General features: G+C 48.6%; 71 protein-coding genes and 7 pseudogenes (2 of these 78 only partly in view). 22 read left to right on the forward strand and 56 right to left on the reverse strand.

Going from position 1 to position 53,349, the window contains the following annotated elements; genetic code table 11:
• The 3 genes in view from minC to minE are tightly spaced (at most 23 nt apart) and all read left to right on the forward strand, a layout consistent with a single transcriptional unit that may run on beyond the window.
• Window positions 1-238, forward strand: partial view of a septum site-determining protein MinC gene (gene minC / locus HBM92_RS13600; RefSeq protein ID WP_000072533.1) — the 3' portion only. Its footprint begins 458 nt before the window's first position; only the last 238 of its 696 coding nucleotides appear in the window; its start codon lies off the left edge, out of view; it ends in the stop codon at window positions 236-238.
• 23 nt (window positions 239-261) lie between these two features.
• The gene (minD, locus tag HBM92_RS13605) at window positions 262-1,074 is read left to right on the forward strand and encodes a septum site-determining protein MinD (protein WP_000101055.1); all 813 of its coding nucleotides are present in this window, start codon (window positions 262-264) and stop codon (window positions 1,072-1,074) included.
• 3 nt (window positions 1,075-1,077) lie between these two features.
• Window positions 1,078-1,344, forward strand: a complete 267-nt coding sequence (gene minE, locus HBM92_RS13610; RefSeq protein WP_001185665.1) for a cell division topological specificity factor MinE — start codon at window positions 1,078-1,080, stop codon at window positions 1,342-1,344.
• Window positions 1,345-1,716: 372 nt separating this feature from the next.
• Here minE and HBM92_RS13615 read toward each other — a convergent pair.
• The 3 genes and pseudogenes from HBM92_RS13615 to HBM92_RS13625 form a co-directional block, all read right to left on the reverse strand.
• Window positions 1,717-2,060 (reverse strand): annotated as a pseudogene (locus HBM92_RS13615) (autotransporter outer membrane beta-barrel domain-containing protein); the annotation flags it as partial.
• Between the two features lie 34 nt (window positions 2,061-2,094).
• A complete protein-coding gene (locus HBM92_RS25365; protein WP_001131456.1) occupies window positions 2,095-2,214 on the reverse strand; it encodes a hypothetical protein in 120 nt (39 codons plus the stop codon).
• Window positions 2,175-2,360: a hypothetical protein gene (locus HBM92_RS13625; RefSeq protein WP_001336711.1), complete on the reverse strand. Its 186-nt coding sequence runs from the start codon at window positions 2,358-2,360 to the stop codon at window positions 2,175-2,177. The genes HBM92_RS25365 and HBM92_RS13625 overlap by 40 nt, the downstream gene beginning before the upstream one ends.
• 100 nt (window positions 2,361-2,460) lie before the next feature.
• On the opposite strand from HBM92_RS13625, the gene HBM92_RS13630 reads away from it, so the two are divergent.
• Genes HBM92_RS13630 through HBM92_RS13640 form a run of 3 tightly spaced genes read left to right on the forward strand, consistent with a single transcriptional unit; the run spans window position 2,461 to window position 3,319 of the window.
• Window positions 2,461-2,634, forward strand: a complete 174-nt coding sequence (locus HBM92_RS13630; RefSeq protein ID WP_000120038.1) for a hypothetical protein — start codon at window positions 2,461-2,463, stop codon at window positions 2,632-2,634.
• Window position 2,635: 1 nt separating this feature from the next.
• On the forward strand, window positions 2,636-2,980 hold the full coding sequence (locus HBM92_RS13635) for a YMGG-like glycine zipper-containing protein (protein ID WP_000726974.1): 345 nt from the start codon (window positions 2,636-2,638) through the stop codon (window positions 2,978-2,980).
• Window positions 2,981-2,983: 3 nt separating this feature from the next.
• The gene (locus HBM92_RS13640; RefSeq protein WP_000979977.1) at window positions 2,984-3,319 is read left to right on the forward strand and encodes a YmgD family protein; all 336 of its coding nucleotides are present in this window, start codon (window positions 2,984-2,986) and stop codon (window positions 3,317-3,319) included.
• Between the two features lie 57 nt (window positions 3,320-3,376).
• Here HBM92_RS13640 and HBM92_RS25825 read toward each other — a convergent pair.
• The 9 genes and pseudogenes from HBM92_RS25825 to ycgZ all read right to left on the reverse strand — a co-directional run.
• Window positions 3,377-4,006, reverse strand: a pseudogene (locus HBM92_RS25825) (autotransporter outer membrane beta-barrel domain-containing protein); the annotation flags it as partial.
• Window positions 4,007-4,049: 43 nt separating this feature from the next.
• Window positions 4,050-4,412, reverse strand: a complete 363-nt coding sequence (locus HBM92_RS25830; protein WP_001327168.1) for a hypothetical protein — start codon at window positions 4,410-4,412, stop codon at window positions 4,050-4,052.
• 303 nt (window positions 4,413-4,715) lie between these two features.
• Window positions 4,716-4,895 (reverse strand): hypothetical protein, encoded by a 180-nt coding sequence (locus HBM92_RS25835; protein ID WP_001304450.1) that lies wholly within the window; start codon window positions 4,893-4,895, stop codon window positions 4,716-4,718.
• A gap of 397 nt (window positions 4,896-5,292) precedes the next feature.
• Window positions 5,293-5,511 carry a cell division-associated protein YmgF gene (gene ymgF, locus HBM92_RS13655; RefSeq protein ID WP_001065862.1) on the reverse strand — a complete coding sequence of 73 codons (219 nt, stop codon included), beginning with the start codon at window positions 5,509-5,511 and terminating at the stop codon, window positions 5,293-5,295.
• A gap of 131 nt (window positions 5,512-5,642) precedes the next feature.
• Window positions 5,643-6,536, reverse strand: a pseudogene (locus tag HBM92_RS13660) (cyclic diguanylate phosphodiesterase); the annotation flags it as partial.
• A 297-nt stretch (window positions 6,537-6,833) separates the two neighbouring features.
• Window positions 6,834-7,082 carry a protein YmgC gene (ymgC, locus tag HBM92_RS13665; protein WP_001065750.1) on the reverse strand — a complete coding sequence of 83 codons (249 nt, stop codon included), beginning with the start codon at window positions 7,080-7,082 and terminating at the stop codon, window positions 6,834-6,836.
• 112 nt (window positions 7,083-7,194) lie between these two features.
• Window positions 7,195-7,461 (reverse strand): biofilm/acid-resistance regulator AriR, encoded by a 267-nt coding sequence (gene ariR, locus HBM92_RS13670; protein WP_000888771.1) that lies wholly within the window; start codon window positions 7,459-7,461, stop codon window positions 7,195-7,197.
• Between the two features lie 28 nt (window positions 7,462-7,489).
• Window positions 7,490-7,762, reverse strand: a complete 273-nt coding sequence (locus tag HBM92_RS13675; protein WP_000858013.1) for a hypothetical protein — start codon at window positions 7,760-7,762, stop codon at window positions 7,490-7,492.
• Window positions 7,763-7,804: 42 nt separating this feature from the next.
• Window positions 7,805-8,041 (reverse strand): regulatory protein YcgZ, encoded by a 237-nt coding sequence (gene ycgZ / locus HBM92_RS13680; protein WP_000554153.1) that lies wholly within the window; start codon window positions 8,039-8,041, stop codon window positions 7,805-7,807.
• 313 nt (window positions 8,042-8,354) lie between these two features.
• Between ycgZ and bluF the strand changes: the two genes are divergently transcribed.
• The 4 genes from bluF (at window position 8,355) to HBM92_RS13700 (ending at window position 11,305) form a co-directional block, all read left to right on the forward strand.
• The gene (gene bluF, locus HBM92_RS13685) at window positions 8,355-9,566 is read left to right on the forward strand and encodes a blue light-responsive regulator BluF (protein WP_001298110.1); all 1,212 of its coding nucleotides are present in this window, start codon (window positions 8,355-8,357) and stop codon (window positions 9,564-9,566) included.
• Between the two features lie 204 nt (window positions 9,567-9,770).
• Complete coding sequence (gene bluR / locus HBM92_RS13690; RefSeq protein WP_000332313.1) at window positions 9,771-10,502, forward strand: DNA-binding transcriptional repressor BluR; 732 nt, start codon at window positions 9,771-9,773, stop codon at window positions 10,500-10,502.
• Window positions 10,503-10,722: 220 nt separating this feature from the next.
• Window positions 10,723-11,127 (forward strand): DUF1398 domain-containing protein, encoded by a 405-nt coding sequence (locus tag HBM92_RS13695; RefSeq protein WP_000373104.1) that lies wholly within the window; start codon window positions 10,723-10,725, stop codon window positions 11,125-11,127.
• A 52-nt stretch (window positions 11,128-11,179) separates the two neighbouring features.
• Window positions 11,180-11,305 carry a hypothetical protein gene (locus HBM92_RS13700; RefSeq protein ID WP_001445545.1) on the forward strand — a complete coding sequence of 42 codons (126 nt, stop codon included), beginning with the start codon at window positions 11,180-11,182 and terminating at the stop codon, window positions 11,303-11,305.
• An 83-nt stretch (window positions 11,306-11,388) separates the two neighbouring features.
• Here HBM92_RS13700 and HBM92_RS13705 read toward each other — a convergent pair.
• Window positions 11,389-11,556, reverse strand: a pseudogene (locus tag HBM92_RS13705) (NADP-dependent isocitrate dehydrogenase); the annotation flags it as partial.
• A 456-nt stretch (window positions 11,557-12,012) separates the two neighbouring features.
• Window positions 12,013-12,771 carry a hypothetical protein gene (locus HBM92_RS13710; protein ID WP_001304451.1) on the reverse strand — a complete coding sequence of 253 codons (759 nt, stop codon included), beginning with the start codon at window positions 12,769-12,771 and terminating at the stop codon, window positions 12,013-12,015.
• A gap of 698 nt (window positions 12,772-13,469) precedes the next feature.
• Here HBM92_RS13710 and sitA point away from each other — a divergent pair.
• From sitA to sitD, 4 genes are read left to right on the forward strand one after another with little or no spacing between them, the layout of a single operon-like run.
• The gene (gene sitA, locus HBM92_RS13715; RefSeq protein ID WP_000555630.1) at window positions 13,470-14,384 is read left to right on the forward strand and encodes an iron/manganese ABC transporter substrate-binding protein SitA; all 915 of its coding nucleotides are present in this window, start codon (window positions 13,470-13,472) and stop codon (window positions 14,382-14,384) included.
• On the forward strand, window positions 14,384-15,211 hold the full coding sequence (gene sitB / locus HBM92_RS13720) for an iron/manganese ABC transporter ATP-binding protein SitB (protein ID WP_000983716.1): 828 nt from the start codon (window positions 14,384-14,386) through the stop codon (window positions 15,209-15,211). The genes sitA and sitB overlap by 1 nt, the downstream gene beginning before the upstream one ends.
• Window positions 15,208-16,065 carry an iron/manganese ABC transporter permease subunit SitC gene (sitC, locus tag HBM92_RS13725; protein ID WP_001101730.1) on the forward strand — a complete coding sequence of 286 codons (858 nt, stop codon included), beginning with the start codon at window positions 15,208-15,210 and terminating at the stop codon, window positions 16,063-16,065. The genes sitB and sitC overlap by 4 nt, the downstream gene beginning before the upstream one ends.
• Complete coding sequence (gene sitD / locus HBM92_RS13730; protein ID WP_000968127.1) at window positions 16,062-16,919, forward strand: iron/manganese ABC transporter permease subunit SitD; 858 nt, start codon at window positions 16,062-16,064, stop codon at window positions 16,917-16,919. Before sitC ends, sitD begins: the two co-directional genes overlap by 4 nt.
• 91 nt (window positions 16,920-17,010) lie before the next feature.
• On the opposite strand, the gene HBM92_RS13735 is transcribed toward sitD, so the two are convergent.
• The 25 genes and pseudogenes from HBM92_RS13735 to HBM92_RS13855 form a co-directional block, all read right to left on the reverse strand.
• Window positions 17,011-17,304 carry a hypothetical protein gene (locus HBM92_RS13735; protein WP_000355360.1) on the reverse strand — a complete coding sequence of 98 codons (294 nt, stop codon included), beginning with the start codon at window positions 17,302-17,304 and terminating at the stop codon, window positions 17,011-17,013.
• A 12-nt stretch (window positions 17,305-17,316) separates the two neighbouring features.
• Entirely contained in the window at window positions 17,317-17,595 is a 279-nt protein-coding gene (locus tag HBM92_RS13740) for a hypothetical protein (protein ID WP_000654167.1), read from the reverse strand.
• 1,693 nt (window positions 17,596-19,288) lie between these two features.
• Window positions 19,289-19,652 (reverse strand): annotated as a pseudogene (locus HBM92_RS25840) (prophage tail fiber N-terminal domain-containing protein); the annotation flags it as partial.
• Window positions 19,653-19,710: 58 nt separating this feature from the next.
• Window positions 19,711-23,187: a host specificity protein J gene (locus HBM92_RS13750; RefSeq protein ID WP_001546181.1), complete on the reverse strand. Its 3,477-nt coding sequence runs from the start codon at window positions 23,185-23,187 to the stop codon at window positions 19,711-19,713.
• Window positions 23,188-23,247: 60 nt separating this feature from the next.
• Window positions 23,248-23,820 (reverse strand): tail assembly protein, encoded by a 573-nt coding sequence (locus HBM92_RS13755; RefSeq protein WP_000847704.1) that lies wholly within the window; start codon window positions 23,818-23,820, stop codon window positions 23,248-23,250.
• Entirely contained in the window at window positions 23,817-24,560 is a 744-nt protein-coding gene (locus HBM92_RS13760; RefSeq protein ID WP_000140699.1) for a C40 family peptidase, read from the reverse strand. Before HBM92_RS13760 ends, HBM92_RS13755 begins: the two co-directional genes overlap by 4 nt.
• A 5-nt stretch (window positions 24,561-24,565) precedes the next feature.
• Window positions 24,566-25,264: a phage minor tail protein L gene (locus HBM92_RS13765; RefSeq protein WP_001152660.1), complete on the reverse strand. Its 699-nt coding sequence runs from the start codon at window positions 25,262-25,264 to the stop codon at window positions 24,566-24,568.
• Window positions 25,264-25,593, reverse strand: a complete 330-nt coding sequence (locus HBM92_RS13770; protein ID WP_000847405.1) for a phage tail protein — start codon at window positions 25,591-25,593, stop codon at window positions 25,264-25,266. Before HBM92_RS13770 ends, HBM92_RS13765 begins: the two co-directional genes overlap by 1 nt.
• Window positions 25,590-28,151, reverse strand: a complete 2,562-nt coding sequence (locus HBM92_RS13775; RefSeq protein WP_000840269.1) for a phage tail tape measure protein — start codon at window positions 28,149-28,151, stop codon at window positions 25,590-25,592. Before HBM92_RS13775 ends, HBM92_RS13770 begins: the two co-directional genes overlap by 4 nt.
• A complete protein-coding gene (locus tag HBM92_RS13780; protein WP_000459474.1) occupies window positions 28,144-28,578 on the reverse strand; it encodes a phage tail assembly protein T in 435 nt (144 codons plus the stop codon). Before HBM92_RS13780 ends, HBM92_RS13775 begins: the two co-directional genes overlap by 8 nt.
• Window positions 28,560-28,982: a phage tail assembly chaperone G gene (gpG, locus tag HBM92_RS13785; protein WP_000479129.1), complete on the reverse strand. Its 423-nt coding sequence runs from the start codon at window positions 28,980-28,982 to the stop codon at window positions 28,560-28,562. The genes HBM92_RS13780 and gpG overlap by 19 nt, the downstream gene beginning before the upstream one ends.
• 15 nt (window positions 28,983-28,997) lie before the next feature.
• On the reverse strand, window positions 28,998-29,738 hold the full coding sequence (locus tag HBM92_RS13790; RefSeq protein ID WP_001351266.1) for a phage tail protein: 741 nt from the start codon (window positions 29,736-29,738) through the stop codon (window positions 28,998-29,000).
• 7 nt (window positions 29,739-29,745) lie between these two features.
• Window positions 29,746-30,141 carry a phage minor tail U family protein gene (locus HBM92_RS13795; RefSeq protein ID WP_000683101.1) on the reverse strand — a complete coding sequence of 132 codons (396 nt, stop codon included), beginning with the start codon at window positions 30,139-30,141 and terminating at the stop codon, window positions 29,746-29,748.
• Window positions 30,138-30,716 carry a phage tail protein gene (locus tag HBM92_RS13800; protein ID WP_000975062.1) on the reverse strand — a complete coding sequence of 193 codons (579 nt, stop codon included), beginning with the start codon at window positions 30,714-30,716 and terminating at the stop codon, window positions 30,138-30,140. Before HBM92_RS13800 ends, HBM92_RS13795 begins: the two co-directional genes overlap by 4 nt.
• An 11-nt stretch (window positions 30,717-30,727) precedes the next feature.
• On the reverse strand, window positions 30,728-31,081 hold the full coding sequence (locus tag HBM92_RS13805; protein ID WP_001204540.1) for a head-tail joining protein: 354 nt from the start codon (window positions 31,079-31,081) through the stop codon (window positions 30,728-30,730).
• Window positions 31,074-31,448 carry a DNA-packaging protein FI gene (gene gpFI / locus HBM92_RS13810; RefSeq protein ID WP_000201530.1) on the reverse strand — a complete coding sequence of 125 codons (375 nt, stop codon included), beginning with the start codon at window positions 31,446-31,448 and terminating at the stop codon, window positions 31,074-31,076. Before gpFI ends, HBM92_RS13805 begins: the two co-directional genes overlap by 8 nt.
• 51 nt (window positions 31,449-31,499) lie before the next feature.
• Complete coding sequence (locus HBM92_RS13815; RefSeq protein ID WP_000522648.1) at window positions 31,500-32,528, reverse strand: major capsid protein; 1,029 nt, start codon at window positions 32,526-32,528, stop codon at window positions 31,500-31,502.
• 57 nt (window positions 32,529-32,585) lie between these two features.
• Complete coding sequence (locus HBM92_RS13820) at window positions 32,586-32,933, reverse strand: head decoration protein (protein ID WP_000256840.1); 348 nt, start codon at window positions 32,931-32,933, stop codon at window positions 32,586-32,588.
• A gap of 36 nt (window positions 32,934-32,969) precedes the next feature.
• The gene (locus HBM92_RS13825) at window positions 32,970-34,475 is read right to left on the reverse strand and encodes a S49 family peptidase (RefSeq protein ID WP_166726890.1); all 1,506 of its coding nucleotides are present in this window, start codon (window positions 34,473-34,475) and stop codon (window positions 32,970-32,972) included.
• Window positions 34,465-36,057 carry a phage portal protein gene (locus tag HBM92_RS13830; protein ID WP_001537684.1) on the reverse strand — a complete coding sequence of 531 codons (1,593 nt, stop codon included), beginning with the start codon at window positions 36,055-36,057 and terminating at the stop codon, window positions 34,465-34,467. The genes HBM92_RS13825 and HBM92_RS13830 overlap by 11 nt, the downstream gene beginning before the upstream one ends.
• Window positions 36,054-36,260, reverse strand: a complete 207-nt coding sequence (locus HBM92_RS13835; protein ID WP_000258997.1) for a phage head-stabilizing protein — start codon at window positions 36,258-36,260, stop codon at window positions 36,054-36,056. Before HBM92_RS13835 ends, HBM92_RS13830 begins: the two co-directional genes overlap by 4 nt.
• A complete protein-coding gene (locus tag HBM92_RS13840) occupies window positions 36,244-38,172 on the reverse strand; it encodes a phage terminase large subunit family protein (RefSeq protein WP_021513419.1) in 1,929 nt (642 codons plus the stop codon). The genes HBM92_RS13835 and HBM92_RS13840 overlap by 17 nt, the downstream gene beginning before the upstream one ends.
• The gene (locus HBM92_RS13845; protein WP_000867568.1) at window positions 38,144-38,692 is read right to left on the reverse strand and encodes a terminase small subunit; all 549 of its coding nucleotides are present in this window, start codon (window positions 38,690-38,692) and stop codon (window positions 38,144-38,146) included. The genes HBM92_RS13840 and HBM92_RS13845 overlap by 29 nt, the downstream gene beginning before the upstream one ends.
• Before the next feature lie 562 nt (window positions 38,693-39,254).
• The gene (locus HBM92_RS13850) at window positions 39,255-39,437 is read right to left on the reverse strand and encodes a hypothetical protein (protein ID WP_000881610.1); all 183 of its coding nucleotides are present in this window, start codon (window positions 39,435-39,437) and stop codon (window positions 39,255-39,257) included.
• A gap of 206 nt (window positions 39,438-39,643) precedes the next feature.
• Window positions 39,644-39,970, reverse strand: a complete 327-nt coding sequence (locus HBM92_RS13855) for a TonB family protein (protein ID WP_000830178.1) — start codon at window positions 39,968-39,970, stop codon at window positions 39,644-39,646.
• Between the two features lie 480 nt (window positions 39,971-40,450).
• Between HBM92_RS13855 and iss the strand changes: the two genes are divergently transcribed.
• Window positions 40,451-40,744, forward strand: a complete 294-nt coding sequence (gene iss, locus HBM92_RS13860; protein WP_001298464.1) for an increased serum survival lipoprotein Iss — start codon at window positions 40,451-40,453, stop codon at window positions 40,742-40,744.
• Between the two features lie 31 nt (window positions 40,745-40,775).
• On the opposite strand, the gene rzpD is transcribed toward iss, so the two are convergent.
• Genes rzpD through essD form a run of 3 tightly spaced genes read right to left on the reverse strand, consistent with a single transcriptional unit; the run spans window position 40,776 to window position 41,946 of the window.
• Window positions 40,776-41,237, reverse strand: a complete 462-nt coding sequence (gene rzpD, locus HBM92_RS25845; RefSeq protein WP_001082745.1) for a prophage endopeptidase RzpD — start codon at window positions 41,235-41,237, stop codon at window positions 40,776-40,778.
• Window positions 41,234-41,731 (reverse strand): lysozyme RrrD, encoded by a 498-nt coding sequence (gene rrrD, locus HBM92_RS13870; RefSeq protein WP_001135277.1) that lies wholly within the window; start codon window positions 41,729-41,731, stop codon window positions 41,234-41,236. Before rrrD ends, rzpD begins: the two co-directional genes overlap by 4 nt.
• Window positions 41,731-41,946 (reverse strand): phage lysis protein EssD, encoded by a 216-nt coding sequence (gene essD, locus HBM92_RS13875; RefSeq protein ID WP_000839596.1) that lies wholly within the window; start codon window positions 41,944-41,946, stop codon window positions 41,731-41,733. Before essD ends, rrrD begins: the two co-directional genes overlap by 1 nt.
• Window positions 41,947-42,534: 588 nt before the next feature.
• Between essD and ompC the strand changes: the two genes are divergently transcribed.
• Complete coding sequence (gene ompC / locus HBM92_RS13880) at window positions 42,535-43,617, forward strand: porin OmpC (RefSeq protein ID WP_000737271.1); 1,083 nt, start codon at window positions 42,535-42,537, stop codon at window positions 43,615-43,617.
• Between the two features lie 188 nt (window positions 43,618-43,805).
• Here the strand turns inward: ompC and quuD are convergent, their stop codons facing one another.
• From quuD to HBM92_RS13945, 13 genes and pseudogenes are all read right to left on the reverse strand, one after another.
• Window positions 43,806-44,189: an antitermination protein QuuD gene (gene quuD, locus HBM92_RS13885; protein WP_001204776.1), complete on the reverse strand. Its 384-nt coding sequence runs from the start codon at window positions 44,187-44,189 to the stop codon at window positions 43,806-43,808.
• Window positions 44,190-44,274: 85 nt separating this feature from the next.
• The gene (locus HBM92_RS13890) at window positions 44,275-44,415 is read right to left on the reverse strand and encodes a YlcG family protein (RefSeq protein WP_000971053.1); all 141 of its coding nucleotides are present in this window, start codon (window positions 44,413-44,415) and stop codon (window positions 44,275-44,277) included.
• Window positions 44,412-44,774, reverse strand: a complete 363-nt coding sequence (gene rusA, locus HBM92_RS13895; protein WP_001099712.1) for a crossover junction endodeoxyribonuclease RusA — start codon at window positions 44,772-44,774, stop codon at window positions 44,412-44,414. Before rusA ends, HBM92_RS13890 begins: the two co-directional genes overlap by 4 nt.
• Window positions 44,771-44,860 (reverse strand): annotated as a pseudogene (locus tag HBM92_RS13900) (DUF1364 domain-containing protein); the annotation flags it as partial. The gene rusA and the pseudogene HBM92_RS13900, both read right to left, overlap by 4 nt.
• A 120-nt stretch (window positions 44,861-44,980) precedes the next feature.
• Window positions 44,981-45,322 (reverse strand): phage protein NinX family protein, encoded by a 342-nt coding sequence (locus tag HBM92_RS13905; RefSeq protein WP_000386643.1) that lies wholly within the window; start codon window positions 45,320-45,322, stop codon window positions 44,981-44,983.
• Window positions 45,323-45,324: 2 nt separating this feature from the next.
• Entirely contained in the window at window positions 45,325-45,501 is a 177-nt protein-coding gene (locus tag HBM92_RS13910; RefSeq protein ID WP_001254243.1) for a NinE family protein, read from the reverse strand.
• Complete coding sequence (locus HBM92_RS13915; protein WP_000153286.1) at window positions 45,498-46,025, reverse strand: phage N-6-adenine-methyltransferase; 528 nt, start codon at window positions 46,023-46,025, stop codon at window positions 45,498-45,500. The genes HBM92_RS13910 and HBM92_RS13915 overlap by 4 nt, the downstream gene beginning before the upstream one ends.
• Entirely contained in the window at window positions 46,022-46,462 is a 441-nt protein-coding gene (locus HBM92_RS13920) for a recombination protein NinB (RefSeq protein ID WP_000736913.1), read from the reverse strand. Before HBM92_RS13920 ends, HBM92_RS13915 begins: the two co-directional genes overlap by 4 nt.
• Before the next feature lie 73 nt (window positions 46,463-46,535).
• Window positions 46,536-46,826, reverse strand: a complete 291-nt coding sequence (locus HBM92_RS13925; RefSeq protein WP_000145927.1) for a protein ren — start codon at window positions 46,824-46,826, stop codon at window positions 46,536-46,538.
• A complete protein-coding gene (locus HBM92_RS13930) occupies window positions 46,823-47,524 on the reverse strand; it encodes a replication protein P (RefSeq protein ID WP_000788872.1) in 702 nt (233 codons plus the stop codon). The genes HBM92_RS13925 and HBM92_RS13930 overlap by 4 nt, the downstream gene beginning before the upstream one ends.
• The gene (locus HBM92_RS13935; protein WP_000185431.1) at window positions 47,521-48,420 is read right to left on the reverse strand and encodes a replication protein; all 900 of its coding nucleotides are present in this window, start codon (window positions 48,418-48,420) and stop codon (window positions 47,521-47,523) included. Before HBM92_RS13935 ends, HBM92_RS13930 begins: the two co-directional genes overlap by 4 nt.
• Before the next feature lie 32 nt (window positions 48,421-48,452).
• Window positions 48,453-48,749 (reverse strand): CII family transcriptional regulator, encoded by a 297-nt coding sequence (locus HBM92_RS13940; RefSeq protein WP_000442609.1) that lies wholly within the window; start codon window positions 48,747-48,749, stop codon window positions 48,453-48,455.
• Window positions 48,750-48,890: 141 nt separating this feature from the next.
• Entirely contained in the window at window positions 48,891-49,106 is a 216-nt protein-coding gene (locus tag HBM92_RS13945) for a helix-turn-helix transcriptional regulator (protein WP_000067727.1), read from the reverse strand.
• A 75-nt stretch (window positions 49,107-49,181) separates the two neighbouring features.
• Between HBM92_RS13945 and HBM92_RS13950 the strand changes: the two genes are divergently transcribed.
• From HBM92_RS13950 to HBM92_RS13970, 5 genes are all read left to right on the forward strand, one after another.
• On the forward strand, window positions 49,182-49,877 hold the full coding sequence (locus HBM92_RS13950) for a LexA family protein (RefSeq protein WP_001302016.1): 696 nt from the start codon (window positions 49,182-49,184) through the stop codon (window positions 49,875-49,877).
• A 39-nt stretch (window positions 49,878-49,916) separates the two neighbouring features.
• Window positions 49,917-50,474, forward strand: coding sequence for a hypothetical protein (locus HBM92_RS13955; protein ID WP_001062368.1), 558 nt, complete (start codon window positions 49,917-49,919; stop codon window positions 50,472-50,474).
• Window positions 50,471-51,223, forward strand: coding sequence for a DUF1828 domain-containing protein (locus HBM92_RS13960; RefSeq protein WP_000968518.1), 753 nt, complete (start codon window positions 50,471-50,473; stop codon window positions 51,221-51,223). Before HBM92_RS13955 ends, HBM92_RS13960 begins: the two co-directional genes overlap by 4 nt.
• A 276-nt stretch (window positions 51,224-51,499) precedes the next feature.
• Window positions 51,500-51,682 (forward strand): hypothetical protein, encoded by a 183-nt coding sequence (locus tag HBM92_RS13965; RefSeq protein WP_000438342.1) that lies wholly within the window; start codon window positions 51,500-51,502, stop codon window positions 51,680-51,682.
• Complete coding sequence (locus HBM92_RS13970; RefSeq protein WP_000088199.1) at window positions 51,660-51,932, forward strand: hypothetical protein; 273 nt, start codon at window positions 51,660-51,662, stop codon at window positions 51,930-51,932. The genes HBM92_RS13965 and HBM92_RS13970 overlap by 23 nt, the downstream gene beginning before the upstream one ends.
• Window positions 51,933-51,948: 16 nt before the next feature.
• Here the strand turns inward: HBM92_RS13970 and HBM92_RS13975 are convergent, their stop codons facing one another.
• Complete coding sequence (locus tag HBM92_RS13975) at window positions 51,949-52,530, reverse strand: super-infection exclusion protein B (protein WP_001066176.1); 582 nt, start codon at window positions 52,528-52,530, stop codon at window positions 51,949-51,951.
• A 106-nt stretch (window positions 52,531-52,636) separates the two neighbouring features.
• Here HBM92_RS13975 and HBM92_RS13980 point away from each other — a divergent pair.
• Window positions 52,637-53,349: pseudogene (locus HBM92_RS13980) on the forward strand (IS3-like element ISEc52 family transposase) (it continues 457 nt past the right edge of the window).

Below are 53,349 nucleotides of genomic sequence, written 5' to 3' on the forward strand. Positions count from 1 at the left end.
AGGGGCCGAATTGATTGCCGATGGTAACATTCATGTCTATGGCATGATGCGCGGTCGTGCGCTGGCAGGGGCAAGTGGTGACCGGGAAACGCAAATATTTTGTACGAACCTGATGGCGGAACTGGTGTCCATCGCAGGTGAATACTGGCTGAGTGATCAAATCCCAGCAGAATTTTATGGCAAAGCGGCACGACTGCAGTTAGTCGAAAACGCTTTGACCGTTCAACCGTTAAATTGATCCCTTTTTAACAAGGAATTTCTATGGCACGCATTATTGTTGTTACTTCGGGCAAAGGGGGTGTTGGTAAGACAACCTCCAGCGCGGCCATCGCCACTGGTTTGGCCCAGAAGGGAAAGAAAACTGTCGTGATAGATTTTGATATCGGCCTGCGTAATCTCGACCTGATTATGGGTTGTGAACGCCGGGTCGTTTACGATTTCGTCAACGTCATTCAGGGCGATGCAACGCTAAACCAGGCGTTAATTAAAGATAAACGTACTGAAAATCTCTATATTCTTCCGGCATCGCAAACTCGCGATAAAGATGCCCTCACCCGTGAAGGGGTCGCCAAAGTTCTTGATGATCTGAAAGCGATGGATTTTGAATTTATCGTTTGTGACTCCCCGGCAGGGATTGAAACCGGTGCGTTAATGGCACTCTATTTTGCAGACGAAGCCATTATTACCACCAACCCGGAAGTCTCCTCAGTACGCGACTCTGACCGTATTTTAGGCATTCTGGCGTCGAAATCACGCCGCGCAGAAAATGGCGAAGAGCCGATTAAAGAGCACCTACTGTTAACGCGCTATAACCCAGGCCGCGTAAGCAGAGGTGACATGCTGAGCATGGAAGATGTGCTGGAGATCCTGCGCATCAAACTCGTCGGCGTGATCCCAGAGGATCAATCAGTATTGCGCGCCTCTAACCAGGGTGAACCGGTCATTCTCGACATTAACGCCGATGCGGGTAAAGCCTACGCAGATACCGTAGAACGTCTGTTGGGAGAAGAACGTCCTTTCCGCTTCATTGAAGAAGAGAAGAAAGGCTTCCTCAAACGCTTGTTCGGAGGATAAGTTATGGCATTACTCGATTTCTTTCTCTCGCGGAAGAAAAACACAGCCAACATTGCAAAAGAACGGTTGCAGATTATTGTTGCTGAACGCCGTCGCAGCGATGCAGAACCGCATTATCTGCCGCAGTTGCGTAAAGATATTCTTGAGGTCATTTGTAAATATGTACAAATTGATCCTGAGATGGTAACCGTACAGCTTGAGCAAAAAGATGGCGATATTTCTATTCTTGAGCTGAACGTGACCTTACCGGAAGCAGAAGAGCTGAAATAAGCCCCCTGTAAAAGCGCATTTATCTTCAAGGCAGAGTCATCTCTGCCTTGAGTTTTTCATCCCTCTCATCCACGTTGTGGTAAAGCGGCGAGTATTCTTGCTGATACTATTCATTGCTATTTCCCCCTCCCCCTTTACACCTTAAGGCTGTTCCCACGCACAGAACAAAATGTTTACGCCTGGTTGAGTAAATAACCTTATCGTTAGCATGGGTATCCTGGGAGATGATAACCCCGCAATTTCATTATTCATTGTTCTCCCATAGGATGAGGTTTCCCGCCGTAACTGACGGGCTTTTTTTTGCCCCAGAATTTTCCCTTTTAGCACCCGGTAAACAAAAACAGCGCCGAAACGCAGTTTAATCGTTGATGGTCAGAACGACCAGTTCACACCGACCACCGCATTCCACGGGGACTCCACACCGGCACCACGGCTATACCCCACCCCGAGATGCCCGCTTAACGTACTGCTGAATGAGGCTTTAATACCTGCCTGGTATATTCCACGTCTGCCCGACAAATCATTGACAAAATTACCGTCACTATTCACTTTCACTCGATTATCATCGACAAATTCTTTGCGCACAGCCGCCTTCAGCCAGGGTTCAATTTCCATACCGTTCCCCAGACGCATGTTGTAACTCAGCGTTGCGCCCAGTTCACGATATATACTGCGGGTATCGACTGATTTCGATTCCATGCATTGGATAAATGATAGTAGCGTCTAAGTGACCTTAGCTCTGCTGCAACATCAGCCCGCAGGCACCAGACCAGGGGATTCATCCTGAAGAGACAGCGCAAATGTATTGTGTTCACCGCTCATCAAAGACATCATGATGAAATGATGATATCCCGTATAAGAAAGAGGTATTTTTTAAACGCAGTGCGCTGAAGTGTTGTTGGATAAAAAATCACTCTGTTCTGATAATACTGTCGTACGCTTATTTTTCGACAATGAGGCCGTCCACAAAATAAAATGACTAATGTAATCGTTGCTAATGAATATCTTCTGCTCACATAACAATCACACAATAATATTGATAAATCAGATTATCTTACCTTTACAACATTGTATTAACAGCCAATGACACTTCTTGAATAAAAATATTGTCAATCAATGAGTTATTTCTTATTTGAGATTATTCTCATTCCCGTAAAAAACATAATTCCTATCATCACAGTCACGCTCATTTTGAATTATCTGAATAATAGCGAGCGTTCTTTAGTTAAGCAGATCTTAATTGAAGACGAAATTATTGTGTGTGCAACTTACTTAATACCGGACAACTAAGTTGAAGAAAAAAATACTCGCCTTCGGGCTTATCTCAGCATTGTTCTGCTCCACGCCAGCAATGGCGGATATGAATCGCACCACGAAAGGTGCATTGCTAGGTGCAGGCGTTGGTTTACTTACTGGCAATGGTGTTAATGGCGTACTGAAAGGTGCAGCTGTTGGCGCTGGTGTTGGTGCAGTAACAGAAAAAGGCCGCGATGGTAAAAATGCGCGTAAAGGTGCAAAAGTGGGTGCCGCCGTTGGTGCTGTCACTGGCGTTCTGACCGGCAATGGCCTCGAAGGGGCGATTAAAGGTGCCGTGATTGGCGGTACGGGTGGTGCAATTCTGGGTAAAATGAAATAAGGAATGATGATGAAAAAATTTGCTTTACTGGCGGGTCTGTTTGTTTTCGCACCAATGACCTGGGCGCAGGACTACAATATTAAGAACGGTTTGCCATCAGAAACCTATATTACTTGCGCAGAAGCCAACGAAATGGCAAAAACTGACAGCGCACAGGTTGCAGAAATTGTTGCGGTAATGGGTAATGCCAGCGTTGCCAGCCGTGATTTAAAAATTGAGCAATCTCCGGAACTGAGCGCCAAAGTGGTAGAAAAACTGAATCAGGTTTGCGCTAAAGATCCGCAAATGCTGTTGATCACGGCAATTGATGACACCATGCGTGCTATCGGCAAAAAATAATATTTCATATGTTACCGCGTCGATGAATTCGACGCGGTTTTTTAGCTAATGGCGGGATCAGAACTTATATTTCAGGCCCACCATCATTGCGTTGTCATTGTAGCCATTATCACCCAGCTGCACGCCCACATTACCCCAGACGCTGGCCGCAGGATTCAGATTGCCATTTACGCCATGTTTAATTTCCCCCAGATTACGCGCCCCGGCTTGTTCAACTTTCACACCGTTTATTGAGACAGCAAAATCTTTACTGTTATGGATCCCGTTCATTTCAACAAAAGGTTCAAAGTCGTCACCGTGCGGACCGCTGTTTTTCTCCTGAGTACGAATAAAGGTGTGGAAACCAAGTCGGGTCTGGATATTGTTATTTGCGTCATTCTCAATACGTGAGCCATTGGCTTCCGTGTGCACATTATGATCGACGCCCATCCAGATGGCCTGTGCCGAGGTCGTTCTCAACTGTCCGTTGCTGTCACGCCAGGCATTATGCCCGCCAATTTGACGTAGCCAAAATCGGCTTGAACGCTCCTGTTCAGTTACAGGATCGATATAGCGCGTTTCACCTGCACGATCGTTCAGACGCATAACAAAAAGAGTGTTAGCGGCTGCCAGGTTGGCGACGTAACTGCCAGCTTCGGGTCGCAGGACGGGGGTAGGCGTTTCTGTTGATTCTGAAGTGACATTGGAAAAAAATAACTCTCTACCATTGTATATTTTTGCAATGGGGGCTTTAGTGCCATTTGTTGTAATAGAACTTTTTTATATCAATGTTACCTTGTCGAATAGCAACTGCATAACTTCCATCAGCCACAGTTTCAAGCACCACATAATCTAAATTAATATATGCTTTTTTCCCATTAGCATAAGCACCATAGCTATTAATACCATTAGTTGTTATGGAACCACCATTCATTTTTAAATCAGCACGGCTAATAACTTCGTAACTGTTAGAATCACAAACTTCATCATCTACAGCATCGACACATGTTCGAGACTCTCCAGGACTTGAACATGCAAGAACTCCTACTGCATTTTCCCCATAGGTAACAATGTTCGTTTTATCTGTGGTTTCAAGACTGGTGTTATTTTCCACAGTCCCAGAATCATTAATCTGACTTAAAAGTCCCGCTGAATATGCCCCCTCGTCTCGACTGAATTATCACCATTCATAACGATGGTGCCACCAAATTCACTGACTACTGCGCTGGCTGTTATCCCTCCATTTTCTTTGTCAGATACGCTTTCAGAGCGTCTTAATATTGCTATCGCTTATATATAATACTTTGTTTTGGCTATCAACAGAAATACCATAAGATCCATCACCACTAGTCATCACACTGGCATTATGTATATATCCAGTTACACCGTCATCCACTTTCACAGCATGGCTTTCGTCTTAAGTGATTAGATACTCCCCATTACTTGTAGAAGTATTATTTTTGATTTCAATCGGTGATTCTTCATCGGTTATATAGGAAATTATACTATAAATATCCAACAATTGTGTTACATATGCATTACCCACCGCCAGAGCAATAAGTCCTAAACTAAATCCGGGGAGTTTTTTCAGTTTCATAGATTAACCATCCATTCATTGGATTAACAAACATTCCTGGTCAAATAACCTATGAGTTCAGATTACCAAAACGGAAGGCAAAGATAAAAACAAAAGCACAAGAAATTTAAATAGATAAACAGCGACAATATTTAAATGATAAATAAGCCAGCATTATCATTTTTAGCTTATTTTCATGACATTGATCACTTTGGGGTAACTATTTTGTTTAACAAATAACTCTTCGACATCAAAATTATCAACAGTTGCCATGGAAATTATTTCACTGATATATAAAACAACTGTGATAACACCAGGGTTGACAACTATTTGTGCAATAATTCCTTTCCTTCAATGATCCAGGGGTTCACTGCCAGCAACCCATTCAGCCGCATACTGGCAGTGAGAAACTGAAAGATTAGTGCTGATCCCTGTGGCTGACGAGTCTTTCCCTTAATCGATTAACCAGATTGATCGCCAGCCAAACCAGGGCATTAAGCAAATTTATCGTCACAAGCACTTCTCCCAGCCCGGTGCTGGGTTTTGCAATAAGGATGACCAGGAGAGTGATCAGCATAAATGCAATGGAAAAGATGATATAGAGAGTGAAATAATCCAGATTATTACTATTGTTCATGCTACTAATGGCAATCCAGTCAAAACTTTCACACAATTATAGCAAACAAAAGAATGAACAATAGTAACAAGAGGCAACGAGCTAATTAGCTGTCTATAATTACACCGCACCATGGCCTTGCTGATCAATTTTCACTCAACCACAATCTTCACCTTCGGTTTAGAAAGGATAATCTTGACCAGGTCGATGTATGTAACAGGTTTATAGAAATAATAACCCTGCTGAAATGTGATATTATTTTGGTTCAGATAGTCAAATTGTTCTTTCGTTTCGACATCTTCAGCGACGATACTGATCGAAAGTTTACGCGCCAGATCCAATACACAATCCAGAATTCGGGTTGATGCTGGGTCTGCGTTGACGCGGCCAACGAAACTGTGATCAATTTTGATATAATCAATATGCAGGTCATGCAGATAAGAAAGCCCTGAGTAACCAGTACCGAAATCATCCAGCGCGATGACAAAACCATTTTCATGCAGAATGTTCAACCGCTGAACCAGACTTTCATCAACATTTAATGGCTCACGCTCGGTGACTTCCAGAACAAGGTTTAAATCGCGGCGGGTAAAACTGTCACGGTAATTTAAGCACTCGTCGACAAACGTCGGCAAAATAATATGCGAGGCGCTAAAATTAATCCCAATATGAAAACCTTCCGGCAGTTTACTCGCGATAGCGTTCATCTGTCTGGCAACCTGATTCATCAGGCTTTGCGTAAGCGGAACGATTAATCCGCATTTTTCAGCAAGTGGAATAAATGCCGCGGGTGATATATATCCACCGTGAGGTTGTTTCCAGCGGGCTAACACCTCAACTCCCCGCAATGTCCCTTCCCGACCATTTACCACAGGTTGGTAAAAAGGGACGATCTCCCCATTATTTATAGCCCGTCGCAGGATCTCTTCAGGCGTTGCGCTTTTATTGAAATACCTATCAAGCAGGAAGGCAGCGGCGCAGGCGATTAACAGAATAAATATCAAAATCCCAAAGCCTTTATCGATAAGTCTGTAGAAGCTAAAGAGACGTTCATTCGCTCGCGCAGGGGTCTACAGAGAGCATGGTAGAGAGCATCACAAATATCCACGCCGAAGATAAAATTTTCTCCAACTTCATCTAGCCTATTAATTTTTTAGCACAATGTAGGCAGAATTAAACAAATTAGGCGGGATATCAGGCGTCAAGAATGGAAAACGAGCGCTCTCCATTCCTGTTTGCCCTCTGATATTGCGGATATATTAAGAAAGCATAACGCCTGAAATGCTCACTTTGCATCAGCATAGTGATACAGCTGATGTTTATTCAAAAACCTTACTCAAGTTTTAAGAGAGCACAGATTCCCTGTCATTAATAATGATATCCGTTAGTGTAGTCTTATGCATTTCAATGTACTGCAAGATTTGCAGATAGAGATCAGAAAGAATAACACTGGTCTCATCTTTTAAACGCAAGCGTAAAGCCTGAGCAATAATATGACTATCAACATATCCATGTGTCATGAACACCTCCCTCTCGAGATTTTTAAACAAAGCACATTGAAAAATAAATCTCTCTGGGATTGAATTATTCATGTCAGCCTCGCAGGAATAGTGATCCAATAAAATTATGCTGTGTATAGTCTAAAGCGACAGACAAAAATAAGATGAATGAGTTTTCTATAAACTTATACTTTATAATTAAAAGTTACATATCATCAGCTGTGTATCGCAACACGATTTCCAGTGTTTTTCTAATCACATCAGCTTTGAGAATATCACTTGTTGTTTCCAGGGAGTGTATCAGACTTAAGATAATATTTTTATTATTAACATTATCGCCTGAAAGCATTAAATTGGTCACAGCCTGCCCTAACACAGCAGACTCTTCTTCTAACAAATTACCTGAACTACGAAAGTAACTTGATAACGCTTTATCAGATATTGCATTATGAATAGTAGTATCTTCAAGCATGGTAACCTCTCATCTTACTTATGAAATTTTAATGTATTCTGTTTATTTTCTTACCAGTGAACATACTTTTATTGTCAGCTATCGCTGTTCTTCGGTTTGGCCCTCCTGTATCACTGTTGCTAAAATCACGAATTATGCTGTCAATTAAATCTCGTCGGAAAGTATTTTCCTCAGCCGATTTCATTACGAGTAATTGCTTAATAAGAGTCTGCAACGAAAAATTTATCTTCATGCGCAGTATCTGGAGCACCGCCTGGCCAGTAATTTCATATTTTATACTTTCATTATCAGATGTCTTCATAACGACTTCATAGCTAACCTGTTAAATAATCAGGCTGTTGCATTATTCAAAAAGCAACCCAATTAGTGCATTATAATGTTTCTGTTCCTCTTCCCCTGTCGCTTGTTCCAGCCGGCAAAGAAGTTTGGCACAAAGCGACTTTCGACTCAGATTACGTCCATCTTTCAAAATCTCAGTCACAATTTCCCCGAGAGTTTCCTGCTGAGTAGGCAAGTTAGCTTTTGCAAAGTAACGAGTGATTGCTCCTGCAGAATCTGAAGTCACTGAATTTTGATGCATGCTACGCCTCTGTTAAAAATGTTAATCAATGTTAAGTGAGGTAACAATAGCAAACTTGTACGAAATATGTGTACAGAATGATAAATTAATTTTTCGCAATTAGTGCTAATTCATATAAAACAATGCATTACGATAAAACATATTGCATCATTTAAATGACAACCTATACAGGTTTTTTCGCCAAACCGTCTTCAACCTTTTCCACTTTTTATCAATGTAAAGAAACGGTTATGTTTTGGTATTAAAAGAAAGACACAAGAAGATATGTCTGTTACCGTCTTACTCTCGCCTCGCCCATTACCCTGGATTGTTAATGCTTACCACCCTTATTTATCGTAGCCATATACGTGGCGACGAACCTGTCAAAAAAATTGAAGAAATGGTTTCGATAGCAAATCGCAGGAACATGCGGTCTGACGTAACAGGGATCTTACTGTTTAATGGTTCTCATTTTTTCCAGCTTCTGGAAGGTCCGGAAGAACAGGTTCAAATGATATATCGGGCCATATGCCAGGATCCACGGCACTATAATATTGTTGAACTGTTGTGCGATTACGCGCCTGCTCGCCGTTTTGGCAAAGCAGGAATGGAATTATTTGATTTACGCCTGCACGAGCGAGATGACGTTTTACAGGCCGTATTCGACAAAGGCACATCAAAATTTCAGCTAACTTATGATGACAGAGCGCTACAATTTTTTCGTACTTTTGTCCTTGCAACTGAACAATCAACCTATTTCGAGATTCCTGCTGAAGACTCCTGGCTTTTTATCGCTGACGGATCTGATAAAGAACTTGATTCTTGTACCCTTTCATCAAATATAAACGACCACTTTGCCTTTCATCCTATTGTCGACCCTTTATCGCGGCGGATAATCGCTTTTGAAGCCATTGTGCAAAAAAATGAAGACAGCCCGTCAGCTATAGCGGTTGGGCAGCGTAAAGACGAGGAAATCTACACAGCGGATCTCAAAAGTAAGGCGCTTGCATTTGCGATGGCACACGCACTTAAGCTCGGTGATAAAATGATTTCAATCAATCTATTACCTATGACCCTGGTTAACAAACCTGACGCAGTCTCTTTTTTACTTGATGAAATAAAGGCCAATGCTCTGGTACCTGAACAAATCATCGTTGAATTTACTGAAAGTGAAGTCATATCTCGGTTTGATGAGTTTGCCGAAGCGGTTAAATCGCTAAAGGCGGCCGGTATCAGTGTAGCAATTGATCATTTTGGCGCAGGTTTTGCTGGTTTGTTACTCCTGTCACGCTTCCAGCCTGACAGAATTAAAATCAGTCAGGAATTGATTACCAATGTTCATAAAAGCGGACCACGGCAGGCAATTATTCAGGCGATCATGAAATGCTGTACATCACTTGAAATTCAAGTCTCTGCTATGGGCGTGGCAACACCAGAAGAGTGGATGTGGCTTGAATCTGCAGGAATTGAGATGTTTCAGGGAGATCTGTTTTCCAAAGCTAAATTGAATGGTATCCCTTCAGTTGCGTGGCCGGAGAAAAAATAATTTTCAGCACATTATTTCGCATGATTTCTGGAAATCATCGTGAAAATGAATACGTTATGTTTTAATTTAATCCACATTAAAAATAATGTTTCATCCAATTTAGCTGAAATCTTATTTATACTTTGTACAATTTCAGCGTATATTGTACAAAGTATTATTGGGTCGTGTAGAGGCGACGGAGATTTATGACCGCAAGGAGGAATTGTGGCTTATTACAGCATTGGTGATGTTGCTGAACGTTGCGGGATTAATCCTGTCACTCTCCGGGCCTGGCAACGCCGCTACGGTTTGTTAAAACCACAGCGCAGTGAAGGCGGACACCGACTCTTTGATGAAGAAGACATACAACGCATCGAAGAGATCAAGCGTTGGATAAGTAATGGCGTTCCTGTAGGCAAAGTTAAAGCATTACTGGAAACTACCAGCCAGGATACGCAAGATGACTGGAGCCGCCTGCAAGAAGAGATGATGTCAATTCTTCGTATGGCTAATCCAGCCAAACTACGCGCGCGAATTATTTCACTGGGTCGAGAGTACCCAGTAGATCAATTGATTAATCATGTTTACCTTCCTGTTCGCCAGCGTCTCGTGCTTGATCACAACACCTCCCGCATTATGAGCAGTATGTTTGACGGCGCATTAATTGAATACGCAGCGGCCTTACTTTTCGAAATGCGCCGTAAGCCCGGTAAAGAGGCCATTCTGATGGCGTGGAATGTTGAAGAGAGAGCACGATTGTGGCTGGAAGCATGGCGTTTATCATTGTCAGGATGGCACATTTCTGTTCTTGCTGATCCCATTGAATCGCCGCGCCCGGAACTGTTCCCAACGCAAACATTGATTGTCTGGACAGGCATGGCACCAACGAGAAGGCAAAACGAACTTTTACAACACTGGGGTGAGCAAGGTTATAAAGTCATCTTTCATGCCCCCTAAATTCACCTTTATCCCGCCCCTTAGACAGAATGTTATAATCTGAACCCACACCAGCGTTTGTAGCGGAGCTGGTCCGTTGCAAAATGCCCACCGGGAGAATTCAGGTAATCCCCCTTTCACACTTTGTACATATCACAGCCAAAGGACAGACCAGATTGAAGTGGTAAAACCGATCGTGCACACTACGCAGTCTCACACCTAACAAGAGGTTATTATCCTGATGGATCAGGTCGTTGTTTTTCAAAAGATGTTTGAGCAAGTGAGAAAAGAGCAAAACTTCTCCTGGTTTTATTCAGAATTAAAACATCACCGTATTGCACATTACATTTATTATCTGGCTACGGATAACATCAGAATTATTACTCACGATGACACGGTTTTGTTATTAAGAGGAACCAGGAACCTGTTAAAAGTTAGTACGACCAAGAACCCAGCTAAAATAAAAGAGGCCGCATTGCTTCATATTCGCGGAAAATCTACATTTCGGGAATACTGTTCAACACTGGCAGGCGCAGGCGTTTTCCGGTGGGTTACTGATGTTAATCATAACAAACGCAGTTACTACGCCATTGATAATACGCTTTTATATATTGAAGATGTAGAAAATAATAAACCATTAATCTAGCTAAAGTTGGGAGCTTAAAAAATGCTTCATAATTCAGTAAGGCATTAGCATAATGGAAATAAAAGTGCAGAGACTATCCCTATGGATGATTAATACTGTCTTTTTATTGCTCCCCATAAATAATCACCAGACCAATACGATCAAATTGATATTTGAAATGTGTTCACTTGACTTTTGATACGTTATTTTATAACGGTTAACATATTTATAAAAACAACGGGCGTGTTATACGCCCGTTTCAATATTTAACACATGTAGAGATTACATGTTCTTGATGATCGCGTCACCAAACTCTGAACATTTCAGCAGTTTAGCGCCTTCCATCAGACGTTCGAAGTCATAGGTTACGGTCTTCGCGTTGATTGCGCCTTCCATACCTTTAACAATTAAGTCAGCCGCTTCAACCCACCCCATGTGGCGCAGCAGTATATAAAAATTATGTATTCAACTCGCTGATATTTAATCATAAATATTATTTTCTTGTCTTTGTATTAGCCAAAATCAACTTTATTCAACCGTTTGATTTCATTGACGTTCGTTTTTATTTTGGGGAAAGATTTTCTCTACCATTTATATCAAAATTACAAGTCTACATTTTATTAACATCTCAATACATGTGTGGCCTTGCAAGCCATTGCGAGGCCTTATGTGTCTCAGTTTTGTCCCGCCTTGTATTACGACTTGCATAGCCAATGAAGATAAACGTGACGACAAACAAAGCAGCTGTCTTCTTTTCTTTCACACTTTCCCCACTCAGCAGCATGCATACCTTCTACTATAACTGTAGTGAATGTCTATTATGAGCGAACTGCGGACATCGTGGAGACAACATGCTGCTGGGTGCGGATATCCCATGGCACGTCATATCGCTCGCCGTATTACTTGTTATTTTTTTGAAACGAGAAGTTGATACAATTCCTTCAGGGATAAGGCTAATAACTCATTCTTCCTGATGAGATCTTTATCAGCGTCTATACCCTCTGCGCATGATTCATTTAAATAGTTCAGTGTTTCCTGATCATCATCCAAGCATTCATAGCTGCCTGAATAAAATTCATCGCAACTTGCTTTGTTATTTTTGTCAATGTAACCAATGCATTGAATCACGCCTTTAACAACTTTAGCAGCAGAAAAAACAAAGTAACTGCAGTCATTTATATAGCGTTCAATATCAAAAATCATATAAAAATAGTGCATAGAGTGTTTTTCAATTTCAAACTCACTTGAAATCATAGCTATTTCACATTCAAGGTCTTTCAGACCATCTAACATTATGGAAAGTTTACATTGTTTTTCTTGCACAGTTTCATACTTAAATGACTCTCTCCCCTTTGCCCTGACATTTATTCTTTCTTCAATTGCATAAATATAAGCAGGATATACACGCGACCACACTTGGTTTATTTTTAGGATTAACCGGCCTCTTTTCAGCCTTTCTTTTGTAGCTATAAATTCTGCATATAGCGCAGCATCCTCTTCGCACCATACATCAACTTTTCGTTTATAACCCAACTTTAATTCTTTCCCTACGCATTCAGGAAACAAAGGATCAAAGTCCTTTAAGTATTCAAACTCACTTAGATAGAATCCTGTCTCATAACGATTAAATAATTTCCTAAACTCTTTCCCACTTAAGGTTTTCATTGTATCAATCACTCTGTTTTCATAAAAGCAAAGTCAACAAGATAAAACAATAAAAACTCTTACACAACCAGCTGATGTTTTTAAAATAGAGGATAATATAAGACAAGCATAACCTCGTTCACTTCAATGCTACTCCTATCGTTCTTTTGCGTCACAGAGCGCCTGCCGGACAACTGCATCATAGACCAAACGGAACTGCTTCCGTCGATTAATCAGATGGCAGCGCATAAACACGCTCAACAACCCGTTTGACTGCTTCAATTTTAAGCTCTTCGGAATAACGCTTACCGTGTAAGTCTCCCTGCAAAACGAGCTATCAACTTTTAAGGAGTCTCTGGCCCCCCTGCTTCCGCTCCTGGCACACAGCAGCCCTAGAGACAGTGGAGTAAAGTCATGGAGGCTCGGTGGGGAGAGGTGCAAATCCTCCCATACAAAAAATACGAAAATCAGTAACGGCTAGAAATCATTCAATACATGCACTCTCGAAATTGCATCAGCCAACCGCAAAACGTTATTTCAAAGCCTACTAGCTGCCTTACTTTTTTCCTCAATAACGCGTCGCCAGCCGGAAACAACCTAATCCCTGTTTTGGGCCTCAAAACCGCTAATGATAATCATTTTCATTTTGTATAGGTTGTGCTATAAAACATAGCCGTTGCTATGTTTGTTCTAATTTTGCTCACTATAGGTACTAAATTATGCACTCGATAAAAAAAGTAACCATGCTCTTGGGGGGCCTCGCACTCACCTGCTCGATCGCATTTCAGGCAAGTGCAACTGAAAAATTCAAGGTCATTACAACATTTACCATCATCGCGGATATGGCCAAAAACGTGGCGGGAGATGCTGCAGAAGTCTCATCCATAACCAAGCCTGGTGCAGAAATTCATGAGTATCAGCCTACCCCTGGCGATATTAAACGTGCGCAGGGGGCACAACTGATTCTCGCCAATGGTATGAATCTGGAATTGTGGTTCCAACGCTTTTACCAGCATCTCAATGGGGTTCCAGAAGTAATTGTCTCTTCGGGTGTGACGCCTGTAGGGATCACCGAAGGACCCTATGAGGGCAAACCTAACCCCCATGCATGGATGTCGCCAGATAATGCTCTGATTTACGTCGATAATATTCGTGATGCGTTGATAAAATACGATCCGGCAAATGCACAAACCTACCAACGCAATGCCGATACTTATAAAGCCAAGATTACCCAAACCCTTGCCCCCCTGCGTAAGCAGATTACGGAACTCCCTGAGAATCAGCGATGGATGGTCACCAGTGAAGGGGCTTTTTCTTATCTCGCACGCGATTTGGGGCTAAAAGAGCTTTATCTGTGGCCGATTAATGCCGATCAACAAGGAACACCGCAGCAGGTACGTAAGGTTGTTGATATAGTTAAGAAAAATCATATCCCGGCAGTCTTTAGCGAGAGTACGATTTCCGATAAACCAGCGCGTCAGGTTGCGCGTGAAACCGGCGCACACTACGGCGGTGTGCTCTATGTCGATTCCCTGAGCACAGAAAACGGCCCGGTACCGACGTATATCGACCTTCTTAAGGTTACTACCAGTACGCTGGTACAGGGAATTAAAGCTGGGAAAAGGGAGAAATAATGATGCAATCTGCAGGCATTGTCGTTAATGATGTTACTGTCACCTGGCGTAACGGGCACACAGCACTGCGCGATGCATCCTTCACAGTACCAAGTGGATCTATTGCCGCTCTGGTTGGGGTAAACGGTTCCGGAAAATCGACGTTGTTTAAAGCGATTATGGGATTTGTGCGTCTGACCAGCGGAAAGATATCTGTTCTGGGTATTCCCACGCGACAGGCGTTACAGAAAAACCTGGTTGCCTACGTCCCTCAGTCAGAAGATGTTGACTGGTCATTTCCTGTACTGGTGGAAGATGTGGTGATGATGGGCCGCTATGGGCATATGGGTATGTTGCGTATCGCCAAAAAGAGGGATCGTCAAATTGTCACCGATGCGCTGGAACGTGTCGATATGGTGAATTTTCGCCATCGACAAATCGGCGAGCTTTCCGGTGGACAAAAGAAACGCGTCTTTCTGGCGAGAGCGATTGCACAGCAGGGTGATGTGATCCTGCTGGATGAACCTTTTACTGGCGTTGATGTGAAAACCGAAGCCAAAATCATCAGCCTGTTGAGGGAGTTACGCGCGGAAGGCAAAACGATGCTTGTCTCAACACACAATCTCGGATCCGTCACGACATTTTGCGATTATACGGTCATGGTCAAAGGCACCGTCCTGGCAAGCGGGCCGACAGACACCACTTTTACAGCCGAGAACCTAGAGCTGGCTTTTAGCGGCGTACTGCGCCATGTCACACTTAACGGCTCGGAAGAAAGCATTATTACTGACGATGAACGCCCTTTTGTGGCTCATCGACCGTCAGCGGTGCAGAGGGAAGAAAGATGAACGTGCTACTGGAACCCTTCAGCTATGAATATATGCTCAATGCGATGTGGGTCTCGGCGATGGTCGGCGGTCTCTGCGCTTTCCTGTCATGCTATCTGATGCTAAAAGGCTGGTCGCTGATTGGCGATGCGTTGTCGCACTCTATTGTCCCGGGTGTTGCGGGGGCATATATGCTGGGGCTTCCGTTTTCTCTGGGAGCCTTCTTTTCCGGCGGACTGGCTGCGGGCAGCATGCTGTTTCTTAACCAACGCACCCGCTTAAAAGAAGATGCCATCATCGGTCTGATCTTCTCGTCCTTTTTTGGCCTGGGGCTGTTTATGGTGTCATTGAACCCGACATCTGTGAACATTCAGACCATCGTCCTGGGCAATATTCTGGCAATCGATCCGGCGGATATCCTGCAACTCACTATCATTGGCATTCTCTCGATCATCGTGCTTTTTTTCAAATGGAAAGATCTTATGGTGACCTTTTTCGACGAGAATCACGCCCGTGCTATTGGATTGCATCCGGGCAGATTAAAACTCATCTTCTTCACCCTGCTGTCGGTTTCGACCGTTGCGGCGCTGCAAACGGTTGGTGCCTTTCTGGTGATCTGTCTGGTGGTGACTCCCGGTGCAACAGCATGGTTGTTAACCGATCGTTTTCCCCGCCTGCTCATGATTGCTGTAACTATTGGCAGTGTAACTAGTTTCCTCGGCGCGTGGGTCAGTTACTTTCTGGACGGCGCGACAGGTGGAATCATCGTGGTGGCGCAGACACTGCTGTTTCTTTTAGCATTTGTCTTTGCGCCCACCCATGGGCTTTTGGCAAATCGTCGGCGTGCGCATAAGGCGCTGGAGGATCGCTCATGATGGCATTATTACTGGAGCCACTGCAGTTCACCTTTATGAGTCACGCACTGCTGATTTCACTGGTAGTTTCCATACCCTGTGCGCTGCTGTCGGTCTTTCTGGTCCTGAAAGGTTGGGCACTGATGGGTGACGCGATGAGTCATGCGGTTTTTCCTGGAATCGTGCTTGCCTGGATTCTGGGGTTACCTTTGGCTACAGGGGCATTCGTCGCCGGAGTATTCTGCGCGGTGGCGACGGGATACCTGAAAGACAACAGCCGAATCAAGCAAGATACAGTGATGGGGATTGTTTTTTCTGGCATGTTTGCCGCAGGTCTGATCTTGTATATTGCAGTCAAACCAGACGTACATCTTGACCATATTCTTTTCGGCGACATGCTCGGGATAACCATCGGCGATATAATCCAGACGATGATTATTGCCGGGCTGGTTACACTTGTTATTAGCGTAAAATGGCGGGATTTTTTGCTGTTCAGCTTTGATTATCAACAGGCGCAGGTAAGCGGTTTGCATACGAGATGGCTGCATTATGGGCTGCTGTGCATGGTCTCTCTGACCATTGTGGCGACGCTGAAAGCGGTAGGTATCATTCTCTCCATTTCTCTGCTCATTGCGCCTGGCGCCATTGCGGTACTCCTGACACAACGCTTTCATATTGCGCTCCTACTGGCGACTGGCATATCGGTAATAGTGTCAATGACTGGTGTCTGGTTGTCCTTTTTTATCGACAGCGCACCAGCTCCGACGATTGTCGTCTTATTCGCGGTTTTGTTCATCATGACGTTTGCCGTTACCAGCATCAACGCACGCAAAAAGGGAAACTCCCATACACAGGATCTGTTATCACCCAATTAGCACAACATCCGAGGACAGCAACACCCGATACTTTTTCCTGGCTTCCAGCAACGGGGTTTCTTCCTCCGTTGCATATACAGCTCACCTTTTTTCACCCACGATTAACCAACAGCCAGACCAGCAGACACGCCACCACCGGCACAGCAAAATCCATCAGGCTTGCCACATCCCAAGCTCGCGGATCAAAACCGCCCCACCACGGCATATTCATTCGCTTGCCATGCCCGAACATTTCAATCCAGCGATATTCTGCCTGGGTATGTTCACGCGCAATGAAGAACGTACAACCGGCTATCGCTCCGTAAGCCCAGTTTCCGGTAAAAAGACCAACCAGTATCTGCGCAGCCACAGCACAAAGCGCATGAAGTAAGGGGCTTATATCCATTATTTCCTCCTTTCAGCTCCATTCCCGAAGCGGTGTTTCCAGCTCCACGACATAATCAGAGAATACAGAAACATCAAACAAGTCATCAAGAATGCGAATGTTGACAAAATAACCGTCATTCCGGACACAGACAGGTTCTCCCTCTTCTGTTACCCCTGTTTCTGTGTAGGTGAAACCAATTTCATCGACTAACAGTTTATTCTGGAGGTCTTCATCCTCCTCCCAGTCAAGAGATGACAGGAAGGCCTTAAACTGCAGTTTGTCATGAAACTTCAAAGTTAAATCTTTCATACGACCTCTTTTAATTGCCTGTCATTTAATTCTTTATGCCATATGCGGAAATTGCGAATATGGCCAAACAGATGTCGTTCTCCAGTATTCGTCTGCCCTCCAAATCGGATATTTTTATCAGCGGTCACACCATTATATTCACAATAAACTTCATTAACCGCTTTACCATTTGTCACCACATGAAAGTGACCATCAGCTTTTGCAATACATCCAAATGTGGTTTTCTCTGCAAATACATCTGTCGCTGCGCTATTAACATACAAGCCTGAAGGGTTTGACAGACTCATATATAACTTACCACTACCTCTGTTGATTGCTGCAATTGCTGATTGCCCGGTATTGGCTGCTGCTATATCCCACACGCGGGGTGCGGCGTTTGGTGCAATATCCCAGTTTTTATGAATCTCAAGTAAAAAAGTAAATGGTAACTTATAAAGATTATTTCTGGTGGGGATACTAACCAAATCACTGGCTCTTGTCGTTGCGCTGCCTCCTGAAATAATAAATGATGATACACACGGCCCATTCTCTACTTGTGGGGTGGCAAGATAAATATAGTCACCAGATACTGTTGCCCCACCCCGCTCAGGAGAATACTGTATCTGAGAGCCTATTTTTAACTCACCATCAATTGCCTGAATCGTTGCCTCTGCAAAAATCCAGCCTGTGGTCTTATCCTTCCTGACTCGTGCCGTAATTCTGCCGGCAGCCCCACCTGTCATATTAATTTCAAGCGTTTGCGTATCAATGTACGCATCGCCAAGAAAAGTTGTTGCACTACCATCATACTTATCAAACCGTATACGTAACCTTACCTGTCGTTCTGTTTTAAAACGGCATGAGGTTGTCACGTACTTGTTATCGCCTGAGACATCAACTGACTTTGTTGCAGCAATTGATGCCATATTAATAGCCGAAGTTTGCCCAACCAGAGAATCGTTGCAGACAAACTTTCCATAAGTAAAACCAAAACTATCTGTCCCGGTTTCGGGCACATCCATGTTTGATGACTTCCCCCAGCTGGCTGGACTTTCCGAATTGAGCATGTAGTTCGTTCTTTGTCCCTCAATAAGCAGGCCATCACACTCAAATCGCGGCTCATTAATTTCCGCCGTTTTCAGTTCGCCAGATTTGTTGATATATGTTGCCGTTGATGCGCGACTGAAATTAACCTGTTTATCACTGGCGACCTGAACCACATCGTCACCAATAGCTATTTTTTTATAGCCCGGAGAAAAACCCGCAATCATATCCAGTGAATCGTTAAACGGTATCCACACATCAGGCAGCGGCGGCACTATATTCGCATAGGGCTCTGCAGTCACTTCCGCTGCGACTTCTGCGCGGTCTGCCGCCTTTTCAGCCCGTGTCGCTGCCGACAGAGCCTCATCCTTTTTCTGCCCGGCCTTTGTTGCGTCTGCTGCGGCCTCCCGCGCTTTTGTGGTGGCGACTCCGGCATTTTCAGCGGCTGACTCTGCATTACGGCGGGAAGCCTCTTCACTGTCTGCGGAGGCTTCTTCTGACGCACGGGCATTTGTCTCTGAACGTTCTGCCGCTGTTGCTGCGTTTTGTGCGGCTGTTTTTGAAGAAGCTGCCGCTTTCGCGCTGTTACCTGCATTCGTCTCTGATGTTTTCGCCGCATTCCTGGACGATGCCGCTGCTGTTTCTGATTTCTTTGCTGCCGCTGCGCTCTGAGAGGCGGCTTCAGCGTTGCGTGCCACCTCTTCCACCATCTTTTCAAAACGATACAGTGCCTCCGGACGAACATCATCTTCTGTTGCAGCGCCCAGAAAATCATTCAATGTCCCCGGCTTAGAATCCTCATACACGGTGATGGCCCCGGCATGTGAAGGCGGAAAACCTTCAACCAGCAGGATAACGCTGTACTGGCCATACTCGACATCCATGCTGTAACGTCCGGCTTCATCCGGATTTTCTGAGGCCACCGTGTTCACCACAACCGTGGTGCTGTTACGTTTTGCTTTGAGCTGAATGGTGCAGTTCTGTATCGGTTTTCCTGCACCGTCTTTCAGCACGCCTGAAATCTGTACTGCCATATTCACTCCACAAATAAAAAAGGCGCCATTTCTGGCGCCCGTATCTGGGTTATAAAATTCAACTGATACCGGCTGTAGATTTCTTCATCACAACAACAAGAAGGTCGCTGATACTGGTCGTTGGCGTCCAGTTATTAGCACCATATGAAGAAACATTGAAAGTCAGGGTGACATGGCCGTGTCCGGCAGGCATATCAATGACTGATGAAAATACCCTGCTGACATCCGTCGCGGGTTGCTGAAAGATTTCCTGTCCGTTCTTCAGTACCTGCAGCTTACAGGTTGAATACCAGTATGACTGTTGGTTGTTGCTGTTGAAGTTTTCATGCTTACCCCCACGAAACAGAACGGGGGGGACTACTATCTGACGGTCAAAAGCCTGGTCATCGTACACAGTGACCGTTATTGTACCGCTGGCATAACTGCCATTTCTCGGAAAGGCTTTTCCCACCGTTTTGACAATATCACCTTCAATCTGGTTAGCTGACAGTTTTCCCAGAATCCGACAGTTCTGATTAATCGTGACGTTGTTGAGCGTCCCGGAGTTCGCGTTCACGTTACCGCTGATATCCGCATTTTTCGCAGAAAGTCGACCATCAGGTGTCAGTGAAAACGTTGGGGGATTGCCACCGCTGGTAATGGTGGGAGCCGTCAGATATTTCAGGAACACTTCGTTCATGAATATCTGATCGCCCTGCCCAACAAACATCGGCTTTGTGTTGCCATTCGCAGGATTAATCATCGCAATCCTGTCCGCCGCCAGCAGCACCTGACTCTGCATACCGTCAGGAGTATTCTCAACACCGGCACCAATACCCGCGATATAAAGGCGTCCGTCCTGCATCTGCTGCAGCTTCACAGCCCACATGCTGTTCAGGTTATTATTTGTATCAACCTGAACCTTCTGTATCTGCTGGATCGCTGCACTCTGGTCTTCCAGTTTCTTATTGACGGTCTGCGTGATTTCATTGCTGACACCCGTAATGGACGTCCTGATTTCAGCCAGGTCAGGCGCAAGCTGACCGTTATCAATCTGCGTCCACAACTCCTGAGCCAGATGGGTTTTCCCTATCTCTCCTTTGAAAAAATTCAGATAGCCGGATGCATCATCACTCGGCTGGCCAACAGCCTCCACAAATGCCGATTTGCCAACGGTGTTCACACTGCGGATGTAAAAATAATAATCATGGCCCGGTTTGATATTGATACTGGCGGCTATCCAGTACAGCGCCGTGCCAAGATAGCGTGCTGTGGTTTCAACCTGCCTGATATCCGCAATCCGCTTTTCCGAGAACCAGAACTCAAACTGTACCGTCGGATCATAAACCGCAAGATGCGGCGTGGCGGTTATCTGAAAATACCCCGGTGTCAGCTCAATCTGCGACGGCGCTGCCGGTGCGGCAATCCGGAACGATACCGATGCCGGATCGCCCTGCTGCCCCCACGCATTTACCGCCCGGACTGTCAGCCTGTAGTTCCCCAGCGCCAGTTGCCTGAAGCGGTATGTGGTTTCCGTCGTCCGGGCCGTGCTGACCAGCCGCTCACTGCCGTCATCCGCTGCCACGGTCAGGCGAAGCATAAAGCTCACCCCCTTCACCACCTTCGGCGTGTCCCAGCGCGCCAGCACCTGATATTCCCCGCTGTCTGCGGTGACTTCGGCAGTCAGGTGCTGCACCGCTGGCGGCGTGACACCATTCACCGTGCCGCTCTGGTCGCCGTCAAAGTGCGCCCCGTTATCCACGATGGCCTCTTTTTCCGGTACATGCTGCACGGCAGTGATGGCATACGTGCCGTCATCGTTCTCACGGATACTCACACAGCGGAACAGGCGCTGGCGCAACGTTGGCAACTTCAGCCCCCACACGCTGTATTCTGCAACGCCGTCAGGAACACGGCTCACTTTTACCTTCACGCCGTCGGTGACGGACTGGACCTCCACGCTGACCGGATTCCCCTGTCCGTCAGCCAGGCTTATCAGCGTGGTGCCGGAGGATGGCAGCGTGATTTCACGGTCGAGCGTCAGTGTCCGCGTCTGGTTGTTCACCGCCAGCACGCGCCCGCCGATGCTGATCCCCGCATAGTCATCATCACAGATTTCAATGACATCGCCCGGTACATGGCGAAGCCCTTCTGCACCCACGCTGAAGTCCACGGTCTGCGTTTCCAGCAGCTCCGTTTTAATCAGCCACAGCCCGGCGCGGTGTGCCTGCCCCCGGCTGGTACAGCCAAAGGCATCCATCTTCGTGACGTTACGACCGTAACGGGCAATGGCCTGCGTGTCCTCCACAAGCTCTGTCGCCGTCTCCCAGCCGTTATCCGGGTCAATCCAGTTCACCTCAACGGCATTATGGCGGTCTTTCAGGGCGCTGAAGCTGTAGCGGAACGGCGCGCCATCATCCGGCATCACCACATTACTGCGGTTATAGGTCCACACCTTATCCGACGGTCGGTCCTGCACGAATGTCAGCGTCTGCCCGTTCCATACCGGCATACAGCGCATCGCCGAGCAAAAATCACTGAGCACATCCCACGCCTTGCGCTGTGTGGTCAGGTACGCATTACAGGTGATGCGCGGCTCCGTGCCGCCAAAGCCGTCCGGCACTGACTGGTCGCAATTCTGGCCGATGACATACAGCGCCCATTTATCCACATCTGCCGCACCAAGACGTTTCCCCATGCCGTAGCGCGGATGGGTCAGCATATCCCACAGACACCAGGCCATGTTGTTGCTGTATGCTGGCTTAAACGTTCCGTCCCAGATACCGCTGTATTGCCGCGTCTGCGGGTTATAGTTCGACGGCACCTGCAGAATGCGCCCGCGAAGATGATAATTACGGCTCACCTGCTGGCTGCCGAACTGCTCCGAGTCCACCTGTACGCCGACCAGTGCCGTGTTCGGGTAGCACTGTTTCACATCGATGATTTCGGTGTATGACGACCAGAGCGTTTTGTTCTGCAACTGGTCTGTGGTGCTGTCCGGCGTCATCCTGCGCATCCGGATATTAAACGGGCGCGGCGGCAGGTTATCCACCACCACCGAGGCCAGATACTGCGACGTGGTTTTGCCCTTAATGGTGATGTCTTTTTCCGTCACCCAGCCACCGTTACGTTGAATCTGAACCAGCAGGCGGACTTCCGATGGATTCCTGTCCCCCTTTGAGGTGGTTTCCACCAGTGCCTGCACGCCGAAAGTAAAACGCAGACGGTCAATGTTTGCCGACGTGATGGTCCGGGTGATCGGCGTGTCATATTTCACTTCTGTACCGAGCACCGTCTCGGAGCCGGAGGATTCAAATCCCTCCGGCGGTGTCTGCTCCTGCTCACCGGCCCGGAACACCACCGTGACGCCGAATATATTGGTATTCCCCTCACTGTCCAGCACCGGCGTACTGTTCAGCAGCACGCTTTTTAATCCATCCACCGGACCTTCAACCGGCCCTTCGCTGATGGCGTCTATCACGCTCAGCATCTGGGATGATTTCAGGTTGTCCTTCGCTTCGCGCGGGGTATGCCCCTTACTGCTGCCTTTACCCATTCCTCATGCTCCATAAACGATAAAACCGCCCGGAGGCGGTTTCACATAAAACATTTTGCATCAGCGACCAATCACCACAACCTGACCACCATCCCCTTCGTCTGCCGTGCTGATCTCCTGAGAAACCACGCGTGACCCCACGCGCATTTCACCGTACAGAACCGGCAGAACATTGCCCTGGGCAACCATGTTATCCAGTGAGGAGAAATAGGTGTTCTGTTTGCCGTTATCCGTTGTCTGTGTACGGGGAGTTCTGGCTTTCGGTGCCAGCATCTGCGCCACACCACCGAGCACCATACTGGCACCGAGAGAAAACAGGATGCCGGTCATACCACCGGCCCCAATGGCTGCCCCCCATGCTGCAAGGGTGGCTCCGGCGGTAAAGAATGATCCGGCAATGGCGGCAGCCCCCAGGACAATCTGGAATACGCCACCTGACTTGGCCCCGGCGACTCTGGGAACAATATGAATCACAGCGCCATCAGGCAGAGTCTCATGTAACTGCGCCGTTAACCCGGACGTGCTGACGTCCCGCCCGGCAATCCGTACCTGATACCAGCCGTCGCTCAGTTTCTGACGAAACACCGGGAGCTGTGTGGCCAGTGCGCGGATGGCTTCAGCCCCCGTTTTCACACGAAGGTCGATGCGGCGGCCAAATCGTTGTAAATCCCCGTAAAGGCAGATGCGCGCCATGCCCGGTGACGCCAGAGGGAGTGTGTGCGTCGCTGCCATTTGTCGGTATACCTCTCTCGTTTACTCAGTTGTTCAGGAATATGGTGCAGCAGCTCGCCGTCACCACAGTAAATAGCGGCATGATTCGGCACCGATGAACCAAAGCAGCACAGCAGCACATCGCCCGGCTGCGCCGCTGACAACGGCACCTGATACAGCCCTGTGGCCTCCAGATTATCAAGATAGAGATTCTGGCCGTTACGCCACCAGTCATCCTCACGATGAAAGTCCGGCATCTCAATCCCCGCCAGATGGTAAGCGTCCCGGAACAGCGTGTAACAGTCCGTCACCCCGTGCTCAAAGCGCCGCCCGGTGAGATGCGGCACACAGCGGAACTTATGAATCGCCCCCCGGCAGACCAGCCACCACGGCAAATCACTCTGCACCTGCAGCCGCCGGTCGGCCTCACTCAGCCAGGGCAGACCACCGGGATGACTGTGGACCAGCGCCACAATCTCACCCTGCATCTCTGCCTGCAGCCAGTCCTCCGGAGCCATCCGGAAATACGCCTCCGGCTCACCGGAGATATTCACGCAGGGAAAATATCTTTCCCCCTCCGGCGCTCTCACCACGAAGCCGCACGACTCCGCTGGCGCACATCGCCGGGCATGCGCCAGAATCGCTGATTCTGTCTCTGTCATGGGATTTACTGCGAAAGTTTGTTAATGGAAAGGAAGCCGCCAAAGTTGCCGACGTTATTGCGAAACTTACAGCCGCTCAGGCATTTGCTGCATTTATCCTTCGTGATATCGGAAGTCGGCTGATCATATTCATCCGCGACCGCCGGACCGTGATAACCGCACTCATCACCGCGATAGGTCCAGGTGCAGGTATTAGCCAGCATGATGCGCCCCGGAAAAACGGCACCATCCGTTTCCGTCGGTGTGGACAGTACAAAGGAGGCACTGACCGCACTCAGTTCGCTGCACTGCTCGATGCGCCAGCGGCTGATCACCTCCTGCTCCGGATCGGCGTCGCTGTTTCCGTTGACGAAGTTCACCGCATCCAGAAAACGGGCGTAAACCTTACGCCTGACCACCGTTCCGCCGACCAGACTCTGCAGATCTTCCACCATCCCGGTGACCATACCGTACAGGTTAGAAACCGTCAGCGTGGGGCGCGTACTGGTGCCTTTGCCATTCAGTTCAAAACTACTCCCCTGAATGGGATACGGCTGATACTGTCGCCCCTGCCAGGTGACCGGCTCACCTTTTTCGTTCTGCTCATTACAGAAAAAATAACGTTCTCCACCGACCTCTGTCAGATCGATTTCCCAGAGCACCACGCTGGCCGACTGCTCCGCACGGGTGCATTCATTCAATGTTTCCTGCCGGATATCCTGCATCAGTTCACCACCTGTTCAAACTCTGCGCTGAACTCAACACGCAGCATACTGACCCGCGACGACCATTTTGCGCAGGTCACCTTTATCTGCCTGTAACCATAAGGCGGCGTCCACAGAAAGGCCTTCCAGCCCCCGTGCTCAGCCAGAAACGACTCCAGCGCCGTGGCCTCCTCACGGGAGACAGACAGCGTCACGCTGTACGTTTTCAGGTCAGCGTTCAGCCCGGCAGGCGCACGCTGGGAATAGCCATCACCAAAGCGCACCTCCCTGACGGAAGGAGCCGATGTCACATCCATCCCGGGTTTCACTTTCCAGCGGAAGGTTTTCATCGTCCACCTCCGGAGAACAGACCACCATCGCGCATCTGTGCCTGGATTTCATCACGGGCACCCTTGCGGGCCATGTCATACACCGCCTTCATCATCTGTGGACCTGGCAGACCATTCGTACCGTCGTTCTGAATCACCACGTTGTTGTTCTGCTCAAACCTGATACCCTCTGAACGCCGCATTTGCGCCGGACTTCCGGTGCCACCGACATAACCGCCGGTGGCATAGCCGCGCATCAGCCGGTAGAGATTTCCCACGCCAATCCGGCTGGTTGCCTCCTTCGTGAAGACAAATTCACCACGGTGAACAATCCCCGCTGGCTCATATTTGCCGCCGGTTCCCGTAAATCCTCCGGTTGCAAAATGGAGTTTCGCCGCAGCGGCCTGAATGGCTGTACCGCCTGACGCGGATGCGCCGCCACCAACAGCCCCGCCAATAGCGCTGCCGATACTCCCGACAATCCCCACCATTGCCTGCTTAAGCAGAATTTCTGTCATCATGGACAGCACGGAACGGGTGAAGCTGCGCCAGTTCTGTTCACTGCCGGTCAGCATCGCCGCCATATTCTGCGCAATACCATCAAAGGTCTGCGTGGCAGCACTTTTAACCTGCGACATACTGTCCGTGGCACTCTCTTCCCACTCACTCCAGCCGGACTTCAGGCCTGCCATCCAGTTCCCGCGAAGCAGGTCTTCAGCCGCCCAGGTCTTTTTCTGCTCTGACATGACGTTATTCAGCGCCAGAGGATTATCGCCATACTGTTCCTTCAGGCGCTGTTCCGTGGCTTCCCGTTCTGCCTGCCGGTCAGTCAGCCCCCGGCTTTTCGCATCAATAGCGGCCCGTTTTGCCCGTTGCTGCTGTGCGAATTTATCCGCCTGCTGCGCCAGCGCGTTCAGGCGCTCCTGATACGTAACCTTGTCGCCAAGTGCAGCCAGCTGGCGTTTGTACTCCAGCGTCTCATCTTTATGCGCCAGCAGGGATTTCTCCTGTGCAGACAGCTGGCGACGTTGCGCCGCCTCCTCCAGTACCGCGAACTGACTCTCCGCCTTCCACAAATCCCGGCGCTGCTGGCTGATTTTCTCATTTGCTCCGGCATGCTTCTCCAGCGTCCGGAGTTCAGCCTGAAGCGTCAGCAGGGCAGCATGAGCACTGTCTTCCTGACGATCGCCCGCAGACACCTTCACGCCGGACTGTTTCGGCTTTTTCAGCGTCGCTTCATAATCCTTTTTCGCCGCCGCCATCAGCGTGTTGTAATCTGCCTGCAGGATTTTCCCGTCTTTCAGTGCCTTGTTCAGTTCTTCCTGACGGGCGGTATATTTCTCCAGCGGTGTCTGCAGCCGTTCGTAAGCCTTCTGCGCCTCTTCGGTATATTTCAGCCGTGATGCTTCGGTATCGCTCTGCTGCTGCGCATTTTTGTCCTGTTGACTCTGCTGTTCAGCCTTCTTTCGGGCGGCTTCAAGCGCAAGACGGGCCTTTTCACGATCATCCCAGTAACGCGCCCGCGCTTCATCGTTAACAAAATAATCATCCTTGCGCAGATTCCAGATGTCGTCCGCTTTCTTAAACGCAGCCTCTGCCTTAATCAGCATCTCCTGAGCGGTATCAGGACGACCAATATCCAGCACCGCATCCCACATGGATTTGAATGCCCGTGCTGTCCTGTCTGCCCAGGTTTCCAGCGTGCCCATGTTCTCTTTCAGGCGTCGGGTCTGGTCATCAAACCCTTTCGTTGCGGCCTCGTTCGCCGCCTGCAATGCCCCGGATTCATCGCCGGAACGCTGCAACTGAGCAACATACGCAATCTGCTCCGCCGTTACGTTATGGAACTGGCGCGCCATCGCCGTCAGCCCCGACGTCGGGTCAGTGGTCAGCTTCCCGAAGGCTTCAGCGACCTTGTCCACCTCCACGCCGGATGCAGAGGAGAAACGCGCCACACTCTGGCTGATGGATGCAATCTGAGCCTCACCGCTTACTCCCGCCTTAACCAGTGCGCTGAGTGACTCGCTGGTCTGGTTAAACGTCAGCCCTGCCGCCTGCCCGGCTCTGGACAGGACCAGCATACGATCTGCCGTCAGACCCGACTGATTGCCGGAAAGGACCAGCGTTTTGTTGAAATCGGACAGGGTTGAGTTACCCTGATACCAGGCATACGCCAGCGCACCGGTCGCCACCGCCAGCGAGGTGGCCCCGACCATCGGCAGGGTGATCGCACCGGCAAGCCCCCGGAACATGGGGATCATCCCGCCGAAGGAGTCCTTAACCTGACCACCCTGTTGCAGCAGGATCAGCCACGGGCTTTGCCCGCCTGCAAGCTGCGTGGCCACGTCGGTGAACTGTGCAGGCAGCATACGCATGGCGGCTTTATACTGCCCGACGGAAATCCCCGCTTTCTGTGCAGCCAGCGCCTGTCGGCTCAGCGACTGTTCAACGACTGCCGCTGTTTTTTTCGCATCACTTTCCGTACCGGAAAAATGACGCCTGACTCTGGCCATCTGCTCGTCAAATCTGGCCGCATCCAGACTTAAATCAACGACCAGATCGCCTACCGGTTCAGCCATACCGGACTCCTCCTGCGATCCCTTCTGATACTGTCATCAGCATTACGTCATCCTCCGTCATGCCCGCCATATCCGGGGAAGCGGGGATAACTTCATTTCCGTCCGGGTCAAAGCGGACGCCTCCGGTAAGCCCTGCCGCTTTCTGCATCAGCACATCATCTTCAGGCTCTTCGTCATCCTCACGCCGGTTCAGCAAACTGAAATCCAGCGGATGCATATCCGGATCGCTGAAAAACAGGCTGAGCACAGTGTACGTCAGCCCGGAAAAGTGCATATCCAGCAGAACATCATGAAAATAATGGGTACTGTAAAAGCGGTGCCAGTCGGCATACTCCGTGGATGACATCCCGGCAAGCATGGCGCGCCAGTCAGGTCGCCCCATCTCTCGCGCCAGTTTCAGGGCAAAACTCAGCTCACCGTCGAACACTTTCCCGCAGAAACAGGCTCTGCAGGCCCGGAGTCCTCTGCCTGGTCAGGGGCATCATTCACCACAAACCCATACATACCGGACAGCCGGTACACCACGTTTTCAGCATGAGAAATTGCCTCCGCGGGCCAGGTGGTAAGCACTTCCTGCTCAATCTGTTTAACGGCTTCATTCATGGAAGGCTGCTTTGTCTTCTGCGGATGGTTATGCCACAGGGACATCGCCACCACAAAAGCACCGGTTCTGATGGCGTCTTCCACAGTAACCTGCCGGTTGCTGTCTGACTCCGCCTGTTCTGCCTGCTGTTTCATCAGGGCGAGATGCTCAATACGCTGCAGGGCTGACAGTTCAGAAAGCGTGACGGTCACGCCGTTATGTTCAAATGATTCGGTTTTCAGGAACATCGCTGACTCTCCGGATTAACTGTCGGTGACAGTGATTTCTGCAACCGCAGCAAGTTCACCATTACCGGATACAACCGGAATGTTGACCTTGCCTGCAGCAACGCCGTTCACGGTGATGGTCATACCACTGACCGACACGGTGGCTTTTGTTTTATCCGCTGACACCGCACGGAAGCTCTTGTCAGTTGCGCCCTCCGGCTGGAAGGCCACGGTCAGCGTGGTGCTCTGCCCTTTCACCACCGAGGAGCTGGCAGGCGTCACGGTCATACCGGTTGCCGCCGTCACCGTACTGCGATCTTCTGCCATTGACGGACGGCCCACATTGGTGACCTTCACCGTACGGGTGATCACTTCCTTCGCCGTCACCGCCTTACCGATACTGCTGACCCAGCCACGGAACACATCGACCGTGCCGTTCGGGAAGCGGATTTTATAGGCACGGGTATCACCTTCATTAAACCACGCCAGCAGCGCCTGCTGCCCCTGCTCTCCGGGCATCCACGCCAGCGTGAAGCTGGTATCTCCGGCGGATTTCTGCCCCTGCCCGGTCGCGGTCCAGTCCGCATCTTCATCATCGAGATAACTGTCGTCATAGGACTCAGCGGTCAGTTCGCCGGGCGTCAGGTCTTTAATTTTTGCCAGACGCGACCAGTCATTGTCTGAAAGCGGGTTTGCATAAGGGTCGCCGCTCCCGTTATAAACCCACAGTGTGGTTCCGGCCCCTTTCACCGGTGCCAGAGGATTTGGTGTTGGCATATCGTCCTCACATTTCATAGGTAATGACATAAGTCAGATCGGCTGAACTCCACAGGCCCGCATCATCGTCGCGCCGGTAGTCATAGCCACTGGCCACCATACTGGTGATCAAATCTGACAGTGCCGGGATATCGCTCATCGCCGGATAAATCCGGCTTTCCATCCACGAATCCAGCTCTGAATCCGGCACCTGAGCAGGCAGGAAAACTTCAATATGCAGCTCCGCCTGCCAGGTATCGCTGTCCAGCTCTTCGCCCGTGTATTCAGCGCCGGTGAGATAAACGGCAATTGCCGGAAAATCCGCCTCATCAAAAACAGCGGGGCGACCATCAAAAAGCGTCGCCCCGGTGTCATGTTTTTCCAGTGCATCCAGTACGGCTGCACGGAATTCAGTATGTTTCATCGCTTTATTACCATCCTCAGTTGATGCTGCAGCGCATAGCCCAGCTCTTTCGGAAGACGCTCACGCCGTATCCGCTCAATATTCTGTTTAAACGCCGTGGTCAGCGGCACCGCCATCGGAATTTTCACCACATCAATGGGGTAACGGTTTTTCCCGGCCACACGCTGCATGACATGCCAGCGGCCATTTTTCAGTTGCTGAATAAACGCGCCGGGAATACGACGGTTACCCACCACAAGCACGCTGCCGCCACCTTTCAGGGATGAACGCTGCCCCTTTTTACGACGCCTGCGGCGCGAAAGGACAACCCGCGCATTACCCAGCCTGATTACGGGCAAATCCCCCCGGTTAACTTTGATTCTGGCCTGCGGATTTTTGACCGTGGCCCTTTTCAGCCTGGCCCTTTCCTTTACCAGTTTCCGGCGTACCTTTGTCTCACGGGCAACCAGTGACGCCGACTGCGATATCGCGGATGAAGCAACGCGGTTAATGGCCATTGCGGCGGCACCAGGCACTGCCGTTTTGCTGATACGGCTGAGGTTTTCAACGGCCTGCTCAAGACCTTTTATGGCCATACATCCCCCTTTCAGCGGCGACGGCTGGCGGCAGGTGGTTGCCCCCGGTTGAGCCAGAGATAACAACTCCCTCCGTCATCCGGAGAAACACGGTCCACCCAGAACATCTCGCCGTTAATGGTCAGCGTGTCACCACGCCGTACAGCACAAACCGTATCCGTAAGCACAAATAATGACGGGTTACTTCCTTCAATACGGATCCCACTACTGGCAAAACCCAGCGACTCCGGATCGTCAAAAACGCCATGAACCTCGCCGCCACGCTGTGCACCGGAGGTGAACTGCGCACTGATGCCCATCACTTCAACAATCGTACTGTCCACCCCGGCAAGGGCGGCATCAAAGGCATTCTGAAAATCACGCATAAACAGCCATTCCACCATCAACGTGTGTTTTTGCATCTGAGGACATAATCAGAATCACCCGACCAACATCCGCAAGCTCAACGGATTCCCCCGTTTCACCATCAACGCCACAGAGATGGAGGCAGGTCAGAACTCTGATGCGCGTTAACGCGCCGGATGTTTCCTCACGAACATCATGAGCCGCGGTTTCCCGCTCCCGGATATCCATATTCATAACCTGTACATCATCGCCGGATGACTGCATTTCCTCTTCCCATTCTGCCACCCGCTGCGCTATCTCTGCGGCACTCCCGGATATATCCGGCTCACGCCCCAGAATCAGGGCCAGTTCATCAAGCCGTTTCAGATTTTGCTCTTTCGTTGCCATATCAGCCCCCTGTGAAAAAAGACACGGGGGCATTTCGCCCCCGCTCACGGATTATTTCACCTGTACCACCACAAACTCATCCGGGTCCGGCAACACCATCAGCGGCGCGGACTGCGTCATGGTAAATTCACGGGCGGGATCCCCTACCGTCAGCCAGTGTTTCGGATAACGGGAAGAGGCCACCACACCTTCGGACAACGCCTGAGCATCCTGAATGGCACCGTAACAACGGATCCCATCTGCAGCAGTATTCCCCAGAACCAGCATGCCATCTGGAAGATAACGTTTTTCGATACCGTCTTCTGCTATATAAGACGTTTTCGCCACCACAATGGCCAGATCGCCGTAATACCCCTTGAAGGACACCACTGCGCCCAGATCTTTCACTGCCGTTTCGAGTTGAGAATTTGAACCGCGACGGGTATCCAGTTTTTCGCGGAACAGCTTAAAACCATTCAGAAGACGCCAGACGGTACCGTCCATAATGGCAATATTCACAAGACCGCTGGCCAGGTCGCAGTAGAGGTCAATATCATGTGTAGGATCGAACGTGTCACGATCCTGTTTTGACCACTCCTTACCACTACCCTGAGTGATGTTATTCTTCGTCGACCTGCCAAAATCGACCTCAATTTTCTCGAACTGGTCTCCTTCCATGGTGTATTTGCCATACAACACAGCATTTACCGCCTGCATTTCTTCCACCTGGACAATGGCGTGCTCTTCCTGTTTGAGGTTATCGGTAATGATACGCAGACGGCGGTAAGCCGGATCATTCAGTTGAGATGGATCTTCACCAGGAAGGCGCTCAACCGCCTGCTGGTAATTAAATTCGTGTTTCGGCTTGACGTAGCCCGGACGCAACACGCGGGTTTCACCACCACGATGACGCAGCACTTTTCCTTCAACAACCGGGGAGACATAGGCCGCCACCGGCGTTTTTCCGGTAATTTTGTCCAGCATCACCTCTTCGGTATGGAAATTCACCGTACGGCGGAAAAACAGCTCCAGAAACAGCGCACGAAATTTAACTTTTTGTTCGGTATAACCGAGTAACTGGCGGGTCGTAAACAATCCCATAAATCAGTTCCTTTCATTCAGAAATCAGTCAGGCCACCGCGGTGGCCTGATAACGTGTTACGGCAGCGCCGCGTGACTCAGGGCACTGCCAGCAAAGGCGTTGGCCTTTTTGTGTTCATCCACACTTTCAGGCCAGTGGATTGCCTCCGTCGCAAAGGTTCCCGACTTGTAATACGTCAGCGCCGTCTCTGTGCCTTCAAGCGGCAGTACCAGTATGCCAACCGCACTACCGGCTTTCTGTCCGTCCCAGACCACCAGTTTCCCGGTGGCTTCATCCAGCATCAGGGGCGTCAGTGCCGGTGTTGGCGAGGAAATCCCGCTGCTGCCTGTGGCGGTATGAGCCGGATCATTACCGGCAAAAATACGTACTTCCGCACGCTGTTCAGTGATGGTTTTCGTCACCATATTGTAAAAACCTCCTATTGATGGTCAGCACTGACTTCATGGCATGGCCATGAGCATTTTCACGTCCGCATCACCGTCTGCTGACGTCTGTGCCACGCCACCCTGTACCGCTGCCGGTGAATGGTTCGCCATGAAATGTTCAAACATGGCGGTTGTGGATGCAGAGACCGGTTCTGCCTTACCTGATCCCGCAGCCAGCACAGCCCGGGCGCTCTCCACTGTCATTCCCGGGCAGGCAGCCAGCTGTTCAGCCTGCGCCTCAGCCCCTTTTGCCTCATCCAGTGCCATGATCTGATCACGAAGTGAGGGCCCGGCATTCGCCTGCGGTGAAGCAGCCAGGATCGGGCGGGCTTTTTCCACCGTCATCTCCGGCATCGCCGCCAGCGTTGCTGCCAGTTGTTCACGACCGTTCGCTTCTTCACACGCCATAATGCGATCGGCTTCACTCTGTGCGGATGCCACCGGCTGCTGCGGTGCCGCCGCGGCCAGAATCGCCCGGGCCTGTTCAACGCTCATGCCCTGTTGCCCTGCCAGCATCGTGGCAAGCTGTTCACGTCCTTTCGCTTCCTGGCATGTCAGGATCCCCATCACTCGCTGGTTCTCCTGCACGGCGGCTTCCGTTGCAGTTAATTGCGGCATAGTGCCTCCTCTGACATTACTGTTCAGCGCCGTGGCCATCACACTGATGGCATCCGACGCATTGATTAATTCATCCGCCAGCCCGGCCTCAATGCCGGACTGACCTTCAAAAACGGCGGCCTCTGTTCCCGTGACCGCATCCACAGACAACCCGGTATACATCGCCACTTTTTCGGCAAACATCCGGTGCGCCGCATCAATCCGCTGCTGCATGTCCTGGCGAACCTCTGCCGGCAACGCTTCAAACTGATTGCCATCCACCTTGTGCGCCCCGGCATAAATCAGCGTGATATCCACACCGGCCTGCGCCAGATGACCGGCATAGCTGACATGGCTCATCATCACGCCAATGGAGCCGATACGGGATGTCTGGGTAACCAGCCGTCGGGAGCAGGCCGACGCCAGCAGCATGGCTGCAGAACAGGCCGTGTCATTACACAGTGCCCAGACCGGCTTCTGCTGCCGGAGGCGGTAAATCATGTCAGCGCAGTCAAACGCGCCGGCGGCCTGCCCGCCCGGACTGTCAATGTCCAGCAGTATGCCCCGCACCTGGCTATCTGCCATTGCCTGCTGAAGACAGGCGACAATGCCGTCATAGCCAGTCATTCCGGAAAATGGCCGCATCCCCCCCAGCCGGTGCACCAGCGTGCCGGTCACCGGCAGTACCGCAATACCGTTCACCACCCGGTAAACACGGGCCGGTCGTTTACCTCCGGCCATGTACTCGTCCGTTTCAGCCAGCATTCCGGGTGCATCAAGCTGTACCTGCTGTTGTGGTACCGAAAGACTTGCTGCCCCCATCTCGCGCCCGAGCGCGCAAAAGAAAACCCGCGCATAGGCGGGCTCCAGAAGCAGCGGTTCATTGAATGCTGCGGCAATAATGTGTGAAAGATTACGTCTCACGTGGTGTTGTCTCCTCTTCCGGCCTGCGACTCTCCGCTATCTGCTGCTGATACGCCTGCGCTATCCACACCGGACGTGAGAGTCCGGCTTTTTCCCGCTCTGCAGATTCCCTGACCTGCTGGCGGAAAATGTCCTGATAATCCTCGCCCATCAGCGCCAGCTCTTTCTCATACGTGCTCAGTCCGGCCTCAATGCGCATCACTGATTCCTGAACCTCCTTGAGCCCGTCAATGGCCATTCTTCCGGCTCCAATCCACTCAGCCCGTGACCAGGCTGATCGCGCCTGATAAAAATCAAAACGTGCCCGTGGCGGACGAATAATCCCCCGAAGAAGTGCCTCTTCCAGCCAGCAGGAAAACATCTGCGTGGCCAGCCGGGACGCAATAAATTTTCGCCGCCCCATAAAATAGCGCCACGACTCATTGGCGGAGGCGCGGGCACTTGAGTAACTGACCTTCGAGTAATCACGGGACAACTGTTCGTAGGAAACGCCAAGACCGGCGGCGATATACCGCAGCAGCGCCTGTTCAAGCGCAGAAAATCCATTGTCTGAATCCTGCGCTGTCTGTAGTTTCAGATCATCACCAGGGAAAAGGTGCGGAATTTTGACACCGCCCAGTGTCACGTTATTCGTGTCATACCAGCTGGAGAACTTCTCCAGAATATTAATAAGCGGATTATCCTTCTGCTCCTGTGGCGCGCCGGCGATATATTCAAAGGCCTTTTCGGTATCAAGTTCACTTTCAATCGTCGCTGCATACATCGCCTTCACTATGGCCGACTGAAGCTGTGTTGCCTGCAGGGAATCGAGCATCTTCAGCCGTTCCATGACGCTGTAAAACTGATTAGCCCCACGGGTCTGCCCGTCCTCCACCGGCTCGAAAATATGCAGCATGGCCGGACGCCCGGTGGGAAGTTCACGCGGGATCCGTTCCCATCGTCCACTACCAGAGAACGGAAAATCATCCTCACAGATATGGTACGCAACGGCACGACCATATCGATCGACCTCCACACCGGCCCGCAGAAAACGGTTCCCCATACCGTGTCCTGGCGTGTCCACCCGTTTCGGACTCACGGCTTTAAAACGCGTACGGAATAACTGCGTGGTTTCCGTATCCCAGACCGGCTGCACAAAGATTTCGCCGTTAAACGCATGAACGCCCACACCTTCACGGATAAATTCCGTGAACGTGCGTTTTCCTTCCACGTCGATCTCGCCAAACATCCCTTCGGCGTATTCCGACCAGGCCGCCTCCACCTCATCGACAAAGCTTTTTGCTGCGGTCTCCCGCATCCCCAGCCAGCGCCAGTTCGGACGGTAGCTGATCAGAAACATATGCCCGACAATGTGATCCTTATGCAGAGCCACCGCATTAGCCGCTATTCCGTTATTGCGCACCAGATCATCTGCCCGGGCATTCCCCAGACGCAACGCGGGCAGCAGGGCCGCATCGGCACTCTGCGCCGGTGGCAACCACTCAGCCATTTGCCCGCCAAATCCTGCACCGCCCCCGTTGTAGCTGAGACTCTCACGAAGCGGAACGCCGTTCACATCAATCAGGACAGGCGTTCGTTTCATAACCTCACTCCCAGCGGACGACGGCGACACCGGGTTGTCCCCAGTACCGACTCCGCATCATTGATCGCCCGGTTAAGCTCATCCAGAGAAGCCGCCGTATATTCAATTCTGCGACCATCTTTCTGGACAGACACCACCCGTTTACCGGTTAATAAATCAAGGCGCGCCTGACGCAGCGCCTGCAGTTCAGCGACTGTAACCATTCACTCCTCCGGACAGCTTCGCTGCCAGTTCTTTAAGGGTTGGCCGGGTCGTCTCTTCTTCCCGGGATTTTGCCAGTACAGCCAGATCAAGCTGCCAGCGTTGCACGGACACACGTAATGCCGCGTAGGCATACACCAGGCAGTCCAGCGCTTCGTTACGCCGCTTTTTGTTATCCCACAGCAGACGCATCTTTCCTTTTTCCCACTTCTCCACAAGCTCTTCCGCGACCAGTTGCTGCGCCTCTGTCTGCGAAAAAATCTCCGGATCATCAGGAAAACGGATGGCATACGACGTGGCTTCATCCGCAGGCGTGGGCTCGGCTTTCATACGGGCATAGAGAATTTCTTTTGCGGTGTCCGTCCCCACTTCACACAGATAAACGCCCCGCTGATTGCGGGTTTTCGGCATGGTGATCACCGGCTTGCCATAGACAGACGCGCCTTTTACCGGCAGCACACGGAAAACACCGTGTTTTTTTGACCTCTGGTAGACGATTTCACCATCGATCCCCCCGGTGTCCCAGCAGACACGGGAAATGGTCATTTCGGTGCCATCCGCATGGCGGTATTTTTTGTTGATCGCCGCATCCACACGTAACAGCGTCTCTTCCTCATCAGGACGCCCCATAATGATGATTTTATCCACCAGAAAAGCTTCCTCTCCCGGTGCCCATCCCCAGACATACATCTCAAAACGGTTTCGCTGCGAGTCAATGCCCGCCGTCAGATAAACCACCCGGGCAGGCACCGCCGCCGTGTAACGCACAACCTTATCCATCAGCACCTGGTGATCGAGTTTTTCGCCCACAGCCTCTTCCCAGGTCTCGCCCAGCGTGGTGTTCACAAAGGTTTTCAGGCCGTTGGGATCTTTCAGTGCATCCAGCCAGTCATAGACAATCTGTACCCAGGTGGTGAACGGACTGTACGCCGTCCAGATATGGAAAGTGATGGAGCGCGGCGGCGGAATTTCATCACCCCGGGCGCTGAAAAACATCAGGCCGTCACGGGTCCACATGCCCGTGTTTTCACAGATCCACCGCCCGTTACTCTGGTCAAGCTCAGACTGATGGATCACACAGCCATGATGCTCACAAAGGTAGAAAACACTTTCTGGCTTATTCTTCTCCCACTTAAGACCGAAAGGCGAGGCATCATCGCCAAATTTCAGATACTGCTCCTCCCCACAGTGCGGACAGGGCACATAAAAACGCATGAAGTGTGCCGACTCGTTAGCGGCTTTTTCGATCTGGCAGGAGCCTTTGATTTTAGGCGTCGAGCCGCGAATGGATTTTGGCCATACAGAGCCCTCAATACGTTTATCCCCCAGCAGGGTTGGCGAACCCTCTTTTTCAACATCCGGTTCGAACGAGGAAAGCTCGTCATAACAGACCACATCCACGGATTTTTCACGGTAGTTTTTTGCTGCCGCACCACCCAGACACCAGAACCCCACACCGGAGGAAAAACGCTTCAGGGTGAGCGTATTATCGCGGTGTTTTCTTCCGAACCATGGAGCCAGCTCCAGCAATGCAGGAACATCCCTTATCGTTGGCTCAACATGAGATTTCATAAAATCTTCAGCAGCTGAGTCCGTGGGCTGAAAAAGAAGGCTGTTGCGTGATTTATGCTCAATAAAATAAGCCTCCACTCCCAGCAACATCTTTGTATAACCAACACGGGCAGATTTAATCAGGTTAACCGTGCGAATCAGATCGTTGCCCATACAGTTCATGATGCCAACCTGAAACGGCAGTGTTTCCCATCGCCCCGGGGTATAAGACGACTCTTTAGGAAGGTAATAATGTTTATTGGCCCACTGAACTGTCGTCAGTGGAACAGGAATAATGAGAGATAAAAGCCCTGTAGCTATCGCACCGGCTGCATTAGCTGCCTTCTGCGCGTCTGAAATCATCGATCCACCCGCCCACGTTTTCACCGGCCTTAGCTGCAACATTGGAGGCTTTCGCGATTTCAGTTTTCACCACATCAAGGTGTGATGGTGAAATGTCCGGATATTTACGCTGTAATGTCAACGGCACACGCACAAGTATCCCCGAAATCTCCTGTGCCACACGTTGCAGAATGAAGGTAAACAGTTCAGTTTCCAGCACTACTCCGTCTTCACGGGCATTTTTCAGTTCCTGCGCATCTGCCTGCGCTTTTGTGAGCCGGTAGCGTTCATAGTCAATGGTGCCGGGTTGTAAATCTGACTCCGCTGCCGCACGCAAATCGTCCAGTTCTTTGCGGAGCTTTTCGTTTTCGATATCAGTTTCCCTCTGCGCATACCACTGAATTGCCATGGCAGTATCAAATACAGATTCAATGCCCTTACTACCTTTGGAGGCGCAAGGGAGTCCCTGAGACTGCCAGCGTTCAATCGTCCGCGGGTCCACGTTGAAAATTTCGGCAAGCCTCTTTTTATTAACCTTCATGAAAACAACCCATTATCAAATACAAGGCCCGACATGAAAACGCCAGAAAAAGGCATTTTCGGACACTTTCATGTCGGACCTTTACGGATGCAATATTAAAAAAAACAAAAAGTTATATTCGAGAAGTACCGACACGATTTTCCCTGAAAAATTTTCATAAATAGTGAAAAACCGCGAGGTCGCCGCCCCGTAACCTGTTGGATCGACGGAAAGGACCCGAAAACGAGAATAATTATCACTTACAGCAAGAATCGAATCTGATCTATTATGGTGCTTGCTATTATGTGCCGGCACAAGTGCGTCGTTTACCGTCATTTCACACAGAGGCATCATCAAATGAAAATCAGAAATATTCTCGCTATCTCCCTTGCGACATCATCCTTCAGTTGCCTGGCATTTAAATCCTCGCCCAATGTGCTACCAGGACCAACGAATCAACTAACTGCGGTAGAAAGTAAAATTATCGGACATTTTTATGCCCCACACAGTACATTACCCGGAACAACCATCACAGGGACATGTGACGCCTCCCCCGTCCCGGGATGCACCTGTCCGTTTTGTACTATGCTGCGTAGCCAAAACCGATAACATCCGCATTTACCTGGTATTCCATGATGAGTTCACGCAGCGACTGATAGAGGAAGGAAAGATGGTTAGTAAAAGCAAGGCGCATTGCCGCCGCATGCTGCAGGCATTGCAACAGACGAGAGCAGGTATTTTTGACCAGTTGGAAAACTGCCAGCATACTTTGCCCGAGTATATCGCCATCTCATCGGAAACCAGTGCAACTCTTATTCATCGGGTTCCACCAGAGAAAAAGAAGAAATGAACAGTGAGGCGTTGTGTGGCATACAACGCCTTCTTCCATCATTCCTCGTCAGCCATGACAAAAATATAACCGCTGGCTCTTTCATTTTTCTCCTGCTTCCAGCCCCTCTCTACCTGGAAGCATCAAGGACGTGACGGCGTAAAGATAAATTGTCTCTTCACTCCCTGACAGGGGCGATTCTTTTCAAATCGCCATTTCGCCATGGCCTTCACCACTTCATCACGAAACAAATTATGAGGCTCTGAGCGGAGAAAAACGATCCGTGTCACAGTCCCATCAGCACCAATATCGAACTTAACCTCAACCAGCCCCTTGATATAATTTGCTGCAGCATATTCCGGATATCGTGGATACACCGTCACTAATTGCCGGGGCTCATCAGCTTTTTGCTGCGAGCATCCCACTGCCAGGACAGATAACAGAAAAAGTAGTAAAAGGCGTCTTTTCATTTTTATTCCTACGGGTCTTATTCTGACAATATATCCTGTGTTCCAGACTGCCACATCACCACATCCTGTGCCATTATCTGACTCACATTACATACATCGCATCGGGATACAGTAGTAGCACTTTCTGTAATACAGCTTCCTGTTTCTTCCACCATCGCACCGGGATAAACCCGCGAATCATTAACGCGGTAAAAACCCGGTGTGCATCGTTTTTAATTATTCCCGCACACTCACGCAGAAGGAATTCCCCGTCGGGCTACGGTCATGGTTAATGCGGGAATACGGCGACGATACAGCGCAGCTAAAAGGGTAATGGACGGATAGACCGGTTTATTTCATTCCACAGGATTCTGAGTGTCCCCAACTTCCTCCAATAGTCTGAGCCCACCTGTGTAGTTTTAATTTTCATCAATCCATTTAACTATCGTTTAATTGTTGTCACATAGGATTCTGCCGTTTTTAACAATGCAGGATAATAAGATGAAAAAAATGTTGTTTTCTGCCGCTCTGGCAATGCTTATTACAGGATGTGCTCAACAGACGTTTACTGTTGGAAACAAACCTACAGCAGTAACACCAAAGGAAACCATCACCCATCATTTCTTCGTTTCGGGAATTGGGCAGAAGAAAACTGTCGATGCAGCAAAAATTTGTGGTGGTGCAGAAAATGTTGTTAAAACAGAAACCCAGCAAACATTCGTAAATGGATTGCTCGGTTTTATTACTTTAGGCATTTATACTCCGCTGGAAGCGCGTGTGTATTGCTCACAATAATTGCATGAGTTGCCCATCGATATGGGCAGCTCTATCTGCACTGCTCATTAATATACTTCTGGGTTCCTTCCAGTTGTTTTTGCATAGTGATCAGCCTCTCTCTGAGGGTGAAATAATCCCGTTCAGCGGTGTCTGCCAGTCGGGGGGAGGCTGCATTATCCACGCCGGAGGCGGTGGTGGCTTCACGCACTGACTGACAGACTGCTTTGATGTGCAACCGACGACGACCAGCGGCAACATCATCACGCAGAGCATCATTTTCAGCTTTCGCATCAGCTAACTCCTTCGTGTATTTTGCATCGAGCGCAGCAACATCACGCTGACGCATCTGTATGTCAGTAATTGCCGCGTTCGCCAGCGTCAGTTCTCTGGCATTTTTGTCGCGCTGGGCTTTGTAGGTAATGGCGTTATCACGGTAATGATTAACAGCCCATGACAGGCAGACGATGATGCAGATAACCAGAGCGGAGATAATCGCGGTTACTCTGTTCATTGCTGACCCCACAAACAGATTTCACGCTCAATCTCACGACGAGTCATGAGACCTTTCCATTGCTTACCGCCAGCATATGTCCAGCGACGTAGCTGATCACATGCGCCTTTGATATCGCCCTGGTTTATTTTGCGAAGAAGCGTCGATGTTCTGAAATTGCCAGCACCCACGTTGTAAACGAATGAGTAAAGAGCGCCGCGCATTGTTTCCGGTATATCGACTTTGATGTACGGGTTAATTTGTCTGGCGACCGTGGCAAGGTCTTTATTCAGGAGGGCTTTGCATTCTGCTTTGGTATACGTTTTACCGAGCATGATGTCTTTTCCTGTATGCCCGTGACATACAGTCCATACACCAACAATATCTTTGTATGGTATGTAGCTGACACCTTCCAGACCATCGTTACCACTTGGGCCAGTGATTAACACTGATGCTATAGCAATTGCTCCGCCACCAATAGCAGCAGCAACGGCTTTTCGTAATGATGGAGGCATTATTCACCTCTCGCAGCCTTGCGCTTATCTTCTTTAATCTTGAAATAAAGGTTTGTCAGGTACGTCAGCAGGCCAAATACCAGGCTACCCAGCACACCTATTGCCGCCCACTGTGAGGGCGTGACTTTATCGAGCAACTGTAAAAACCAGTACCCGGCACTACCTGCTGAGGTACCATAGGCGACACCCGTTGTTAACTTATCCATGGATTTCATAACCCCACCTCGCAGACAAAGCGGGTGTAAATTAAGGGGATACTACGTATCGCAATAAAGGCAGAAACGTAACAGATTCGGAGTCAGTGAATAACTCAGGTATTGGGTTATCAGCTAATATCGAGACTCAAAAAATGGAAAAACCCGCTCGACGGCGGGTTTAAGCTGTGTGACGAAGTAACCACTCTTAACAGCATAACCAATTTTTTACGTACGTAAACTACTAAATGATATTTGTGAGAATGCCACCGAGTGTTCAAAACACCACCACAAATGCATAAGAAAACTTCAACAAATAACCAGTTAATAATTTCCGATGTTATTTTTAGTTTGTTTAAATTAAGCTAAAGAATTATAGAGCACTTATAAATAAGTGCCATTAATATAAATTAGCTAATAGATTTATTTTTGTTCAGACAAGAGCCATGAATAGGATTAGATAGAAAAGGTTCAGATAAAAATAGAGATCTACTTCACAAATTAAATGAGAAACTAAAACTTACATCTTGAAATAATCACATTGATTAGATGAATATTTATCGCGCAGTGACATCATTTTTTAATAAAAGTTCAAAAAAAGGGCGTACAATGAAAAAATTAACAGTGGCAATTTCTGCTGTAGCTGCATCAGTACTGATGGCGATGTCTGCTCAGGCAGCTGAAATTTATAATAAAGACAGTAACAAGCTGGATCTATACGGGAAAGTTAATGCCAAGCACTACTTCTCCTCTAATGATGCAGATGATGGTGATACTACTTATGCCCGTCTTGGCTTCAAAGGTGAAACCCAAATCAACGATCAACTGACTGGTTTCGGTCAGTGGGAATATGAATTCAAAGGCAACCGTGCTGAATCTCAAGGTTCTTCCAAAGACAAAACCCGTCTTGCATTTGCAGGCCTGAAATTTGGTGATTACGGCTCAATCGATTACGGCCGTAACTACGGTGTAGCATACGACATCGGTGCGTGGACTGACGTTCTGCCAGAATTCGGTGGTGATACCTGGACCCAAACAGATGTGTTCATGACTGGTCGCACTACTGGTGTTGCAACTTATCGTAACAACGACTTCTTTGGTCTGGTCGATGGCCTGAACTTTGCTGCTCAGTATCAGGGTAAAAATGACCGCACTGACGTAACTGAAGCCAATGGTGATGGTTTCGGTTTCTCCACTACTTATGAGTATGAAGGATTCGGCGTGGGTGCAACCTATGCTAAATCAGATCGCACTGACGGTCAGGTCGCCTATGGTAAGAGCAAATTCAATGCCTCCGGCAAAAATGCGGAAGTATGGGCTGCAGGCCTGAAATATGATGCGAACAATATCTATCTGGCTACCACATATTCTGAAACTCAGAATATGACCGTTTTTGGTAATAACCATATTGCAAACAAAGCACAAAACTTTGAAGCAGTAGCACAATATCAGTTTGACTTCGGTCTGCGTCCATCTGTTGCTTACCTTCAGTCAAAAGGTAAAGACCTTGGTGTTCATGGTGACCGAGACTTAGTCAAGTATGTCGATGTCGGTGCTACTTACTACTTTAATAAAAACATGTCCACTTTTGTTGATTACAAAATCAACTTAATTGACGATAGTAAGTTTACCAAAACAGCTGGTATTGATACCGACGACATCGTCGCTGTAGGTCTGGTTTATCAGTTCTAATCTGACTTACGAAAAAGATATGTTGCGGGAGGCTTTGCCTCCGCAACATATAAGTGGAGCCCTCAAGCCACTTCCTTTAGAAGCACTACCTTGCTTCTTACTATATAAACCTTCTGTTATATATTACCCTTTATTTTGGGGGCGTTTCCACGCCCCATTTTTAATAACTTTTAGTAAACAATTGCATATCAATTAGAATTATTAGCAACGATATCCATATCTAACCGGATATCTAATGCCATTAACATCCCTTCAATTATGCCCTCAGCCTTCTGTAACCTTTTCCCGATATAACCATCCGAGCAGCAATGCTTACTTGCCAGTGACATGAATGTCATACCACATACATAATAATCTACTAATAAATCGTGTAAATCGCTGTTGTTCTTTTTCAGACGGGCCATGCACCCGCAAATGATCATCGCGTCATCGTCACAACATTGCGGGCGAGATTTTACTTTTGAAGGAATTAATCCCTTAAAACCGGCGGCAATGGACGACCAGGTCACATCTTCATGATTATTAGCCGCCCACGCACCCCAACGCTCAAGAACCATCTGAATATCACGCATCAACTTACTCCACAAAAATCAGACCAGAACGCCAATTACAAGCAAAAATCAACAAAACAGTATTAGTTGATTGTTATCTCTGACTTCATACTCCTGTTCCTGTCAGGGTTTTGGCGTAATTCTTCAGTATTCGGTAATCGGTCAAAACAGAACCGAGGAAACGATATAAGCGCAGACGCCCCCAGCGGTGGCGAAGAAGTTCTGCCATATTAAACTCAAACATCATTCATTCCCCATTTCGGTGATGGTCAGTTCCAGCCTCCCACCTTTGGTAACAGGCATCTTCACAACGCGGTAATCAACGACCTGAGCATCATCCAGCCAGAAACCTGCTTTAGTGAGTGCGTCAAAAGCGGCTTTTTGCAGATTATCCAGGTCACGGCGACGGCGATCCGGCATGTGGCACTCAATGCGGATTTTCACAGGCATAGCCAGGCCGATATCCAGCATTGCGTTTTTAATGATTCGGGCGACGTTATCGCGGTATGCCTGCCCCTCTGCGCTGACGTGCGTGCGCCCGCGATTATGGCGGTAATAGCGATTATTGCTCGGAGGCCAGGGTAATGTGATGCTGTAGGTATTCACGCCTTAATAACCCCCTCTTTCAGCCACATAACCTGTGTTCTCGCCATACCTTCCAGCGCGCATTCTTTTGCATATGCAGCATCGACTTGCTTGGCATGCCCTTTACCGGCAATCTTCTGTATGCGCTAAACCTAGATAGAATCCACTCTGTGCACATTGAAGCCCGCTCTATGCTTTCTTTCAGGTATTGAAGGGATTGAGATGGGCTAAGCATTATTGGCCTCCTGCATCAGGAGAAAGACAATCATGGCGGCGCGGAGAGGTCTGGTATCAAATATTGGGCTTACGCCTTTTGCATCCACACACCATTCAGTTAACTGGTCTAAGATAGAAATCCTGTATTTCTCAATAATCGGCCATGAAGCGCTCGGATCATTGCAGTAGTCAGGCAAATGATTTAATGGCTCAAAAGTTGTATCAGCATTTCCGTAATACCATTTGTTGGTGTTATTCCCTGATGTTTCCGGTTTACTTGCCCAAAGGCCTTTAAAAATTATGTCTCCTACCATTCTGTTAATTTCAAAATCACTTAACTGTGAATAATCCATTGTCATTTCCTCGCACGATATCTTAGCCACCGGATATCCCACAGGTGGGCTGTGTAATTGAAGGTTTTTACGTCAGATTCTTTTGGGATTAGCTTGCGTTTATTTCTGGAGCGTTTCGTTGGAAGGTATTTGCAGTTTTCGCAGATTATGTCGGTGATGCTTCGTCGCTGTCGTCTCATGCAGCCCTCCTGACGCCCTGCCCGATCGCCATCAATGCCGCTTTGGATACGGTAGTAAACATCCGTCGAGGACTGATGAACGGTCGCCAAATCAGCAGCATGGAGCCTTTGCTGTTTCCCTTCTTCTCCAGCCCTGTCGATGGTTCGATAAAATTAATCCGTCCATCAGTGATAATACGAACTTCGTCAACACTCTCCAGAGCCTTGCTGAACCATCCGACAGACATATCCTCTGGCACAAGCATCACTACCGTCTGTCGCTGTTGTATACACTGCTCAGCGGCTTTTTCCACCCACGGCCTGATATTGCTGTACGGTGGGTTATTCCAGATTGCACCGTGGCTTACCCACTCAGAATTGAGCGCGTCGTCGTCCTCAGTTAGCCAGTGAGCGCACAGAGCATTTTTGTCGCTCGCTGCCGAATCCAGCCAGAATCCAAACTCAATATCCAGTGCATCAAAAAGCCAAAGCGGCGTTTGCCAGCAGTCCTTGTCGTGTGCTGGCGTATTTGATTTGATAGTCATGCAGCCCGATCTCCCCATCGCGCTTTCCATTCGAGAGCCAGTCGCGCTTCGTCTGACCACTTAACGCCACGCTCTGTACCGAATGCCTGTATAAGCTCTAATAGCTCCGCAAATTCGCTTACACGCATCCTGCTGGTTGACTGGCCTATTACCACAAAGCCATTCCCGGCAAGGTTAGGAACAACATCCTGCTGCTTTAATGCTGCGGTAAACACACACTTCCAGCTTTCTGCATCCAGCCAGCGACCATGCCATTCAACCTGACGAGAGACGTCACCTAAGCAGGCCCATAGCTTCCTGTTTTGGTCTAAGCTGCGGTTGCGTTCCTGAATGGTTACTACGATTGGTTTGGTTGGGTCTGGAAGGATTTGCTGTACTGCGTGAATAGCGTTTTGCTGATGTGCCGGAGATCGAATTTCAAAGGTTAGTTTTTTCATGACTTCCCTCTCCCCCAAATAAAAAGGCCTGCGATTACCTGCAGGCCTGTTATTAGCTCAGTGATGTAGATGGTCATCTTTTAACTCCATATACCGCCAATATCCGTTTCATCGTGGCACTCTGGCGACACTCCTTAAAAATCAGGTTCGTGCTCATCTTTCCTTCCCGTTCTTCCTTGGTAGCAAACCGGTAATACACCGTTCGCCAGACCTTACCTTCGATAACCAGAAGACCTGCCCGTGCCATTTTAGCCGCGGCCTGATTTATGCTGGTTACTGTTGCGCCTGTTAGCGCGGCAACGTCCGGCGCACAGAAGCTATTATGCGTCCCCAGGTAATGAATAATTGCCTCTTTGCCCGTCATACACTTGCTCCTTTCAGTCCTAACTTAGCTTTAATTTCTGCGATCTTCGCCAGCGCCTGAACACGATTTAGAGGTCTGCCGCCCATGACAGGAAGTTGTTTTACTGGTTCAGGTATCGTCTCACCACGGTTAATTCGCGCTGTCATACAGGTCAGTTCATCGGCAGCCTTGCGTCGTAATTCCGCGTCAGTCAGCGCATTGGCCCGCATGTTCTGGTACAGGTTGGTAACCAGCCAGTAGTGCGCGTTCGATTTCCACGGATAAGACTCTGCATCCGGATACAGGCCTCGCTTCCGGCAATACTCGTAAACCATATCAACCAGCTCGCTGACGTTTGGCAGTCCGGCGATAACGGATGCTTCTTCCCGGCACCATGCAACAAACTGCCCGGGTGATGGCAGAAATGGTCGATTCTGCCGACGGGCTACGCGCATTCCTGCGTTAACCTGTTCCATTGTGGTGATCCCGTTTTCCCGGAAAGCCAGAACCCACTGGCGGCGGATTTCGTTCAGTTCGTTCTGGTCACGGTTAGCCAGACTCGCCGGGAAAGTTGCCAGTAACTGGCTGAACACACCGTTGATGATCTGCGCTACCTGCTGTACCTGCGGCTTTTCGTCGTACTGTTCCGGCATGTTGTTGGCGATCCGACGCATCTGCTCACGGTCAAAATTAACCATCTGTGCGGCGATGTTTTTCATAAATCCACCCCGTAAATCCAGTCAGTGTTTGTCAGGTCGAGTTTTGGTTTGCAGGCTGTCACACCTGCCTGTTGCTTGTTACGGTTGATTTCGAGCTGGGTCCACTTGTCGCGGAGTTTGGCCGGGCTCAGCACGTTACCGGACCAGAAGTTGTCCTGGCATGCCCAGCGGAACAGTACACACATGTCGCGATGGTTACGTCCGTCACGTTCACGCATCAGGCGGATATCGTTAGCCCACCCTGCAAAATTCGGTTTTCTGGCTGATGGCGCGATGGTCTTCACCATGTCAAACATCCATTCTGCGGCGGTCAGGTCTTCTGCTGTCCCCCACTTGCTGCCGCTCTGAATTGCAGCATCCGGTTTCACCACAGAAAGGTCGTTTTCTGGCTGGTCAGAGGATTCGCCAGAATTCTCTGACGAATAATCTTTTCTTTTTTCTTTTGTAATAGTGTCTTTTGTGTCCCCCTGTTTTGAGGGATAGCAATCCCCCAATTTGAGGGATGTTTTATCCCTCGTTTTAGGGGATTTTCCCTCGTTTTGAGGGATACACCATTCTGAGATGTTTTTATTTGGTCCAAACATGCCGCCTTGCTGCTTGATAATATTCATTCTGACGAGTTCTAACTTGGCTTCATTGCACCGTTTGACGGGTAACTTTGTAATCTCGCTAAGTTGAGAATCGGTGATTCTGTCCATTGGTTTATTCCATCCATAGGTTTTACGCAGAATGGCAAGCAGCACTTTAAACTGTCGCTTGGTCAGATCTGCGCCTGAATAAGCCTCAAGCAGCATATTTGATAGTCTGGCGTAACCATCATCGAGATCTGCCACATTACGCTCCTGTTTGGCAAAGTTACCTCTGCAGAAGTTGAGTATTTTTGCTGTATTTGTCATAATGACTCCTGTGGATTGATCCAGTAATGACCTCAGAATTCCATCTGGATTTGTTCAGAACGCTCGGTTGCCGCCGGGCGTTTTTTATTGGTGAGTCCATCAAGCGCATACTTAAAAGCCCTGCTAATCGGACTGATGTCTGATGCCATTCCGAAAGCACACAAGACCGAAGCAATAAATCTCCAGTCCGTTCTGCTTATCTTCGATTCATGACAGCCAATCATCTTTGCCAGACCGCGCTGGGTAATAGCTGACAGATTGATAAGTAAATCTGTTTCTGCGCGATCAACGTCACGCTGTGATAGTTTGCTGTAACTTGTTCTTTCCATTTCTTAAGATTTCCAATAGTGAATAGTTAGTTGAAAGGTATGCGTGGAAACGCATATGGCCTTAGTTGGTCAGATATCTTGGAACTCGCTTTTCAGCGACGTAGGACGAATGTCCGTTGTTACAAAGAGCGGATCCGCTTATTAAGCGGCTTTGTGTTCCGGCGGGAACACGTCATCAAGACTGACTTTTGCGCCTAACTTGTTTAGGCACGCAACAAGAGCACGGCATGTTTTAAGGTCTGGGAAGCGACGACCAGATTCCCAATGTCCGATAGCTCCCTGTGTGCATCCAACTGCCTTAGCAAGTGTTGTTTGAGAGATATTCAGTGACTCTCGATATTTTCGTAGGTTGCTCATATGCCCTCCATAGTAAACACGAATAAAAAAATACAATATGTACTTTGCGAATACAAGTAAAAATACACATTGTGCATGGATGGTTCCAGTACAGAGCGTAATAATAAGGACATGAAAATGAAATGGTATGAACTGGCTAGATCCAGAATGAAAGAGCTCGGCATAACTCAAGAGAAGTTAGCCGAAGAGCTAGGTATGACGCAGGGTGGGATTGGACACTGGTTGCGCGGATCTCGTCATCCATCTCTTAGTGATATTGGTGTGGTGTTTAAATACCTTGGTATTGATAACATATCATTCAACCACGACGGGACATTTTCACCTGTTGGCGAATACTCATCGGCCCCAGTTAAAAAACAATATGAGTACCCTGTTTTTTCTCATGTTCAGGCTGGGATGTTCTCTCCAGAACTCAGAACCTTTACCAAAGGCGATGCGGAGAGATTGGTAAGCACAACCAAAAAAGCCAGTGACTCTGCATTCTGGCTTGAGGTTGAAGGTAACTCAATGACCGCACCAACAGGTTCCAAACCCAGCTTTCCTGACGGGATGTTAATTCTGGTTGACCCTGAGCAAGCTGTTGAGCCCGGCGATTTCTGCATAGCCAGACTTGGTGGTGATGAATTTACCTTCAAGAAACTGATCAGGGATAGCGGTCAGGTGTTTCTACAGCCACTAAACCCACAATACCCAATGATCCCATGCAATGAGAGTTGTTCCGTTGTGGGGAAAGTTATCGCCAGCCAATGGCCTGAAGAGACGTTTGGGTGATGAAACCACTTTTATCTACAATTTACAGGGCGGTAAACATTGGCAAAAATAGATGATTATCAGCCAAGCCAAGTAGAAGTTGATAAAGTACTTTATTGTAAAAAAATAGTTAACTTTTCTGGCGTTAAATGGAAACAGAAACCAAGTCGCTCTGATATGTGGCTACAAGCCCATATCATCCCCTTGGATGAGGATTGTATACCTATACAAGGGCTAAAGTTTGAACTGAAATGGAAACCAGATCAGGATTCAGAACCTGATGACCCGATTTCTTACCCTAAAATAAATATTATTGCTTTCTATCATAACAAGAGGGTTTTCGCGGTAGATACCTATCACTTTGACAAACACACGAATAGTTACAAGGTCGATCATCCGAAGTACCAAGATATCATTTACGGTGCTCACTACCATGTATACTATGAAGAAGCTGGATACTATAGTGATAGAATAGCGTTTCCAATCGAAGATGACATAAACCCAGATGACCTGGTAGGGTATTGGAATTACTTCTGTAAACATCTGAACATAACTTACTCTGGGAGAATACCTTTACCGCTTGAAGATGAGTCGGGGCAAATGGGGTTTGGAATATGATGTGCTCAACAGTGATCTCACAACTAGGTTTCGAATGCCATCCAATAGGCAAGACCTTGAGAATTATCAGTCCATTCACTTACTGTGATGATGGAGAGCATGTCGGTGCCTTTATCCGTGAAGTCAATGGTAGGTATTTAGTTAGTGACAGATGCGATGCCTTAATGAATATGGAGGCAAGAGGGATCTCGCTTACCAAAAAACGACTTGATGAGATACGACAATTACTGCTTAAAGAAGGCGCAGAACTCAATGCTCGAGGAGAAATCATTGCTTGGGCAACAGAAAAGGATGTCGGTGCGATTACATCGAACATAATTAGAGCTGGTATACTCGCATCAACTTTGTCGTTAGACTGGTATCAGCCAGTTCAAGCTGAAAAGTTTGAAAGTATGGTTATTGATTATCTATATCACACAGAGCTTAGAGACGCACTTTCTCTTCGTGAAAACGTATATGGCTTGAGTGGACATCAAATTACCGTCCCTGTAACAATAAAAACCGACATACCTAAATACGTTTTTACATCAAGCGTGAAACACGGAGGAAGCTGGAATAGTGCTTACTCATTGCTTGGGAAACTAATTGATCTTAAAGCTTCAAGTGAGGAGTATAACAACAGATTTGTTGTTATAGACAGCGAAGCAATTGGTGATCAAATGCAACAACTCTCCTTACTCTTCCATGAATCAAGCCAAGTTCTACCATTCTCCAAAAGAGAGACTTGGGTTAAGAGACTTGCAGCATAATACAACCCGGCCTCAGCGCCGGGTTTTCTTTGCCTCACGTTCGCCCACCTAAAAACACATAACCAATTATATTTATTGAAAAATAAATAGATGCAACCCACTAAACCACGCAATTCTGATCTCTCCTTACATCGCCGAGGCAATACATCCACGCTAAAAAACAACACTATTAAATACAAAGCGTTATAAAAAACCACGCCAACTTACAACAAATTGTATTGATCTTGTAAAGTACATATCGTACTATTTAACCGTCAGCAGGACGCTGGAAGCCAAATGGAACAGACTGGCAGGCTCTTTAAACAACGTCGACTCTCGACTACGTGGCTGAAAAGCCAGATCACCCAACCACATAAGCTGTGGGATGCAATGCCGAAGCAACCGTCTCAGGAGGAGCTTCGAGATTGCATCGCCAAAGTTTATTCGGGAGGAATCCATGTCCAGAAAAACAGAATTTAAAGGCACCGCAGCTTCTCGCCGTAGAGCTCGTCGCGCAAATCTGCAAAGTCAGGAGGCGATCAGCTCCGACAAGCTACACAGGCCAACCCCTTCACGAGTGGTCTTGCAATGCAAGCTCAAACCAGCAATGAGAGCAGAAGTGATAACTCTGACAACGTTGACCAGAAAATATGAAGGTTCAACTTGTCTTCCGAACGTAGCTCTTTACGCGGCAGGCTACCGGAAATCAAAACAACTGACGGCGAGATGATAAATTCATTTGCTAATTACTTGTTTTTGCCATGCTTATCCTGAGCGATAAGTTCATCCATAAGGCTGTCTGCCTTCCCGGCAAACCTAATGTAGCACTCATGTCTATAGCTTTCAGGGATAACGAAACGGTCGGTATCAGGATATCCAACAGCAGGAGGCCTTCGAACGAGGAGTCCTTTTTTGAGCAATGAAATTGATTCATGAGCGCCCTTTTCCGTTTGTAGCTGGTTATTAGCGGCTACAGCGAATGCCAAATACGCTCTTTCTCCAAGAGTTAACGAATCAAACAAATCTTGCACATATTTTTCTTCTTTAGATTTGCGCTTCTGAGCAGCGAATACCTCAATTCTTTCAGTCACAGCGTGATAAGCGGAATTAACAACGCCGTTAAGCACATAGCTAACGCAAAACAACAGGATGTAATACATCCAGTAATGAGGAAGGATTTCTGGACTATGCAGGTTTATCCATTCTTTTACGCTTACCGGCATAACAATAATCAATATGATCAGGATGATTAGCATATGAATCAACTGTTTAAGTGTCATTCCTTGCAGGAAAAAATGCATTAGTTCCTGCCACCATGAGTTGTTCATCGGCGTTTCTCTTTTGCTCTCTGTAGGGGTGAATTGAAGTGGTTTACTGAATTTGGCCACCTGAACAGAGGTGATATGCTCACCTCAGAACAACACAGGTGCCATAATGAAAAAAAGAAATTTCAGCGCAGAGTTTAAACGCGAATCCGCTCAACTGGTCGTTGACCAGAATTACACCGTGGCAGATGCAGCCAGCGCTATGGATGTCGGCCTTTCCACAATGACGCGATGGGTGAAACAATTACGTGATGAGCGGCAGGGAAAAACACCAAAAGCCTCCCCTATTACCCCGGAACAAATTGAAATCCGTGAGCTCAGGAAAAAGCTACAACGTATTGAAATGGAAAATGAAATATTAAAAAAGGCTACCGCGCTCTTGATGTCAGACTCCCTGAACAGTTCTCGATAATCGGGAAACTCAGGGCGCGTTATCCTGTGGCCACTCTCTGCCATGTGTTCGGGGTCCATCGCAGCAGCTACAAATACTGGAAAAACCGTCCTGAAAAGCCAGACGGCAGACGGGCTGTATTACGCAGCCAGGTACTTGAACTGCATGGCATCAGCCACGGCTCTGCCGGAGCAAGAAGCATCGCCACAATGGCAACCCAGAGAGGCTACCAGATGGGGCGCTGGCTTGCTGGCAGACTCATGAAAGAGCTGGGGCTGGTCAGCTGTCAGCAGCCGACTTACCGGTATAAACGTGGTGGTCATGAACATGTTGCTATCCCTAACTACCTTGAACGGCAGTTCGCCGTGACCGAGCCAAATCAGGTGTGGTGCGGTGATGTGACCTATATCTGGACGGGTAAGCGCTGGGCG

The sequence above is a fragment of the Escherichia sp. E.sYA108 genome (genome assembly GCF_011754335.1).
Lineage (GTDB): Bacteria > Pseudomonadota > Gammaproteobacteria > Enterobacterales > Enterobacteriaceae > Escherichia > Escherichia coli.

Bases quoted from the DNA above. Each gene is read 5' to 3' on its own strand.
- minD (WP_000101055.1), top strand. From the start codon at position 262: ATGGCACGCATTATTGTTGTTACTTCGGGCAAAGGGGGTGTTGGTAAG.
- minE (WP_001185665.1), top strand. From the start codon at position 1,078: ATGGCATTACTCGATTTCTTTCTCTCGCGGAAGAAAAACACAGCCAAC.
- HBM92_RS13630 (WP_000120038.1), top strand. From the start codon at position 2,461: ATGAGTTATTTCTTATTTGAGATTATTCTCATTCCCGTAAAAAACATA.
- HBM92_RS13640 (WP_000979977.1), top strand. From the start codon at position 2,984: ATGATGATGAAAAAATTTGCTTTACTGGCGGGTCTGTTTGTTTTCGCA.
- HBM92_RS25835 (WP_001304450.1), bottom strand. From the start codon at position 4,895: ATGAAACTGAAAAAACTCCCCGGATTTAGTTTAGGACTTATTGCTCTG.
- ymgF (WP_001065862.1), bottom strand. From the start codon at position 5,511: ATGAACAATAGTAATAATCTGGATTATTTCACTCTCTATATCATCTTT.
- ymgC (WP_001065750.1), bottom strand. From the start codon at position 7,082: ATGAATAATTCAATCCCAGAGAGATTTATTTTTCAATGTGCTTTGTTT.
- ariR (WP_000888771.1), bottom strand. From the start codon at position 7,461: ATGCTTGAAGATACTACTATTCATAATGCAATATCTGATAAAGCGTTA.
- HBM92_RS13675 (WP_000858013.1), bottom strand. From the start codon at position 7,762: ATGAAGACATCTGATAATGAAAGTATAAAATATGAAATTACTGGCCAG.
- ycgZ (WP_000554153.1), bottom strand. From the start codon at position 8,041: ATGCATCAAAATTCAGTGACTTCAGATTCTGCAGGAGCAATCACTCGT.
- bluF (WP_001298110.1), top strand. From the start codon at position 8,355: ATGCTTACCACCCTTATTTATCGTAGCCATATACGTGGCGACGAACCT.
- HBM92_RS13695 (WP_000373104.1), top strand. From the start codon at position 10,723: ATGGATCAGGTCGTTGTTTTTCAAAAGATGTTTGAGCAAGTGAGAAAA.
- HBM92_RS13700 (WP_001445545.1), top strand. From the start codon at position 11,180: ATGGAAATAAAAGTGCAGAGACTATCCCTATGGATGATTAATACTGTC.
- HBM92_RS13710 (WP_001304451.1), bottom strand. From the start codon at position 12,771: ATGAAAACCTTAAGTGGGAAAGAGTTTAGGAAATTATTTAATCGTTAT.
- sitA (WP_000555630.1), top strand. From the start codon at position 13,470: ATGCACTCGATAAAAAAAGTAACCATGCTCTTGGGGGGCCTCGCACTC.
- sitB (WP_000983716.1), top strand. From the start codon at position 14,384: ATGATGCAATCTGCAGGCATTGTCGTTAATGATGTTACTGTCACCTGG.
- sitC (WP_001101730.1), top strand. From the start codon at position 15,208: ATGAACGTGCTACTGGAACCCTTCAGCTATGAATATATGCTCAATGCG.
- sitD (WP_000968127.1), top strand. From the start codon at position 16,062: ATGATGGCATTATTACTGGAGCCACTGCAGTTCACCTTTATGAGTCAC.
- HBM92_RS13735 (WP_000355360.1), bottom strand. From the start codon at position 17,304: ATGGATATAAGCCCCTTACTTCATGCGCTTTGTGCTGTGGCTGCGCAG.
- HBM92_RS13740 (WP_000654167.1), bottom strand. From the start codon at position 17,595: ATGAAAGATTTAACTTTGAAGTTTCATGACAAACTGCAGTTTAAGGCC.
- HBM92_RS13750 (WP_001546181.1), bottom strand. From the start codon at position 23,187: ATGGGTAAAGGCAGCAGTAAGGGGCATACCCCGCGCGAAGCGAAGGAC.
- HBM92_RS13760 (WP_000140699.1), bottom strand. From the start codon at position 24,560: ATGACAGAGACAGAATCAGCGATTCTGGCGCATGCCCGGCGATGTGCG.
- HBM92_RS13765 (WP_001152660.1), bottom strand. From the start codon at position 25,264: ATGCAGGATATCCGGCAGGAAACATTGAATGAATGCACCCGTGCGGAG.
- HBM92_RS13770 (WP_000847405.1), bottom strand. From the start codon at position 25,593: ATGAAAACCTTCCGCTGGAAAGTGAAACCCGGGATGGATGTGACATCG.
- HBM92_RS13775 (WP_000840269.1), bottom strand. From the start codon at position 28,151: ATGGCTGAACCGGTAGGCGATCTGGTCGTTGATTTAAGTCTGGATGCG.
- gpG (WP_000479129.1), bottom strand. From the start codon at position 28,982: ATGTTCCTGAAAACCGAATCATTTGAACATAACGGCGTGACCGTCACG.
- HBM92_RS13790 (WP_001351266.1), bottom strand. From the start codon at position 29,738: ATGCCAACACCAAATCCTCTGGCACCGGTGAAAGGGGCCGGAACCACA.
- HBM92_RS13795 (WP_000683101.1), bottom strand. From the start codon at position 30,141: ATGAAACATACTGAATTCCGTGCAGCCGTACTGGATGCACTGGAAAAA.
- HBM92_RS13800 (WP_000975062.1), bottom strand. From the start codon at position 30,716: ATGGCCATAAAAGGTCTTGAGCAGGCCGTTGAAAACCTCAGCCGTATC.
- HBM92_RS13805 (WP_001204540.1), bottom strand. From the start codon at position 31,081: ATGCGTGATTTTCAGAATGCCTTTGATGCCGCCCTTGCCGGGGTGGAC.
- gpFI (WP_000201530.1), bottom strand. From the start codon at position 31,448: ATGGCAACGAAAGAGCAAAATCTGAAACGGCTTGATGAACTGGCCCTG.
- HBM92_RS13815 (WP_000522648.1), bottom strand. From the start codon at position 32,528: ATGGGATTGTTTACGACCCGCCAGTTACTCGGTTATACCGAACAAAAA.
- HBM92_RS13820 (WP_000256840.1), bottom strand. From the start codon at position 32,933: ATGGTGACGAAAACCATCACTGAACAGCGTGCGGAAGTACGTATTTTT.
- HBM92_RS13830 (WP_001537684.1), bottom strand. From the start codon at position 36,057: ATGAAACGAACGCCTGTCCTGATTGATGTGAACGGCGTTCCGCTTCGT.
- HBM92_RS13835 (WP_000258997.1), bottom strand. From the start codon at position 36,260: ATGGTTACAGTCGCTGAACTGCAGGCGCTGCGTCAGGCGCGCCTTGAT.
- HBM92_RS13840 (WP_021513419.1), bottom strand. From the start codon at position 38,172: ATGATTTCAGACGCGCAGAAGGCAGCTAATGCAGCCGGTGCGATAGCT.
- HBM92_RS13845 (WP_000867568.1), bottom strand. From the start codon at position 38,692: ATGAAGGTTAATAAAAAGAGGCTTGCCGAAATTTTCAACGTGGACCCG.
- HBM92_RS13850 (WP_000881610.1), bottom strand. From the start codon at position 39,437: ATGCTGGCAGTTTTCCAACTGGTCAAAAATACCTGCTCTCGTCTGTTG.
- HBM92_RS13855 (WP_000830178.1), bottom strand. From the start codon at position 39,970: ATGAAAAGACGCCTTTTACTACTTTTTCTGTTATCTGTCCTGGCAGTG.
- iss (WP_001298464.1), top strand. From the start codon at position 40,451: ATGAAAAAAATGTTGTTTTCTGCCGCTCTGGCAATGCTTATTACAGGA.
- rzpD (WP_001082745.1), bottom strand. From the start codon at position 41,237: ATGAACAGAGTAACCGCGATTATCTCCGCTCTGGTTATCTGCATCATC.
- rrrD (WP_001135277.1), bottom strand. From the start codon at position 41,731: ATGCCTCCATCATTACGAAAAGCCGTTGCTGCTGCTATTGGTGGCGGA.
- essD (WP_000839596.1), bottom strand. From the start codon at position 41,946: ATGAAATCCATGGATAAGTTAACAACGGGTGTCGCCTATGGTACCTCA.
- ompC (WP_000737271.1), top strand. From the start codon at position 42,535: ATGAAAAAATTAACAGTGGCAATTTCTGCTGTAGCTGCATCAGTACTG.
- quuD (WP_001204776.1), bottom strand. From the start codon at position 44,189: ATGCGTGATATTCAGATGGTTCTTGAGCGTTGGGGTGCGTGGGCGGCT.
- HBM92_RS13890 (WP_000971053.1), bottom strand. From the start codon at position 44,415: ATGATGTTTGAGTTTAATATGGCAGAACTTCTTCGCCACCGCTGGGGG.
- HBM92_RS13905 (WP_000386643.1), bottom strand. From the start codon at position 45,322: ATGGATTATTCACAGTTAAGTGATTTTGAAATTAACAGAATGGTAGGA.
- HBM92_RS13910 (WP_001254243.1), bottom strand. From the start codon at position 45,501: ATGAGACGACAGCGACGAAGCATCACCGACATAATCTGCGAAAACTGC.
- HBM92_RS13915 (WP_000153286.1), bottom strand. From the start codon at position 46,025: ATGACTATCAAATCAAATACGCCAGCACACGACAAGGACTGCTGGCAA.
- HBM92_RS13920 (WP_000736913.1), bottom strand. From the start codon at position 46,462: ATGAAAAAACTAACCTTTGAAATTCGATCTCCGGCACATCAGCAAAAC.
- HBM92_RS13925 (WP_000145927.1), bottom strand. From the start codon at position 46,826: ATGACGGGCAAAGAGGCAATTATTCATTACCTGGGGACGCATAATAGC.
- HBM92_RS13930 (WP_000788872.1), bottom strand. From the start codon at position 47,524: ATGAAAAACATCGCCGCACAGATGGTTAATTTTGACCGTGAGCAGATG.
- HBM92_RS13935 (WP_000185431.1), bottom strand. From the start codon at position 48,420: ATGACAAATACAGCAAAAATACTCAACTTCTGCAGAGGTAACTTTGCC.
- HBM92_RS13940 (WP_000442609.1), bottom strand. From the start codon at position 48,749: ATGGAAAGAACAAGTTACAGCAAACTATCACAGCGTGACGTTGATCGC.
- HBM92_RS13945 (WP_000067727.1), bottom strand. From the start codon at position 49,106: ATGAGCAACCTACGAAAATATCGAGAGTCACTGAATATCTCTCAAACA.
- HBM92_RS13950 (WP_001302016.1), top strand. From the start codon at position 49,182: ATGGATGGTTCCAGTACAGAGCGTAATAATAAGGACATGAAAATGAAA.
- HBM92_RS13960 (WP_000968518.1), top strand. From the start codon at position 50,471: ATGATGTGCTCAACAGTGATCTCACAACTAGGTTTCGAATGCCATCCA.
- HBM92_RS13965 (WP_000438342.1), top strand. From the start codon at position 51,500: ATGGAACAGACTGGCAGGCTCTTTAAACAACGTCGACTCTCGACTACG.
- HBM92_RS13970 (WP_000088199.1), top strand. From the start codon at position 51,660: ATGTCCAGAAAAACAGAATTTAAAGGCACCGCAGCTTCTCGCCGTAGA.
- HBM92_RS13975 (WP_001066176.1), bottom strand. From the start codon at position 52,530: ATGAACAACTCATGGTGGCAGGAACTAATGCATTTTTTCCTGCAAGGA.